Genomic DNA, 56,660 nt, shown 5'->3' with positions numbered 1-56,660 from the left:
CGACGTGCGCGCCAACCAGTGCTTGTCGTGCCATGACTGGACCAAAGCAGGCGAACGCAACGCGCCGACCCTGTCGATGACCCACTATCTGGACCGCGAGGGGCGCGAACTGGATCAGATCGCGGGGACCCGGTATTTCTGCAACCAGTGCCACGTGCCGCAGGCCGACGCGCCACCGCTGGTCGAAAACGTCTTTCAACCGTCCCACGACAACTGATCCAACGCTAATCTGAAAGGAGCACCGATATGGCAGACTCCCCTGAAAAACGCGGTTGGATTGGCCGCCTCTGGACCTGGATCTGGACCCCGGCGGTTGCGTTCAGCTCTGGCTTCCTGATCCTTGCGGGCTTTCTGGCCGGTATCCTGTTCTGGGGCGGGTTCCACTGGACGCTGGAACTGACCAATACCGAGGAATTCTGCACCTCGTGCCACACGATGGAAACCAATCTGGGCGAATACCGCGAGACCATTCACTACAACAACCACTCGGGCGTGCGCGCGATCTGTTCCGATTGCCACGTGCCGCATGAATGGAACCACAAGATCAAGGCCAAGATCATGGCGGTCAAAGATGTCTATCACGAACTGGCAGGCACCATCAGCACGCCCGAAAAGTATGAGGATCACCGTCTGAGCATGGCCTCGGCCGTATGGAAGAAGATGAAAGCATCGGACAGCCGGGAATGCCGGAACTGCCACAACTTCGACTATATGGATTTCACCATTCAGGAAACCCGCGCCGCATCGGAACATCAGCGCGCGATTGACGAAAACATGACCTGTATCGATTGCCACCAGGGCATCGCCCACAGCCTGCCGCCCAACTATCTGGAAGAATACCAGAACGTCACCGAAGCGCTGAACGGCAAGGCCGATACCCCGCTGCAGCAACAGGCCGCGGCAGGCAGCGACGAAATCCGGTCATTCCTGGCCACACGGACCGAGTAAGAGAGGGCGCGGTATGCTTGATATTCTTGGAACCATCGGCGGCAATGTGATCAGCCTGCCGGGCATTCTGGGTCTGGCGCTGGGCATGATGACCCGCAAGCTGTGGTTGGGTGCCCTGCTGGGCGGGCTGGTCGGCGTGTTCGAGACGCTGGTTTTTGCCGGCTTCCAGTTCGCCCATGTGGAAACGCTGGAACTGCTGATCGCCATCATCGTCGGCGTCTGCGCCGGTAGCCTCGGCACCGCTATTCGCCTGAAAGGGGCGACGGTCTGATTTCAATACCTTGACGGAAAGCCTCGCCCTTGGTGGGGCTTTCCCGATAATAACTCTGATCAAAAACATTAATTTATTCACTACATGCAGACTCGGCGGGTTTTGCTGTGCTAGGTTGCGCCTTGAAGCTGGGGACTTCAGAGGGGCGACATGTCTCAGGACCTTGGGGGATGGCTGAGCGCGCACGGATTGTCTGACTACGCGCAAGCTTTTTTAGAGAATAAGATCGACTTTGAAATTCTGCCCGATTTGACGGGCGACGATCTGATCGAAATTGGGGTAACGGCTGTCGGCGATCGTCGGCGGTTGCTGCGCGCGATTGCCGAACTGGAAAAAAGCGCCGGGGAAGCTGGGACCGCGCCCGAGGCCGCTCTGGAACCGGCCCGGCGGCAGGTCACGGTGATGTTTGCCGATCTGGTAGGGTTCACCAAACTGTCCAGCGAGTTGGACGCGGAAGACCTGCACGAATTGCTGAACGACTTCTTCGGCAAGGTCGACAGCGTTGTCGAAAAATACGGCGGGCGGATCGACAAACATATCGGCGACGCGGTGATGGCGGTGTTCGGCGCGCCGATCTCGCACACCAACGATACCGAACGGGCAGCGCGGGCGGCGCTGGATATTCATGCGGTTCTGCCCTCGCTCAGCCGCCCGCTGTCGTGCCATATCGGCATTGCCTCCGGGCAGGTCATCGCCAGCACCACCGGCAGTCAGGCCCATACGGAATACACCGTCACCGGAGACGGGGTGAACCTGGCCTCGCGGCTGACGGATATCTGCGCCGCAGGTGAAACGCTGGTTTCGCATGATATCCAGCGCGCGCTGGGCCCCTTATTCGTTGGGGAAACCCTTGGCACCAAGCCGATAAAGGGGCTGAATGATCCGGTTGAGGTCTGGCGGCTGGACCGGCTGGCCCGCAATATCCGCACCCGGCGGCACAGGTTCATCGGGCGTGAGCGGGAACTCTCGCTGTTCTCGGCCACGTTCGAGCGCTGCCAGCGCCATGGTAAGGGCGAGGTCCATATCGTTCTGGGTGAACCGGGTATCGGCAAAACCCACCTGTCCGAGCAGGTGGCCGAGATGGCGCAAAGCCTGTCCTATTCCACCCACAACGGTGTTGTGATGGATTTCGGCGCGCGTGAGGGGCATTCGGCCATCCAGTCCGTGGCGCGCAGCATCCTTGGGTTGGACCCCTCGGACGATGCGGCGACTGGCGCGGCGGTGGCGAAGGACGCCATCGCCAAGGGCTGGGTCAGCCCCTCAAGCGCAGCGCATCTGAATGCCTTGCTGGAGTTGGAACAGGACCCCGGACTGGCCGAGGTCTATGCGGCGATGGACAACAAGGCGCGGCTGCGGGGGCGGCGTCAGGTGATTGACGAGCTGCTGTCCAGCCGCAGTCAGGAGTCGCCACTGCTGATCCAGATCGAGGATATCCACTGGGCCTCGCCCGATATCCTGACCGCCTGTTCCCATATCGCTGCCGCAACGCGGGACCTGCCTTGTGTTCTGCTGATGACCAGCCGGGTCGAGGGCGATCCGATTGACCGCGACTGGCAAATGGGCACGGACGGGGCGCTGATCTCGAAGCTGGAACTGGCCCCGATGGGCGAAGACCAGGCCCGCCGGCTGGTCGAGGAATTCACCGGCATTGACCCCGAACTGCTGGACGCCTGCGTCGAACGCGCCGGTGGCAACCCGCTGTTTCTGGAACAGCTTCTGCGCAACATAGATGTGCTGAAACGGGAAAGCGTGCCCGGCAGTATTCAGGGCATCGTGCAATCCCGTCTGGACGCTTTGGATCGCAAAAGCCGGACTGCTATTCAAGCGGCCTCGGTCCTGGGGCAGCGGTTCTCGCCCGAGGTTCTGAATTTCACATTGGGCGAAGGGCATCTGGACACGACCAACCTGATCCGCTCGGCCCTGATCCGCGAGGCGGATGCCGATCTGATGTTTGCCCATGCGCTGATCCGGGACGGGTCTTATGCCACGCTGGTCAAATCCGAACGCGCGCGTCTACATCGGCAGGCGGCAAAGTGGTTCGAGGATCGCGATGCCACCCTGCGGGCGCGCCATCTGGACCGGGCCGGGTCGAACACTGCGGCGCAGGCCTATCTGGAAGCGGCTGAAAACCTGATCCAGAGTTTTCAGTTCGAAGATGCAGGCCCGCTGATCGAGCGCGCATTGGAATTGCCCTCACCGACTGGTGTCCGGTTTGATCTGCTCTGCGCGCGGGGGGAAGCGCACCGGCTGCAAGGCCTGTCGGATGAGGCGCTGACCGAGTTCAAGGATGCCGCCCAGCACGCCGAGACCGACGAGCAGATCAGCCGCGCCCATATCGGACTGGCACAGGCCGCGCGGCAGGCGAGCCTCTATCAGGCGGCACTCGAGGCGCTGGATACCGCCGAGGCTGCGGCAGAACGCTGTGGCTCGGAACGGGATGTGGCCCAGATCAACTACGTACGGGGCAATGTCTACTTCCCGCTGGGCCGCGTCGAAGAGGCGTTGCAGGCCAACGAACGCGCGCTGTCGCTGGCGCGCAAGCTGGAATCGGCCCGGCTTGAGGTCGGCGCGCTCAGCGGTTTTGGCGACGCCAATTTCATGAACGCCACCATGCAGACCGCGACCGGGTTCTACACGCAAGCCGTTGAACGGGCGCGGGAAAAGGGGCTGGTACGCGATCTGGCGGCAAACCTGCACAATCTCAGCGTGGCGCGCAGCTATACCGGCGATGTGCGGCAGGGCATGGCGGATGCGAATGAATCCATTGAGGTGTCTCAGAAATACTTCGCGTTCATCCCGGAATGCGTCGCCCAGACCTGTCTGGGGGTCGCGCAGACTTTTCTGGGCGAGGTGGATCAGGCGCTGGACTCGTTCCGGGTCTCTGCCGAGATCGCCAACCGCGTCGGGGCCAAACGGCTCGAGGCGCAGGCGCTGGAACATCTGGCCCGCACGCAGGTCTATGCCGGGCAGATGGACGCGGCGCGCGAAACCGGACGCCAAGCGGTTGAGATCGCGCTGGAACATGGTCGCAATTTCGTGGGCCCCAAGGCGCTGTCGGCCTTGGCGATGGCCGAGGCTGACCGGGGCGAACAGGATCGCCTGCTGAAGCTTGGGGCCGAGATCATTGCCGAGGGCAGCGTCGGCCACAGCCACCTGCATTTCTACCCCGATGCCAGCGCCGTCATGCTGGCGCGTCAGGACTGGGATGCGGCCCTGCAGTATGCGGATGGGCTGGCGCAGTTCACCGCCGGTGAACCCCTGCCGATGGTCGATCTGTCGATCCGGCAGACGCGGCTGCTGGCGGAAAGCGGGCAACGCAACATCGCCCCGTCGTCCCACGACGATTTCGCCGCGTTGCAGGCCGGATTCGATGAGATGGGCATCACCCAATCCCTGCTGGGGCGTGTGGATTTTCTGATCACCTGATCCGGGAGCCAGGGGCCTATGAGCGTAGAAAAGAAGGTCTGGCTGATTTCCATCCTCGTCACGCTGGGCTTTGCGGGTCTGCTATTCAAGCTGTGGGTTGATCTGAACCATTTTGAAGGCGACCCGACGCAACTGCACGATCAGGCTTTGGTAGACCGGTATCTGGCCTCGCTCGACACCCCGCCGGATTACCGGGTTAGAACAGGGATATTCATCAAGTCCTTCGGATTCGTCCGGGCCAGCGACATTCGCGTCAGCGGCTATATCTGGCAGCATTACGAGGACGGCGTGCATGACGCGATCAAGCCCGCTGTCGGAGAGATCGGATTTATCCTGCCCGAGGCGGTCGATGCCGCCAATGGCACCATCGAAGAGGTCTACCGGATGCCCCAGCCTCAGGGGGAACTGATCGGCTGGTACTTTGAGCAGACCCTGCGCCAGAGCTTTGATTACACCAGCTATCCGTTTGACCACAAAACCGTCTGGGTGCGGTTCTGGCCTGCGCCGTTCGACCTCGAGGTTGCGCTGATCCCGGATTTCGCCGCCTATCCGGCCACCGGGCCAAAGGACATTTTCGGCATCGACAATCAGATCGTCATGGGCACGTGGGAGCGTGAGAATACCTATTTCGACTATAAACTATCCGATCTGGATACCACGCTGGGGATCAGCCAGAACGGTTTCAAAACCAACGCGCCCGAGCTGCACTATAACTTCGTCATCAAGCGCAACTTCGCCAACGCCTTCATCGTGCACATGATCCCGCTGATCGTGGTGACCATGCTGCTGTTCGGCGCGGTGATGACCGTCACCCGCCGCGAAGGGCTGATCGAGAGGCACAATTTCAACACCTCAAGCGTGATCGGCACCTGCTCGGTCCTGTTCTTTGTGATCCTGCTGGCCCATGTGCAACTGCGCGAAGGGTTTGCGGGCTCACCGGTGATCTACATGGAATCGTTTTTCTTCCTGATGTATTTCCTGCTGCTGGCGGTATCGGTGAACACCTATCTATTCGCATCCGACGCCGCGCCCGCGCTGCGCATCATCCACTACAAGGACAACCTGATCCCCAAGGCCGGGTTCTGGCCCTTTGTCCTGCTGTGCATGGTGGCGATCACCGCCTATAACCTGAGCCTGAAGGAAGAACCCGACCACGGGGCCGAGTTCTTGGGCCTTGAGGCAGGCGGCTAGACCTTGGCCTCGCGCCCCTCTTTCAGGGTGCCGGTTGCCATGTCCAGCGTATATTCCGCGACCACTTGCGAGGCGCCTTTTTCCAACTCACCCAGATACTTCTCGGGGTGGGCGATCACATAGGCATAGGCGGGCTTCTTCACATCGCCGATCATCACGTTGATGCGCTTGCGGATATATACGTTGTCCGGCGAGCCCGGGCCATGAAACCCTTCCAGCTTGTCCAGCTCTTTCAGGCCCGAGGAACTAACGCGATACACCTCGCCCCGGATCTGCTTGCCCCGGCCTTTCTGACCGACCAGCGTGGCCATGCGATGCAGGTAGTCGCAGTTCGGGTTGTCGCAATAGGGTTCATTGGGAACGATCAGTGGCATGGGCTGGCGGGTCGTCGCCTCACCCACGAAATCGCTCAGCACCTCGGCATGGGCCGCGTGGTTCGGGAAGCCTTTCTTGAGCGAGCCATAGGTGAAATAGAGGTACGTCTTCTCGCGATCACGCACCAGATCGACGCCGCTGTCTTCCGGTTCAGGCGGTGGCACCGAATTGGCCTGCGCCCAGGCCTTAAGCATGTCGTGGATTTCATCCAGTATCCGGACATCCGCGTCATATTTTGTGTCTTCGACAAACTGCAGGCAGGACGAGGCATCGACACCGTCGACCGACAGCAACAGCTCGACCATTCCGGGTGAGTTGTTCATCGCCGCCACGTGCAGGGCGGTAAAGCCGTGATCATTGGTGGCGTTGACGTTGATGCCGCGTTTGATCAGCTCTTTCGCGGCCTGATGATCCGGCTTGCCCAGAATGTTGCAGCCTTCCTCGTCATTCTCGTTCAACTCGCCTTCGCCGCCTGCCGCGTAGTGCAGCAGCGTGTCGCCGTTCTGATCGTCCACGATGTCCACGCCCGCCACGCCGTTATCCAAGGCATCAAAGACCGGCTTCCACTTGTCGAACGTGTCCGAGGCCGCGGCCTCCTGCGCCCAGCGGCAGATGTTGTGCTCGTGGTCTTCCAATTCTTCCAGAGCCTCTTCCAGCACATCCATGATCTGATCTGGCAGGGCCATCATCCCGATGCCCATCATGCCGTTCGAAAGCCGCCCTTTCCGGGGTCCGACCAGATCGACCCCCAGCCTGCGCAGCTTTTCGACATTGTTCTGCGTGGTGACATTGTTCCACATGTTGGTATTGCAAGCCGGGCACAGGATCACCGGCTTGTTGCGGTACTGCCAGGCGACAAAGATCGAGGTCAGCAGGTTGTCCGCGATCCCGTTGGCGATCTTGCCCATGGTGTTGCAGGTGACAGGGGCCACGATCACGCAATCGGCCCAGTCGCACAGCGCCAGATGCGAGGCGCGCACCGGCATGTCGAACTTCATATAGCGGAAGTTCCATTCGTCATCGTCGCGGTAATAGTCATTCGGCCCGACCCGCGCGGCGATGCGTTTTTCACCGAAATCCCTGAAAAACTTCTCGGCAGACACCGACGGGATCAGCTTCACGTTATGCCCGGCATCGGTGATCCTTTCGACCAGCGTCGGGATTTTGTCCGCCGCCGACGACCCGCAGGCGCAGAGCAGGATATTGCGCCGCCCGGTGGGGGCGTCAGTCAGACCGCCCTTGGGATAGCCGAAGATGTTCTTGTCCAGACTGGGCGATTCCGCGCGCGCGGATACCGCCAGATTGGCCTCGCGCATCCGGTCCTGAAGGATGCCTTCGTCAACCATGTCGAGGATATCCTGCAGGTCGTTCCGCTTGCTGATGCACTTCTTGTCGAAAAACAGATAGGGCACCGAGACTTTACCCGCGATGGCAGCCAGATCGCGCCGCATTTTGCGAGCGGTGGGATCACGCCCGGCGACATTCACCAGCACCACATCCGTTGCGCCGATATTCGAGATAACGCTTTTGAGCATGTAGGACATCGGGTCCTCATCCTCGTAAAACAGCACCGCCGTGTTGTTTTCGATCAGGGATGCCACATCGTTGGGGTCTTCCGGCGGGTCGACCTCGGCGATGACCAGCAGTTCGGGGCTTTCGACAAAGCGCAGGCCGCGGAAGATGTGGCCGCGCGGGGCCTGCCACACTTGCGAGGTTGCGGGGCTCATGTCCACGATCGTCACCAGATCGGATGCTTCGTCATAGTCAACGCACAGGCACCAGAACTCCTCCAGCAGCGCCGTTTCCAGAAACACCTTTTTCGGCCGGTGAATGGCCTTGGACCCCAGAACGCGGTTGAAGTCGATATTGATCATCAGGTGGCGCTTCTTGTCGCCTTTCAGGCTTTGCAGGTGGGATTTGAACCAATCCTCGGCGGATTGGATCGCCGTGTCGTCCCGGGTCGCAAAGCTGTGGTAGGTACTGTCCAGATGGGTGTCTTCGGACTGGCTCAGGTATTTATGGGCCATGTCGTGCATTTCTTCGGCGGTGGCCACCCGGCTGACGGCATCCTGAAACGACGAGCCGGTCAGGCGCAGCAGCTTATCCTCATCCACCTGATGGTCGCCGTGGATGGCGAGGCTTTCCACCAGAACACCCAGACTGTTCATGTTCGGGCTGGCACGGCGGAACAGGTTGCGCCGTTTCTTGGGATCTTCGGCCATATAGTTGGTGGGGTCGATATAGTTGCACGGCTGATCGAAGGTCTGCAGATGGGTTTTGACCGCCGCGCGCGCCGAAAAGCGCAGAATGCCGCGTGATCGCATCGAAGTTCCGTCGCGGTCCGACATCCCCTCCCACAGCCGGGTGGCGGTTGTGACCCACAGCTTGCCGTATTTCTCGGGGTGCACATCCATCATATGCACCAGACCGGTGCTGGGATTGCACTTGGCGATGATGGCAAAGTGGCCGCCGGGCATGTTGTCCTTGCCATGGGCCACGCCGACCTGAAAGTTCGCCACCAGAATGTCGTTATCGCCGCCAAAACGGTTGGATTCAGCGATGGCGTCCAGCAGTTTCTGCACGTCCGTCCGGTCTTCATCCATGAAATAGGCCTGAACCTGCACCCGGTCCCGCAGCCCTTGCGAGTAGATATAGGTGCAGGCGACATCGAACAACTCGCCCAGCGAAATCCCGTCATTGACCACAAAGGACGAGGGCAGCGCGCATTCGCGGAAAATGTCGTTGACCTCGCAGCTGAACCCCAGCGCCGACATGCTCAGCGCGGCGGCGGTGACGCTGCAGCAATTGATCGGTTGCTGAAACTCGTGCAAGTGAACATTGACCAGATCGCCGAACATCTTGCCGATACACGGCTTGCGGATGTCTGCCGGTATCTGTTTCCAGTTCGCGCTCGACAGATAGGCCAGCCGGGTCCCGTCCAACGCCAGCGCTTCCAGGCTGACGGGGATATCGGAAATCTCAAGATGTTCCTCGTAAAAGTAATCGCCGACATCGGCGCTGGCCAACGGGGTGCCGTTCTGGCGCAACTGAACGCTGCCGCGCAGCACCACATACATGCCATGTGCGGGCAGAACCGTGTTCGCGGTCACTTCGATGAACTCGAAATACGGCTTGATCGCGCTTGGGTCCACATCCACGCCATCGCCGGGTATGACGGCGTAAATCAGGCTCAGGTCTGCATCGGTTGGGTTAAAGCTTCTCGACTCGTTGATTTGATCTGTAGACACGACTGTTATCCCCCCTGAAGTGTGTCGCAAATAGCGTCAATCAACCAGCGCAGCGTGTTGAAATCGGGTGCGGAGTTCTTCGGGCCAAACAGCAATACGACCCGTCCGTCGATATGTCTTGCGCTGGTCGGGCCGGATTCCTGCTGCAAATACAGCGAACAAAACGGCCCAATAGCCTGCACAGTATCCTATTCTAAAACAAAAATCACCGATGCAGTTGACCGGCGCGGGATCAGACTGTGGGCCGCTGTGAAATGAGGGGAGTTCTGTCATTTATCCCATTTTACCATCATAATGACGGCAATAACGCCTGTTTCGTCAAGATTGACCCTGCAAAACGACGGAGTTTTCAGCCATCTTCAAAGAAAACCAGTAAGAGGAGGCACGCAATGTCTTGGAATGTTTGCGTTGTTGGGGCTGGCAAGATCGGGCAGATGATTGCCACGTTGCTGAAGGGATCGCCCAATTATCATGTCACGGTCGCGGATCACGACCTGAAAGCACTGGCCGAGATTGCCCGGATGGGCATCGCGACCAAACAGATCGACGCCAGCGACGACGCGGGTCTGGCGCAGGGTCTGGCCGGGTTCGATGCGGTGATCTCTGCGGCCCCGTTTTTCCTGACGCCCGCCATCGCCGCCGCTGCCAAGGCCGCCGGGGCGCATTATTTTGATCTGACCGAGGATGTGGCCGCAACCAACGCCGTGCGCGATTTGGCGGCAGACAGCGAAACTGCCTTTATGCCGCAATGCGGGTTGGCGCCGGGCTTTGTCGGCATCGCGGGGGCATCGCTGGCGGCTGAGTTCGATCAGATCGACAGCCTGCACATGCGGGTCGGTGCGCTGCCGCTCTATCCGACCAATGCGCTGAAATACAACCTGACATGGTCCACGGACGGGTTGATCAATGAATACTGCAACCCGTGCGATGCCATCGTGAACGGCGAGCGGGTCAAGACCGCCCCGCTAGAGGACTACGAAGTTCTGGGCCATGACGGAGTGGAATACGAATGCTTCAACACCTCGGGCGGGTTGGGCACCCTGCCCGAAACGCTGGAGGGCAAGGCGCGTGCAGTGTCCTACCGCTCGATCCGTTATCCGGGCCATCGCGAAATCCTGAAGCTGCTGTTGCACGATCTGGGACTGGAACGCCGCCGCGACCTGCTGAAAGAGATCTTCGAATCCGCCCTGCCGCGCACCGATCAGGATGTGGTGCTGGTCTATTGCACCGCCAAGGGCATGATCAACGGATCGCTGCGCGAAAAATCCCTGATCAACAAATCTTTCGCGCGCGAGATCAACGGACAGGTCTGGAGCGCCATTCAGGTCACCACCGCCGCAGGCGTTCTGGGCGTTGTCGACCTGATGCGTACCGGCGTTCTGCCCGCAAAAGGCTTTGTCCGGCAAGAGCAGGTGAAGCTTGCCGATTTCCTGAACACCGAATTTGGCCGGCTCTATCGCGCCGGTGACGTAACCCCACAAAACAAGGCGGCCTGAGACATGAAAGACGTTGTGATGAGCGCGGACACCACCCTTGCAAAACTCGACCTGACTGCGGCGGAGTTGACCGGCGGCAGCCTGCAAGTGACCTCACCCATTGATGGTCGCGTGCTGGCCGAGGTGCATGAAACCCCCGTGGCCGAGATGGAGGCTGTCTTTGCCCGCGCCAAATCGGCCTTCAAGGCGTGGCGGGTTGTTCCGGCCCCGCGCCGGGGTGAGTTGATCCGCCTGCTGGGCGAAGAACTGCGCGCCGCCAAGGACGATCTGGGCGCGCTGGTCAGCTGGGAGGCGGGCAAGATCACATCTGAAGGTCTGGGCGAAGTGCAGGAGATGATCGACATCTGCGACTTCGCCGTGGGTCTGTCGCGTCAGCTTTACGGCCTGACCATTGCATCCGAACGCCCCGGCCACCGGATGATGGAGACATGGCATCCGGCGGGTCCGGTGGGCGTGATCTCGGCCTTCAACTTTCCGGTTGCGGTGTGGTCGTGGAACGCGGCGCTGGCGCTGGTCTGCGGCGATCCGGTGATCTGGAAACCGTCCGAGAAAACGCCGCTGACTGCGATGGCCTGCCAGAAGATTTTCGAACGCGCGCTGGCCCGGTTCGGCGATGCGCCCGAGGGCCTGTTGCAGACCCTGATCGGCGGTGCCGCGCTGGGTGAGGCTTTGGTCGCCAGCGAAGACGTCCCGGTCATCTCCGCCACCGGCTCCACCCGCATGGGCCGCGCGGTTGCGCCCATCGTCGCGCAACGCTTCGGCAAGTGCATTCTGGAACTGGGCGGCAACAATGCGATGATCGTTGGCCCCTCGGCCGATCTGGAAATGGCGGTGCGGGCGATTGTGTTCTCGGCTGTCGGCACGGCGGGCCAGCGGTGCACCACGCTGCGTCGCCTGATCGTGCACAACTCGATCCGCGAGGAGTTGGTCGCGCGGCTGAAGAAAGCCTATGCCGGTCTGCCCATCGGCGATCCGATGGCCGAAGGCACCCTGATCGGGCCGCTGGTGGACGAGGCCGCTAGTGCCGCGATGACCGCTGCGCTCAATGCGGCTGAAGGCGAAGGTGGCACGGTCTTTGGCGGCGATCGCGTAACCGAGGGCGTGCCCGCAGGTGTCTACATGGAGCCCGCCATCGTCGAAATGCCCGGCCAGACCCCGACCGTGAAGACCGAGACATTCGCACCGATCCTTTATGTCATGGGCTACGATGATTTCGACGACGCGCTGGAATTGCAGAATGACGTGCCGCAGGGCCTGTCCTCCTGCGTGTTCACGCTGAACATGCGTGAGGCGGAACAGTTCCTGACAGCTGCGGGCTCGGATTGCGGCATCGCCAACGTCAATATCGGCCCGTCGGGGGCCGAGATCGGCGGGGCCTTTGGAGGTGAAAAGGAAACCGGTGGCGGGCGTGAAAGCGGCTCGGACGCGTGGAAGGCCTATATGCGCCGTCAGACCAACACGGTGAACTATTCCGCCGAACTGCCGCTGGCGCAGGGCGTGAAGTTCGACATCTAAGTTATGGCCCGGCGGTTTTCGGGCCGCCGGGCTTAATCCGAGAACAGGTAATCCAGCCGCATCACGGCGTGTGCCTTTTCCGGCCCAACGCCGAGAAAGTCGGCCATCGTAGCCTCATTCTCTGCCGGGTCCGCCGATTGACGAATGCGCAGATAGCCGTCGATTCCTGTGCCCCGGATCAGTTCCGATTCATGTGCCAGATCGTTGCGGATGGTGGGCAGCAGCCGCGCGACTGTATCTTCGGGGCTGTTTTCCCCCGCCAGCCCGATGCGGCGGGCATGGCCGATCAGATACTCGTCCGAATACTCGCACTCAATCTCAAGCACCCGCGTCTTGGCCGTATCGCCGCAGAAATCCTGAATGACGTCCAGATTGGCCGGGTCCAGACACAAGACCAGCCTGTTGGTTTCAAAATGCGCAAACAGCATGCCCGCCACCGCGCGCCGGTGGCGGGATCGCTTTTTTAGGGTCGTTTCGATGCCGCCCAGATCGGGCAGGGGGGTGTCTTCTTCATTGAACAGGTATTCGATACAGGGAATATCAGTCTCGCTGGCGATCTGATCGACCAGCCGCTTGGCGACGTGCCATTTCTTGCAGACCACCAGAAATAGCTCGCGCTCGGGGCCCAGAGTGTTCGCGGCTTCCCAGAACCGCTGACCGAAGCGGCGGCCAACGCGCCCGCGACCGGTCAGAAAAGCGTGCAAATTGCGCCCCTCGCCCGAGATCGGAAAGTCGATCCCTTCACGGGCGTAGAGCGCGCCCAGCCGCTCTTTCAGTTCCAGCGCTTCGGGGCTGATCTTGCGGGCGAACAGGTAATCCTGCCCCAGCAGCATGTCATAGTGGTCGTTGTAGAAGGTCACCGGCATGCCGTAGTCCGAGAACATCAGGAAAGTGAGCGTGCGGTTTTCGATCTCGCGTTTCGGCACAAGATGGCGGACGAGGGTCTGAAAGAAGGTCTCATCCGGAATCCATGTGGTCGAGAAAAACCGGATCACATCGCGGCGTTGTTGCAGAAAATCCAGGATCATCTCGACCGTGCGCCGACGCAGGCACCACCACTGGCTGCCGATCATCACCTGAATGTCTGCCGGAATCTCGCGGGTCAGGCCAAAGCGCTTCTGCATCTCATAGGCGGCGTAGAACCGGCCCGCCTGCGTGCGTTCGTTGAAGTAGTGGCGATAGATCAGCCGGTCTTCCTTCATACCGGTCTTGATCCAGTTGCTGGCAAAGAAATCGTGGCTTTCGATGAAATCCACGTCGTTCTCATCCAGAAAGCGATGCGCATATTCTGCCGTCTTGATCGCCATGCAGTCGCCCGACAGCATGAAGAAATGCGTGACCCGCGGAAAGGCGTCCACCGCCGCCTGCAAAGCGTTCAGCGAGGCTTGAACCAGCGACCACTCGCCCCAACCGCATTTGATCCGTTTGGCGGCAAAGGTGACATTCGGATTGTCTTTCAGCGCTTTGCGGATGCGATCATAGCTGTCTGCCTTGGCGCGCGCGTCGAAGTGAATCGCGATGCAATCCCCGGCGGCGGTCAGTTGCTCGGCCTGCGCAATGATCGCGTCAGGGTCTTTGTGGCACAGCAAAATATAGGCAATCTTTGCCATCGAGGTTACGCAATTTCCGTTTCTGCCCGTTTGCATCCGTGATACTGAGGATGAGCGATTGAATAAACAGAATATTTTTGGTTCTTTGGCACCAAATGCTGGCCTATCACCCTGATATCTGACCAGCACAGGAGGCACAGCAGATGGGTTTTCCCGGCACCTGGATGACCGAGAGCGAAAGCATGGTGTACCGTGTGGTGCCCAAATGTGCCTGCTCGACCATCGGGCAGATCATGTACTATTCCGATCATGGCCGGTTTTTTGATGGCGACATTCATGATGCCAAGGATGGCATGCATAAATGGGCGTTTGATGGCAGTCAGGGTCAGATTTCCAGCAATGTGCGCAGCCATGCCTCGTATTCCTTTACCTGTGTGCGCAATCCTTACACCCGGATTCTAAGCTCATTCTTCGACAAGATCTGCGGCATCCAGCGCAACGGCAATCGCTATCGCGGCAATCTGGTGCCGACACTGATCTACAACTACGGGATCGAAGTCGGCGGCGACGATGGCAAGGGTGAGTTTGACCAGATCGCCAGTTTCCGCCGGTTCCTGCTGTTTGCCCGCGACACCATCCGCTGGCGGCGTCCGATGGACCCGGATATTCACTGGTCGGCGATGTCGGGCCATGTATCGACCTTCATTGTGAATGGCGGGCGGTATGACCGGATTTTCTGGACCGAAGCCTTCAATGACGGCATGCAGGGTGTTCTGGATCACGTGGACACCGCGCATAAAGTAACCCTGTCCGAGATCCCGCGCTTCAACGAATCCGAAGGCCACGGCCCCAAGCGGGCGCATCCGGTCGAGGACTACTTTGACGACCTGTCGATGCATCTGGTCTACGAGATTTACAAGCAGGATTTCGAACTGTTCAGATACGATTTCGAGAACCCGGCCAACAAGATGCCGGTGGGTGAGATTGATCTGGACGAGGTGCACGCCAAACTGGGCGATTGAAGGACAATGGGTGACCCCGGTAGGGGTGCATCTGCTTAGAACATGATTTGCGTCTGAGTGTCTGCTCTGAGCCCATAACTTCCAAATGCTGCTGTGTGGTTTAAGGTCTGCTTTTGTGAGAACGATACAATTCTGGATGGTTCGGTGAGAACTGAGAGGCGTTTTTTATGAATGGCACTGAACTTCTAAAATTCTTGGAGGCAAATGCGGATCACGACGATCCAGTTTACGGACCTCAATGCCGATGTTCGGTCACCCTAACGGATGGGCTCTTGTTGCCATGCGTAGTCTTGAGGCGTGCAAAGCCGACAGTTGATTTAGCGCTGCGTCGGTTCGAAGAAGAGAAGCAAGGCAAAGGGGTTTTTGGCAGATCAAAAAAACCTTACCAACAGATAGTCCGTCACTTCGTCACATCTGGTTCGTCGGTCGACAATCACTACATTCAGTCAGTCGATCCAAGCCCGTTCGCGCTTCCACCGGAGGTTATGAGCCAAATCGAAGGCGAGACCATGATGAGTTGGACAGGATGGGTCTTTGAGATGACCGACGGTTCAGTCTTTTCCTATGGTTCGACTTTTTCGTTCGATTTCTTCGAATTGCCAGAAGGGTATAACTTCCGCGACGTGGCGAACGTACACAACCATTCCTACGTAAACGCTGAGGGGAACCTTGTTTCAATAAACGAAGATCGAGCGGGCTATATTGAGAAACGCAATGCAGACGACCAAGCCAGGGTCTACCGGGAAAGACCATATTTTACCTGCTTTGTGGACAGTGGACTTCAATTTGAGTGATAGGAACAGACCTATAGCCGCCATTGGAACGAATGGAACCAACGGCAGCAACGTCCGCACGGCAGAACAAAAACAGCCCACCGGACGGGTGGACCGTTTTTGTCGAACGTTTTCTAACTCAAACCTGACGCACCGCCCCTTTGGCGGCACTTGTGGTCAGCTTGGCATAGGCCTTGAGCGCCGTGGACACTTTGCGTTTGCGCGGCGCGGCGGGGTGCCAGCCCTTTTCGTCCTGTTCCTCGCGGCGGGCGGCGAGGTCTTCGTCGGAGACGGCCAGATGGATGGTGCGGTTGGGGATGTCGATCTCGATCTTGTCGCCGGTCTGAACCAGCCCGATCTCGCCACCCTCGGCCGCCTCGGGTGAGACGTGACCGATCGACAGCCCCGACGTGCCGCCCGAGAACCGCCCGTCGGTCAGCAGCGCGCAGGCTTTGCCCAGACCCTTGGATTTCAGGTATGAGGTCGGGTACAGCATTTCCTGCATCCCGGGTCCGCCGCGCGGGCCTTCGTAGCGGATCACCACCACGTCGCCCTCGACCACCTTGCCGGTCAGGATATCGCTGACCGCCTGATCCTGACTTTCGCAGACATAGGCCGAGCCGGTGAATTTCAGGATGTTCTCATCGACCCCGGCGGTCTTCACGATACAGCCGTCGCGCGCGATATTGCCGAACAGCACCGCCAGACCGCCATCCTGACTGAAGGCGTGTTCCTTCGACCGGATCACACCGCCTTCACGGTCGGTGTCCAATTCCTTGTACCGGTTCGACTGGCTGAACGCCTGCGTGGTACGTACGCCGCCGGGTGCGGCCTTGAACAGGTCCTGCGCCCGTGGGTTGTTGGCGATTTTGATATCCCAGTTGGCAATCGCCTCACCCATCGTGGCCGAATGCACGGTGTGGCAATCCTCGTGCAGCAGGCCCGCGCGGCTGAGTTCACCGAGGATCGAGAAGATGCCGCCAGCGCGGTGAACATCCTCCATATGCACGTTCTCGGTATTGGGCGCGACCTTGCACAAGCAGGGCACCTTGCGGCTCAGGTGGTCCATATGGCTCATGTTGAAATGCACCTCGCCCTCGTGCGCGATGGCCAGCAGGTGCAGCACAGTGTTGGTGGACCCGCCCATGGCAATATCCAGGCTCATGGCGTTCTCGAAGGCTTCAAACGTGGCGATCTCGCGCGGGAGGAAGCCTTTCTCGTCCAGATCATAATGCCGCTTGGTGATCTCGACGATGCGGCGACCGGCTTCAAGGAACAGCTCTTTCCGGTCCGAGTGCGTTGCCAGCGTCGACCCGTTGCCCGGCAGGGCCAGACCCAGCGCCTCGGCCAGACAGTTCATCGAGTTGGCGGTGAACATACCCGAGCACGAACCGCAGGTCGGGCAGGCGTTTTCCTCGATATGTTTCACTTGCTCGTCGGTATACTTGTCGTCCGCCGCGGCCACCATCGCGTCCACAAGGTCGATCTTTTTCACGTCCAGATCTTCGATGTCGATCTTGCCGGCCTCCATCGGCCCGCCCGATACAAAGATCGCCGGAATGTTCAGGCGCATGGCGGCCATCAGCATACCCGGCGTGATCTTGTCGCAGTTCGAGATACAGACCATCGCATCGGCGCAATGGGCGTTAACCATGTATTCGACCGAATCCGCGATCACCTCACGCGAGGGCAGGGAATATAGCATCCCGTCATGGCCCATGGCGATGCCATCATCCACGGCGATGGTGTTGAACTCCTTGGCGACGCCACCAGCGGCCTCGACCTCGCGCGCAACCATCTGGCCGAGGTCCTTCAGATGCACGTGACCGGGCACGAACTGTGTGAATGAGTTGACAATGGCGATGATCGGCTTGCCGAAATCGTCGTCACCCATACCGGTGGCGCGCCACAGGCCGCGCGCGCCCGCCATGTTGCGGCCATGGGTCGAGGTTCTGGATCGGTAAAGTGGCATGATGCTGTTTCCCTAATGCTCCGTTTGCGGTATCCGGGGTTTGTGCGTTATAGCGCACGTATCACATGTGCGCTATAACGCACAAGAGGATTCGCGGGACGGGGACATGAGCTCGGACGATATTACACTGAAACTGCGCGACGTGCGGGCCGCGTCGGGGCTGAGCCTGTCGAAAGTGTCGGAACTGACCGGCGTCAGCAAAGCCATGCTGGGCCAAATCGAGCGCGGCGAATCCAGCCCCACCATTGCCACACTGTGGAAGATCGCCAAAGGGTTCCAACTGCCGCTCAGCGCGCTGATCGGCGCGGCGGCGATGCGGACCCCGGCAGATGCGGGGGTGTTCCAGTCCGTGACCTTTCCCGGCAGCTTGCAGGTGAAGATCGTTTTTCCTTTTGACCCCGCACTGGGGGCCGAGACCTTTCACGTGGAGCTTTCGCCGAACCAAAGCCACGACTCACCCGCGCATGAAACCGGCATGACCGAAGAGGTGTTCGTGCTGGACGGCACCCTGGACGTGCTGAGGGACGGGGAATGGGTTGCGTTGACCGCCGGTCAGGGGTTGCGGTTCGCGGCAGACCTGCCGCATGGATATCGCGCCGGGGCCGAGGGCGCACGGTTCCTCAACATGCATCACTATCGGCAACAGGCCGCAGCGGGCTAAAACCCTTCGCTTGGCATCGAAACAGGGACAGATATGGCGGACTTCATCGAAACACTGACGCTGGCGGATGCGGTGGGCTCCTTCGGTGCCTTGCTCGTGGTCGCGGCCTATTTTGCGACACAGATGCGGATGATGAACTCAGACGATCTGGCCTTTCCGGTCGTGAATTTGGTGGGGTCGGTTCTGATCGTCTATTCGCTGCTCGAGAATTTCAATCTCGCCTCAATGCTGATCGAAAGCTTCTGGATCGCGATCAGTCTGATCGGCATTGTCCAGTTTTTTCGGTTGCGCCGCGCCCGCTAGGCCCGTTGCGCCCATCCAGCCTTGAACCCGCATGCGCGCGCGTATAGGGAAAACCCAAGCGCGCTTTGGGGAGGCTTTGATGCAGGACGATCCGAAAACCCTCGTTTCTACCGAATGGCTTGCCGCCCATCTCAAGGACCCCGATCTGCGGGTTCTGGACGGGTCGTGGTATCTGCCCGCGCAGAACCGGGATGCGAAAGCTGAATACGACGCGGGCCATATTCCCGGCGCGCGGTTCTTCGATATTGACGAGATTTCCGATCACCGCTCGGACCTGCCGCATATGGCCCCTCCGGTCGAGAAATTCATGTCGCGTCTGCGGGCGATGGGCGTGGGTGACGGGCATCAGGTGGTGGTCTATGACGGCGCGGGCCTGTTCTCAGCCGCGCGGGTCTGGTGGCTGTTCCGCCTGATGGGTCAGGAAAACGTCGCCGTGCTGGATGGCGGTTTCCCCAAATGGCAGGCCGAAGGGCGCGAGGTCGAGGATCTGCCTCCGATGATCCGCGACCGCCACATGACCGTGCGCGTACAGAACCATCTGGTGCGCGATGTCACGCAGGTGTCGGCGGCATCGAAGCTGAACGATCATGAGATCATCGATGCCCGCTCGGCCACCCGCTTTGCCGGCGGCGAGCCCGAGCCGCGCGAAGGGCTGCGGGCGGGCCATATTCCGGGCGCGCGCAACGTGCCCTTTGGCAGTTTGCTGAACAAGAACGGCACGATGAAATCGCCCGAGGATTGCCGCGCCATCTTCGAGGCCGCCGGGGTGGACCTGTCGAAACCGGCGATCACATCCTGCGGATCGGGCGTGACCGCCGCCGTCCTCAGCCTTGCGCTGGAGCGCATGGGCAAGAAAGACCACTCGCTTTATGACGGCTCCTGGGCTGAATGGGGTGCCTTCCCGACCCTGCCCGTCGCAACCGGAGAGACCTGATGTTCGAGAACCTCAAACCGCAGCCCGCCGACAAGATTCTGGCGCTGATGCAGATGTACCGCGACGACCCGCGCGATCAGAAGATTGATCTGGGTGTTGGCGTCTACAAGAATGCCGAGGGCGTGACCCCGGTGATGCGCGCGGTGAAAGCCGCCGAAAAGCGCATTCTGGAAGAGCAGGAAAGCAAGGCCTATACCGGGCTGGCCGGTGATCCGGCCTATGCGGATGCGATGATCGGCCTGATCCTCGGTAACGTCGTGCCGCGCGGCAACATCGCTGCCGTGGCAACCCCCGGCGGCACCGGAGCCTGTCGGCAAGCGTTCGAGATGATCCGCATGGCCAATCCTGAGGCCCGTGTGTTCGTTTCGAACCCGACCTGGCCAAACCACCTGTCGATCCTGAGCTATCTGGGCATGGAAACAGTCCAATACCGCTATTTCGACAGCGAAACCCGTGGTGTCGATTTCGACGGCATGATCGCGGACCTGAAAACCGCCAAACCGGGCGATGTGGTTCTGCTGCATGGCTGCTGCCACAATCCGACCGGGGCCAACCTGAACATGGTCCAATGGCAGGAGGTCGTGAACATCATCAACGAGCTTGGCCTCGTTGCGATGATCGACATTGCCTATCAGGGCTTCGGTGACGGGCTGGAGGAAGACGCGCAGGCGACCCGTCTGGTGGCCTCATCCGTCAAGCGCTGCCTGATCGCGGCGTCGTGCTCTAAGAATTTCGGCGTTTACCGCGAACGGACCGGCCTGCTGATGGCGATCAGCGACGATGCAGCGCAAACGGCGCTGAATCAGGCCACGCTGGCCTTCCTGAACCGCCAGAACTATTCCTTCCCGCCCGATCACGGCGCGCGGGTTGTGACCACAATCCTGAACGATGACGCTCTGCGCGCCGACTGGGCGGCAGAACTGGAAGAGGTCCGCCTGTCCATGCTGGGCCTGCGCCAGAACCTGGCCGACGAATTGCAACGCCTGAGCGGGTCGGACCGCTTCGGTTTCATCGCCCAGCACCGCGGCATGTTCTCACGCCTTGGGGCCGCCCCGGAACTGGTCGAGCAACTGCGCAACGACCACGGCATCTACATGGTCGGCGATAGCCGCCTAAACATCGCCGGGCTGAACGCCAATACCGTGCCGATTCTGGCCAAGGCGATTGTTGACGTGGGCGTCTGACAACAAGCCAATTCCAAAAAAAAAGAAACCCGGGCGCAACCGCCCGGGTTTTTTGCTTTTATGGGCTTGGTCTTAGCCCTTGGAGAACTCAGGATACGCTTCCATACCCAGTTCGCCCATATCCAGACCGTTGATCTCTTCTTCCTCGCCAACCCGCAGGCCGACCGTGGCTTTGAGGATCGAGAAGAGGATGAAGCTGACCACGAAGACGAAGATGCCGATGGCTGCGAAGCCGATGATCTGGGTCACGAAGTTCGCGTCACCGTTGGTCCATGCCACGATGAAGGTGCCCCAGAAGCCAGCGATCAGGTGAACCGGGATCGCACCGACCACGTCGTCGATCTTCATCTTATCCAGCAGCGGCACGGTGTAGACCACGATCACGCCACCGATTGCACCGATGATCAGCGCCTGGAACAGCGAGGGGGCCAGCGGTTCAGCGGTGATCGAGACCAGACCGGCCAGCGCACCGTTCAGCACCATGGTCAGGTCGACCTTGCCATACATGACCTGCGTCAGGATCAGCGCGGCAACGGCACCGGCGGCGGCGGCCATGTTGGTGTTGGCGAAGATGCGGCTGATATCGGCCATGTCACCGATGGTGCCCATCGCCAGTTGCGAGCCGCCGTTGAAGCCGAACCAACCCAGCCACAGGATGAACGTCCCCAGAGTAGCAAGCGCCAGATTCGAACCGGGGATCGGGACAACCTTGCCGTCCTTGTTATACTTGCCGATCCGCGGGCCCAGCACGATGGCACCGGCCAGCGCTGCGAAACCGCCTGCGGCGTGGACCAGAGTCGAGCCTGCGAAATCGCTGAAGCCCATCTCGGACAGCCAGCCGCCGCCCCACTGCCAGGACGCCTCAATCGGGTAGATGACCCCGGTCAGGACGATCACGAAGATGAAGAAGGGCCACAGTTTGATACGCTCGGCCACGGTGCCCGAGACGATCGAGGCGGTGGTGGCGCAGAACATCAGCTGGAAGAAGAAATCCGACCCAACGCTGGCATAGGACAGGTCGGTTTCAACACCTTCCAGACCCACGGGCTCTAGCGAGGTGGGCGAGAACGCGCCCAGAATGCCGGTGATGGTCCAGCCGTCGCCCGGATACATCAGGTTGAAGCCCACCAGCCAGTACATGATGGCCGCAAAGGAAAACAGGCCCATGTTCTTGACCAGCTGCATGGCCACGTTCTTCGAGCGCACCAAACCGGCTTCGAGCATGGCAAAGCCTGCTGCCATCCAAAACACCAGAAAGCCGCCCATCAGGAACAGCAGCGAGGTTAGGATGTATTGCGTGTGCTGCGCGGTCTCGCCGCCAGCGGCCTCTTGCGCAAGGCCCATCTGCGGCAGCGCGACAATCGCGGCAGCAGGGATGAGAGATTTCATCAAGTTCATTTCAAGTCCTCGGATTGAGTGTGAGTTGCGGGCGCTTAAAGCGCTTCCTCGTTGGTTTCCCCGGTCCGCACGCGCAGCGCCTGCTCGACATCGAGGACGAAAATCTTGCCGTCGCCGATCTTGCCGGTCTTGGCGGTGTTGGTGATGGTTTCGACGATCTGGTCAGCCATTGTTGCAGGCACCACGATCTCAAGCTTGATCTTGGGCACGAAGTTCACCGCATATTCGGCACCGCGATAAATCTCGGTGTGACCGGATTGCGAGCCGAAGCCCTTGATTTCAGTTACCATCATGCCGCGAACGCCCGCATCGGTCAGTGCCTCGCGCACCTCCTCGAGCTTGAACGGCTTGATTGTCGCAATGATCAGTTTCACGTTAGTCCCCTCTGGTTCCCCGGTCGGGCCGGTTTACTTTGCACCTGCAGAAAAAAGCGCGATGTACCGCCTATGGGAACGGTTTCGGGGTTGAAATTCGGGGCTAAATGGCGCGATGTTGCACAATTTTTGCACAAATTGTGCATTGTGATTAAAAAGTGAGCAAAATATTATGAGGCAAATACTGGTATTTCAGACCTCAACACCGACGCGTCCCCACGGTATGGTGGCGCAAAAGCACAATCGGGCAGAGTTTGAGCATGACTGAGTCCAAGCGCCGCAAGCCGACACTGGTCGCGGATAAAAGATACCCGCCGAAGGGGCGCAAGCCTGCGGCGTCCAAACGTGCTGCGAACCCGGCGGGCAACAAATCCACCGCCCGCAAAAAAGCGACGCGCAAAACGCCACGCAAAAAGGCGCGCAGACGTTCGGGTGGAAATGGAGGCGGGATTTTCCGCCGTCTGTTCCGCTGGATCTGGCGGCTGATCTGGGGCGTGACCTGGCGCGTTGGTGCTGTGGCGGCGTTGCTGCTCGCGCTGGCGGTTGGCGTCGTCTACTCGACCCTGCCGGATGTCGATTCGCTGCTGGACGGGCGGGCGCGGGGCTCGGTCACTCTGCTGGATCGCGATGGCAAGGTCTTTGCCTGGCGCGGCGATCAGTTTGGCGGGGTGATCACGGCGGATACCGTCTCACCCCATCTGAAAAACGCGGTGGTCGCGACCGAGGACAAGCGGTTCTACCGCCATTTCGGTGTCAGCCCGCGCGGGGTTGCCAGCGCCGTGCGCATCAACCTGAGCGAAGGGCGCGGGCCACTGTCGGGCCATGGCGGGTCGACCATCACCCAGCAGACCGCCAAGCTGCTGTGTCTTGGTGTGCCCTACGTGCCCGAGGAGTGGGAATCCGAGGCCGCTTATGAGGCCGATTGCCGGCAGGGCTCGCTGTGGCGCAAGGCCAAGGAAGCGATCTATGCGATGGCCATGGAGGTCAAGTACTCCAAGGATGAAATTCTGACCATCTATCTGAACCGCGCCTATCTGGGATCAGGCACGCGCGGCTTCGAAGCGGCCAGCCAGCGTTATTTCGGCAAATCGGCGGCCGAGGTGTCCCCGTCCGAGGCGGCGATGATGGCCGGGCTTCTGGTGGCCCCAACGCGCTATGCGCCCACCAACAGCCTGCAACGCTCGCAGGATCGGGCGCGGCTGGTTGTCGGATTGATGGAGGATCAGGGTTATCTGACCTCGGCGCAGGCCAGCGAGGCGCGCAGCCGCCCGGCGGTGTTGTCCGAGGCTGCTGCGGCGCGCGCAGGCGGGTATTTCGCCGATTGGGTTATGGCCAGCGGGCCTGAGTTCTTCACCCGTAACACGACCGAGGACGTGGTGATCCGCACCACGCTGGATCAGCGTATCCAGCAATCGGCGGAAGAGGCGCTGCAATTCATCTTCCAGGAAAAGGTGCGCGAAGGGTCCAAGGCACAGGCCGCGATTGTGGTAATGTCAGCGGATGGTGCCGTGCGCGGGATGGTCGGCGGGCGCAAGACGCGCGTATCGGGCGCCTTCAACCGCGCCACGCAAGCGCTGCGGCAGACCGGGTCTTCGTTCAAACCCTTCGTCTATGCGACGGCGCTGGAGCTGGGGTATTCGCCGCTCGATATCGTGGTGGACGAACCCTATTGCATCAACATTCCGGGGTCTGGCCAGTGGTGCCCCAAGAATTACACCAACAAGTTCTACGGGCGGGTGACGCTGGCAGATGCGCTGAAAAACTCGCTGAACATTCCCGCCGTGAAAGTGGCTGAGATGTCGGGTCTGGACAACGTTCGCACGGTTGCCGCCGGATTCGGCATCGCCAGCGATCTGGCCGAAGGTCCCGCGCTGGCGCTGGGCGCATCCGAAAGCACACTGATCGAGATGACCGGGGCCTATGCCGGTATCCTGAACGGCGGCTCGGCGGTGGAACCCTATGGCCTGACCGAGTTGAAACTGCTGGGCGATGATGCGCCGCTTATGGTTACGACCACCGGTATCGGCGAGCGGGTCATCAACGACCCGGCGGCCCGGCAACTGACTTGGATGATGGAGCGTGTGGTGTCCGAAGGCACCGGCCAGCGTGCGAAACTGCCGGGCTGGCAAGTCGCGGGCAAAACCGGGACGACTCAGGCCGCGCGCGATGCGTGGTTCATCGGGTTTACGGCGGATTACGTGGCGGGCGTGTGGATGGGCTATGACGACAACACGCCGCTTTCGGGTGTGACCGGCGGCGGGCTTCCTGCGGAAATCTGGAAGGAAACCATGCTGCGCGTGACCGAAGGTATGACGCCGTCGCCCCTGCCGATGGTCGCCCCGGCCCCGCCGGTTCAGGTCGCGCAGCCCAAACGGCAGCAGCGCCGTCAGGGCGGGTTCGAGCGGGCGGTGAATCAACTGATCAAGGATATTTTCGGCAACTAAGGCCGGTCGGTCAGGCGGCGCAAAGTACGCCGCCTGATTTCCAACTCAGAGGCTTTCGTCCAGTGCCGCAATGATTGCGTCGCCCATCTCGGTGGTGGACACGGGCTGAACGCCTTCGTCGGCCAGCAGGTCGGCGGTACGGACACCATCGGCCAGTACCTTCTCGATCGCGGCTTCCAGACGGTCGGCTTCTTCGCCCTGATCAAAGCTGTAGCGCAGCGCCATGGCAAAGCTGAGGATACAGGCGATCGGGTTTGCCTTGCCCTGACCCGCGATATCGGGGGCCGAGCCGTGGACCGGTTCATACATCGCCTTGGGGCGGCCATTGGCCATCGGTGCGCCCAGCGACGCCGAGGGCAGCATGCCCAGCGATCCGGTCAGCATCGCCGCCGTATCCGACAGGATGTCGCCGAACAGGTTGTCGGTGACGATCACGTCGAACTGCTTGGGCGCACGCACCAGCTGCATCGCGCCGTTGTCGGCATACATGTGGGTCACTTCGACCTCGGGGTAATCCTGCGCCACACGGTCGACGACCTCGCGCCACAGGATGCCCGTTTCCATCACATTGGCCTTCTCCATCGAGCAGACCTTTTTGTTCCGACGCATTGCCAGTTCAAAGGCCGAGCGCGCGGCGCGTTCGATCTCGGATTCGGTGTAACGCTGGGTGTTGATGCCCACGCGTTCATTGCCTTCTTCGAAAATCCCGCGGGGCTCGCCAAAATAAACGCCCGAGGTCAGTTCGCGCACGATCATGATGTCCAGACCGGCCACGACGTCTTTCTTCAGCGAGGAAAAATCGGCCAGCGCGTCAAAGCACTGGGCCGGACGCAGGTTGGAATAGAGGTCCATTTCCTTGCGCAGGCGCAGCAGGCCGCGTTCGGGCTTAACGCTGAAATCCAGATCGTCGTATTTCGGGCCGCCCACGGCCCCCAGCAGCACGGCATCGGCTGCATGCGCTTTTTCCATTGTCTCATCCGACAGCGGCTTGCCATGCGCGTCATAAGCCGCGCCGCCGACAAGATCCTCGCTCACGTCAAAGTGAAGACCGCGATTGGTGCCGAACCAATCGATGATTTTGCGCACTTCGGTCATGACTTCGGGGCCAATTCCGTCTCCGGGCAGGATGAGGAGCGAGGGGTTGGACATGAACGGTCTCCTTGCGTTTCGTCGCAAAGGCCCTAGCGTCTGAGCCGCATCGGGTCAATGAGACGAACCCGCCAAATCACGAGGAAACACATGTTGATACCCGGAAACCCCGTCCCCGCGCTGAAAATCGAAACCGTGGCGCATGGTGAGTTCGATCTGGACCGCGATGCGGGCGAAAAAGGAACGCTGGTGATTCAGTATCGCGGGTTGCATTGCCCGATCTGCGTCAAACAGATGACCGAGGTCGATGCCGCGCTGGACGATTTCGCTGAACTGGGGGTTGAGGTCATCATGATCACCACCGACACCGGCCCGCGCGCGGCAGAGACCGCCGAAAAGGCCGGTGCGTCACGCGTGCGGATCGGCCACAGCCTGCCGCTGTCTGACGCGCGCGAGGATTGGGGCCTGAATATCTCAACCGCGCGCGAGGGCAGCGCCGAGCCTGATTTCTTCGCTGAGCCCGGACATTTCTACATCGCGCCGGATCGGACTCTGTACTACGCGTGGCAGCAGACCACCCCGTTCGGGCGTCCGGCAACGTCGGATATCGTTGGTGGTCTGAAATTCACGCTTGGCAATAACTACCCTGCGCGGGGAACCTATACCGGGGCGCTGTGATTCATTCAGCGTTACTCGCCGATCTGAATATCGACCCAAACCAGCCGATGACGGCTGGCGCGTTCCGCGCTTGGGCGGTGTTCGGACTCTGTGTCCGGCCAGAACACGCCCGACCCGACAACCGGCACATTCGTCGAGGGCAGGACGTAATCGACGCGCATCTCTCCGACCGCTTTCCAGTGAACGGTCGCCCCTGACCCCGCCGCGTCTGTCGGTTTGGGGTCCTGCAGGCGCGTGTCGGATAACAGGGCGCGGATGGCGGTTTTTTGCCCTTCGCCGTGCTGCGGGTCCAGATTGGCGTCTCCGGCGATCACGAAGGGGCTGGCCGGGGCCGGACCCAGCCTGCCGTCCAGCAGCAGCGACCAGAACCGGATTTCATCCCGGTTTCGCAGCCCGTTGCGGTCCTCGGGCCCGTCAAAGACCGGCGGGGCGGCGTGAAAGGTCATCAGGTCCAGACGCCCGCCCGGGGTCCGGATCGGCACGATCCAATGGGCGGTCGAGGACAGGCGTTGGTGGGCCTGCGCTTCTGCCGAGGGAAAGGGCGCGCCGTCCTGCGTTGGCAAGGTCGCTCCGGGCAGGTCCCGCCAGAGCCGCGCGCTATGGTCCTGAACCTCGGGTCTCAGAACCTCATGGCGGGACAGGACGGCCAGCCCCCCCTGACCGGTGAACTGCCCCCAGCCCTGCGCATCGCCCGGACCGTGGGTGCGCCCGTCGCCGTCCAGATCGAGGGTGGTTTCAAGCCCAGAGTTGGGTTGTGCAGTGTAGCTGTAAGGATAATCCAGTCCCGCGTCGCGCAGCCTGTCGGACAGGGCCGTAACTGCCAGCCCCTCAAAGTCCCAGTCGATGCCTTGTAGCGCGACGATGTCGGGCCGCACCTCGGCCAGCACATCGACCACGGCTTGAACTTGCGCATCGCCGCGCTGGATATCGCGCAGCAGCAGGCCTGGGCCTTTGCGGCTGAGTTCCGTGTTGAATGTGGCAACGCGCAACACGTCGGCCTGCGCTGCAAAGGGAAGCAGCAGCAGGACAAGGGCGCGGATCATGCGGTCTGAGTGGACTCGGTGGTCGAGTAGGCCCGGCGTTTTTCAACGATCAGGTTGGCAATGCGCAGGGTCGCCATGCCGCGCATGATCATGCTGGCGGGCAGGAAGGCCCAGGCGCTCATGGCCCAGATCAGGGTCTGCGGGTTGTTGAGCGAGATCGGAACAAAATGAGCCAGCAGTTTGGTGACTGCCGGGATCAAAAACGGGATCAGGATGCCGATGCAGATATTCAGCCGCCCGTCCCGCTGCAGCCGCGCGACCACATCGCCGCCCTTGGTCGGGTCGAACAGAGGCAGGTTGGTCCAGACGTTGAACGCGCCGTTTCCGGTGGGCCAGCCGCGCAGTTTCACCGCATAGGCAAAGGTGGCGATTGTCACCAAGGCCGCAACATAGGCGACGCTGGCGGAAATCCGGACCAATTCAACCAGTGGCTGGCTTGCATCCGCAGGCAGCATCAGCACGATCAGGCGGATCGGCGAATAAGGGAAATCGGCCAGATTGGCGACGCCGAGCCCCATTGCATAGAACATCGAGGTTAGTTGTGTCGGCTCGTACACGTTTTTGCAGATCAGCGTCAGACAGGTGACCATGGTCATCAGGCCGACAAAGCGCAGGCGGTTGACCGGCGGCGCGTCGCGGAATTCGATGAAACTGGGGAAGGCAGAGTTGTATTCGGCAAAGGTCAGGATAAACGCAAAGATCGCGAGGAAGACCACGATCTCGGTCCCGTTCGTCGATGTTACCGGCAGGTACAACGCAGGGGTCAGCACCATCAGTGCAACCAGTATTCCGCGTATCGCCGCCCCAGTTGTGCGCGCAATCACTATCCGAACCCTTTTCAAACCGGAGCGGTCGATTCTGCGCCGACTCGCTTCCAACCTGTGCCCGCCGCGTCTTTTCGTGTGACGGTTGCCTCTCGTTAACGTCAAGATGAACGATAAGCGGCATTTCGCTCAAGCCAGGGTGCAGAAAACACGGGAATTCGGGCAAAATGAGGGCGCAACTGGTGCGAGATTGCATCATTTTGGACGCAAATTCGACGTGTATCTCAAATTGATACCAAGATGTTGTGGTTTTCCAAAAATCAACCCCAAGAATGCGAACGGGGCCGCCAAGGCGACCCCGTTAGGTTGAGTATCCACAGATTCGGTTGAGAATCACACCCAGGGACGGGCTTGACTTGCGCGATCTTCGAACTTGTCGATGTGATGGTCTTTTTCCATCGTCAGCCCGATATCGTCCAGACCGTTCAGCAAGCAGTGTTTGCGATGGGGGTCGATATCGAATTCGATCACCACTCCATCAGAAGTTGTAATCTGCTGATCTTCCAGATGCACGGTCATGCGGGCGTTTTCGCCCTTATGCGCGTCTTCCATCAGGATCACATGATGCTCTTCCTCGACCACGATGGGTAGGATGCCGTTCTTGAAGCAGTTGTTGAAGAAGATGTCGGCGAAGCTGGTCGAGATCACCACCTTGATGCCGAAATCCTTGATCGCCCAGGGCGCATGTTCTCGCGACGAGCCGCAGCCGAAATTGTCGCCCGCCACCAGAATCTCGGTGTTGCGATAGGCGGGTTTGTTCAGAACGAACTCTTCGTTTTCCTGGCCGTCATCGTGGTAACGCATCTCGTCAAACAGCACGACGCCAAGGCCGGACCGTTTGATGGTCTTCAAGTGAACTTTGGGGATGATCATATCGGTGTCGATATTGATCAGCGGCATCGGGGCGGCCACCCCGTGGACTTTTTCGAACTTTTCCATCTCTACACTCCTGCAGGAGAGGGCCGCGCCCATGCCCTGCGTTTAAGCTTCTTTGGTTTCGTCTTTGGGTGCGTTCTTGACGAAGAACGCCATGAAAATCAGGCCGAACCCGTTGAACAGCATCTCGATGCCCAGCAGGATGCCCAGAAGGCTCAGCAAGGCTGCCGGTTCTGCTGCCGCGTAAGACCAGATGATACCGGCCAGCACGATCGACAGGATGCCCGAGATCAGCGTGGGCCAGAAGAACTGCGTGCCTTTCATCTGGAACGACAGGATGACCCGCGCGATGCCGCCTGCCATGAACAGGATCAGCATCACAGTCGCCAGCGTCAGCGTGCCCTGCAGCGGATGGCCCAGAAAGGACCAGCCCAGAAACAGCATGACCGCACCCATGATGAGCGACAGGATCTTGTTGCCGGTGCCTTCAACCGTGAAGCCGCCGACGACCTGCAGCACGCCTGAAATCAGCAGCAGCACGCCGGTCACAACGGTCACGGCTACGGATGCCACCACCGGTGCACCCAGCACGAATACGCCGAATGCTATGGACAGAAGTCCCAGCAGCAGCCATTTGACCCAATCACTCATGTTTGTCTCTCCATCAAATATCTAGATATGAGAGCTTCTTACATCAGTTCACGAACGTCCGTAAGACGTCCTGTGAGTGCCGCCGCGGCTGCCATGGCGGGGCTCAGCAAATGAGTGCGCCCGCCGCGCCCCTGACGCCCTTCGAAGTTGCGGTTCGAGGTCGCGGCACAGCGCTCGCCCGGTTGCAATTGATCGGGGTTCATCGCCAGACACATTGAGCACCCGGCCAGACGCCATTCGAACCCGGCCTCTTTGAAGATGTCGGCCAGACCTTCTTCCTCGGCCTGCGCCCGAACAAGACCCGAGCCCGGAACGACCATGGCGCGCATCCCGTCCTTGATCTTCTTGCCTTTCAGGATTTCCGCCGCAGCGCGTAGGTCTTCGATCCGGCCATTGGTGCAGGACCCGATAAAGACGGTATCAACCTCGACATCGCTCAGCTTTTGGCCAGCTTCCAGACCCATATACTCGATAGACCGACGGGCCGCGTCGACCTTGCCACCTTCGAAGTCCTCGGGGTGCGGCACAGTGGCGGTGATCGGCAGAACGTCCTCGGGGCTGGTGCCCCATGTCACAACCGGCGCGATGTCTTCGCCGCGCAGGGTCACGACCTTGTCGAAATGCGCGCCTTCGTCAGTGTAGAGCGTTTTCCACCAGTCCATCGCGGCCTCCCATTGCGCGCCTTTCGGGGCGTGCGGGCGACCTTTGACATATTCGAACGTGGTCTCATCCGGGGCGATCAGACCGGCGCGGGCGCCGCCTTCGATGGCCATGTTGCAGACGGTCATGCGGCCTTCCATCGTGAGGTCCCGGATCGCTTCGCCGCAATATTCGATGACATAGCCGGTGCCGCCAGCGGTTCCGGTCTCTCCGATCACGGCCAGAGTGATATCTTTGGCGGTCACGCCCGGCTGCAATTTGCCTGTGATCTCGACCTTCATGTTCTTGGATTTCTTCTGGATCAGTGTCTGCGTGGCCAGAACGTGTTCAACCTCAGACGTACCTATCCCATGGGCCAACGCACCGAACGCGCCATGGGTGGCGGTGTGGCTGTCGCCGCAGACCACGGTCATGCCGGGCAGGGTCCAGCCTTGCTCGGGGCCGACGATGTGGACGATGCCCTGACGCACGTCATGCACCGGGTAGTAGTGAATGCCGAAATCCTTGGCGTTCTTGTCCAGTGCCTCGACCTGAATGCGCGATTCAGGGTTTTCGATCCCGTTCGCGCGGTCCGGCGTGGTGGGCACGTTATGATCCGGCACCGCGATGGTCTTTTCCGGCGCGCGCACGTTTCGCCCTGCCATGCGCAGGCCCTCGAAGGCTTGCGGGCTGGTGACTTCGTGCACCAGATGGCGGTCGATATAAAGCAGGCAGGTGCCATCATCGGCTTCATGCGCGACATGGGCGTCCCAGATCTTGTCATAGAGTGTTTTGGGGGACATTGGTCCTCTCCCGTGTGTAATGAGAAATAGCTGGCGAGTTGGCTCAGGCGACGGGTAGACGCGCCAGGACCGTGCGGGCGGCACCAAAGAACCGTTCGCGCAAACGCGCGCGGTCTTCCAGATTCTGTTCTTGGGCCACATTGAGTCTCATGCCGGTTCAGATATAGACACTGGCCGAATCTATCAAGGTCCCGCGCGCGCCCGCAGATGCCATCAGGGCACATTCGTGCGAGCGCTCTGCGCGCGTTCATTGAAATGTCATGGGGCGCTTGTTACCTTGTAAGTGTCCCAGCGTCGGGGATTTGACGGCGCGCAGCAAAGGAGGACTATGTCCTGTCTCTACACACACAGGCGGGTTTGCCCGCCGATGACGGGGCCAAAATGATGGCCCACTCTCAGTCAATCAGCTACAAGCTGCTTGAACGTATCCTTTCCTCACTTTCCGATGACAAGGCCGAAGACGTTGTGCAGATCAACCTGCAGGGCAAGTCTTCTGTTGCGGATCACATGGTAATTGCCTCGGGTCGGTCGACCCGTCAGGTCTCGGCCATGGCGGAAAAGCTGACGGATCGCATCAAGCAGGAGTTTGGTTTCACCTCGAAGGTCGAAGGCAAGGATGCCGGCGACTGGGTGCTGATCGATACGGGCGACGTGATCGTCCATATCTTCCGCCCCGAAGTGCGTGAATTCTATCAGCTGGAAAAGATGTGGCTGCCTCAGGGCGGCAGCGCCTCGGCGAACTGAGGCGCCATCCCGGCCCGTATTGAAGGGCCGGAGGCGAGAGAGACATGCGTATAAGCATCGTTGCGGTCGGGCGATTGCGTGCCGGACCGGAGAAATCCCTGCTTGACGACTACCTTAACCGTTTCGACCGGACCGGCCGTGGCCTAGGCCTTGGTCCTGCGCGGGTGATCGAGGTTGAGGACAAGAAAAACGCAGGTATGGGGGCCGAGGCCGCCTTGCTGCGCAAGGCGCTGCCCAAAGGCGCGGTGATCTGCACTTTGGACGAACGCGGGCGGGTGATGTCGTCGCCGGATTTTGCGCAGAAATTGGGTGGCTGGCGCGACGCCGGGCGACAGGATCTTGCGCTGATCATCGGTGGAGCGGATGGAATAGACCCCAGCTTGCGGGCTGAGGCCGATTTTTCGATCTCGTTTGGCTCGATGGTCTGGCCCCATATGCTGGTCCGTGTGATGTTGACCGAGCAACTCTACCGGGCCGCAACCATCCTGTCGGGCGGCCCTTACCACCGGGTCTGAGACATGGCGCAGCTTCTGATCGTATACCATTCGCGCACCGGCGGGGCCCGGCAGATGGCCGAGGCTGCAGCCGAGGCTGCGCGGGGTGAGGCTGATGCGATCCTGAAAGTCGCGGATCAGGCTGGCCCCGATGATTTGCTGGCCGCCGATGGCTATATCTTCTGCGCGCCCGAGAATCTGGCGGCGATGTCTGGTCAGATGAAAGAGTTCTTCGACCGCAGCTACTATCCCGTGCTGGGCCGGATCGAGGGCCGCCCTTACGCGCAAATGATCTGCGCCGGGTCCGACGGTGAAAACGCCGCCCGTCAGATCGCCCGCATCGCAACAGGCTGGCGGCTGAAAGAGGTGCAGCCGCCGCTGATCCTGTGCACCCATGCGCAAACGCCCGAGGCTGTTCTGGCCGAAAAGACCATTCCGCAGGATGAACTGGACCAATGCCGCGAGATCGGCGCGGCGCTGGGCGCGGGTCTGACGTTGGGCGTGTTCTAGTTCAAATCAACCACGAAGGTCTCTTTAGCCCAGCCATCCACATTGGTGCGGGCCTGCACCTGTACCTGAGACGTGCCCGCTGGGATCGCGACACCACTGAGGGATCGGGTGAAGGGCTGTTCATTCTCATGCGGGTGATGCAGCACGCGCATCCCCAGCTCGGTCCCCTCCATATCCAACACGCGCCAACCGTCGGCATAATCATCCCAACCGGTTTCCGGGTGCGAGACGGTCACGTCGAATCGCCACGTATCGCCGCTTTGCCGCGCGGTGACGTTTTCGATCACCGGATCATCGGCAAGGGCGGGGCTGGCCAGAAGGGCGGCAAGAATCACATATCGCATGGCGTGAATATACGCAGGGTTGCGGGGCGGCTCGATCACGTCTCTGTGTCCGGCGGCAGGGTCGTCAATACGCCCAGCGAATGCGAGGCGAACTCGCGCCTATAGAGCACGCCCAGCGTCAGCACCGACCCGATCATCAGGGCCAACGGCCCCAGAATCCACGCCACCGAAGCCAGCGCGAAATAGGTGGCCCGCAAGGCCCGGTTAAAGCTGCGCGAGGCGGTGACGCAAATCTCGGCGGCCTGCGCGGCGCGGGGATAGGCGCGCGGGTCGGTTTCATCGTTCGGCACGGCCGCCATCAGCACCGAGCAATAGCCAAACAGGCGGTGGGCCCAGACATATTTCAGAAAGGCGTTGGACAGAAACAGCAGCATGATCAGGATCTTGATCTCCCACACCAGCGCCGGCGCGCTGCCGATGGCAAGGTCCTTGGCAACCCCGGCCAGACGCTCGGTATTGCCCAGAAACGCCAGCGCGCCACCAATGCCGATCATCGTGGTCGAGGCAAAAAACGTGCTGCCCTGTCGCATGTTGCCGATCACATGGGCGTCGAACATGCGCGGCTGCCGGGTCACCATTTCGCGCATCCAGTTGCGGCGGAAATCGTCCATGATCATCGAGACCGATGGGTTCCCGGCGGGCGCGTTCTCGATCCGCCAGCCGATCAACTGCCATGCCCCCACCAGCACAGCGATGGCCACGTAGTCGAGCGGAGAAAACAGCAATGCACGGTCGATCCAGGTCATGGGCCGGACAGTAGGGTCCACGTTGGCAACTTGCCAGATCGAAAAATTGGTAATATTATTTTACCAAATTGGAGGATTGATGATGGAAATGCCCCGGCCAAACCCTGCGGTGCTGTCCAAAAAGCTCAGCGTTCTGGCGCGCCTGCAACAGGTTCTGCCAGAGGATGCGGTTATCCATGATCCGGCGGAAACCCGCGCCTATGAATGTGATGCTCTAACAGCCTATCGCTGCCCGCCGATGCTGGCGGTGCTGCCTTCGACTACGCAAGAGGTCTCGAACGTTTTGCGGATCTGCCATGACGAGGGCGTGCCGGTGGTGCCGCGCGGCTCGGGGACCTCGTTGGCGGGCGGGGCGCTGCCGACGGCGGATTGCGTCATTCTAGGCGTCGCGCGCATGAATGAGGTGCTGGAAACCGACTATGACAACCGCTTTATCCGCGTTCAGACCGGCCGCACCAATCTGAGCGTGACCAGCGCGGTAGAGGAAGAGGGTTTCTTTTACGCACCCGACCCGTCCTCGCAACTGGCTTGTGCCATTGCGGGCAATATCGCGATGAACTCGGGCGGCGCGCATTGCCTGAAATATGGGGTGACGACCAACAATCTGCTGGGTGTCACAATGGTCCTGATGGATGGCAGCGTGGTCGAAATTGGCGGCGCGCATCTGGATGCGAGCGGGCTGGATTTGCTTGGTGTAATCTGCGGGTCCGAAGGGCAGTTGGGCGTCGTGACCGAGGCCACCCTGCGTATCCTTCGCAAGCCCGAAGGCGCAAGGCCCGTTCTGATGGGGTTCGATGACAACGAAGTGGCGGGGCAATGTGTGTCGGACATCATCAAGTCCGGCATCCTGCCTGTGGCGATCGAATTCATGGATACGCTCTGCATCAGGGCCTGCGAAAACTTCGCGCATGCGGGTTACCCGGACTGCCATGCTTTGCTGATTGTCGAGGTCGAGGGCTCTGAGGCTGAGATCGACGATCAATTGTCCAAGATCATCGAGATTGCCAAACGCCATAACCCGGTCGAGCTGCGCGAAAGCCAGTCCGCCGAGGAAAGCGCGAAAATCTGGCTGGGGCGGAAATCGGCCTTTGGCGCGATGGGGCAGATGAACGACTATATGTGTCTGGACGGGACGATCCCTGTGTCCTCGCTGCCTGAAGTGCTGCGCCGGATCGGCGAGTTGAGCGCCGAATATGGCCTGCCGGTGGGCAATGTGTTCCACGCGGGTGACGGCAACATGCACCCGCTGATCCTGTTTGATGCCAACAAGCCCGGCGATCTGGAGAAATGCGAGGCGTTCGGGGCGGATATCCTGCGACTCTGCGTCGATGTGGGTGGGTGCCTGACCGGAGAGCATGGGGTGGGTATCGAAAAGCGGGATTTGATGTCGCATCAATACTCCTCCGCCGATCTTGAGGCGCAGATGGCGGTGAAGGATGTGTTTGACCCCAAATGGCTGCTGAACCCGGCCAAGGTGTTTCCGCTGGATGTGTCCGAATCCCGGCGCGCGGCTCGGGTGGCTGCCCCATGAGGGGCCAGCCCCTCTTGGCCCTGCGGGCCAATTCACCCCGCCGTATTTTCAAACAAGAAGAAGCGATATGAGACCTGAGACTGAGGCCGAACTTGCCGAGATCGTGGCCGGGCTTACAGAGCCCGTGCGTATTGTGGGTGGGGGAACGCGGGGCGTGACCGGGTCGGGCGCGCCGCTTGAGACGTCCGGGCTGAGCGGCATAACCCTGTATGAGCCCGGCGCGCTGACTTTGGTGGCGCAGGCGGGTACTCCGGTTTCTGAGATTGAGACTGCGCTGGCCGCAGAAGGTCAGCAGCTTGCTTTTGAGCCTGCGGACTATCGGGCGCTGCTGGGCACGTCCGGCGAGCCGACCATTGGCGGGGTTGTGGCGGCCAATATCTCGGGCCCGCGGCGCATTCAGGCCGGGGCATGCAGGGACTTTCTGCTGGGTGTGCGCTTTGTCGATGGGCGCGGGCAGGTGATCAAGAACGGGGGCCGGGTGATGAAGAACGTCACCGGGTACGATCTGGTCAAGCTGATGGCCGGGTCGTGGGGTACGTTGGGGGTGCTTTCGGAGGTTTCGCTGAAAGTGTTGCCCAGGCCTGAGTCAGTGGCGACGCTGGTCTGGCACGGATGGGGATGGACAGCGAGTTCAAAGCTATTTTGTGATGCGCTGGGATCGCCATTTGAAGTTAGTGCGGCAGCGCGATTACCTGAGCACGCCGGTGGGTATTCTATGTCCGCTCTGCGGGTCGAAGGGTTTGAGGAATCGGTGAAATATCGGGTCAAAAAGTTGCTTGAGTTATTCACGGATATGAAGCCGGACAAAATTGTCGCCGATCCGGTTGAGAATGTGGCGATTTGGGAGGCGGTGCGCGATATCAGGCCGTTTGCGGACAAGCCGGGCAACGTGTGGAAAACCTCAATTAAGCCTACGGATATGATCAGCGTCGCAACCGGCCGGAATTCGAACAGAGTTGTCGACTGGGGTGGCGGCCTTGTCTGGACACTGGCCCCTGAAGCCGAAGACCTGAGGGTTGCATTGGATGGGTTTCAGGGACACTCGACACTGGTACGTGCTGCACCGGAGAAGATGCAGAAACTGGGTCGATTTCAGCCGGAAGACGCCAAGGTGGCCTCCCTGACACAGGCCGTAAGGCAAAAGTTCGATCCGCGCGGGCTCTTCAACCCGGGTCTGATGAGGTAGGGCGATGCAGACGACATTCACCGAAAAGCAGCTTCAGGACCCGGCGATCAAGCGCTCGAATGACATCCTGCGTAGCTGCGTGCATTGCGGGTTCTGCACCGCGACCTGTCCGACCTATCAGGTTCTGGGGGATGAACTCGACAGTCCTCGGGGCCGTATCTATCTGATCAAGGACATGCTGGAAAACGAGCGTGTTCCGGATGAAAAGACCGTCAAACATATCGACCGCTGCCTGTCTTGTCTGGCCTGCATGACCACCTGCCCCTCGGGCGTGCATTACATGCATCTGGTCGATCATGCGCGGGAGTATATCGAAAACACCTATAAGCGCCCGTTTTCGGACCGGGCGCTGCGGTGGGTTCTGGCGCAGATTCTGCCCTATCCGATGCGGTTCCGCTGGGCCTTGATCGGGGCCAAGCTGGGCCGTCCGGTCCGGTTTCTGATGCCCGATGCGCGATTGAAAGCGATGCTGGAGATGGCGCCGAAACATATCCCTCCGGTCAGTCGCAATGACGATCCGCAGAGTTTTGCGTCTGCGATCCCCCGCAAGAAACGCGTGGCGCTGATGACGGGTTGTGCGCAAAAGGCGCTCAATACCGACATCAACGACGCCACCATTCGCCTTCTGACCCGTTTGGGGTGCGAGGTTGTCGTGGCCGAAGGGGCGGGATGCTGTGGTGCGCTGACCCATCACATGGGCAAAAGTCGAGACAGCCATGTCGCAGCGGCGGCCAATATCCGGGCCTGGACGCGCGAGATGGATGGCGAGGGGCTGGACGCCATTGTCATCAACACCTCGGGTTGCGGCACCACCGTCAAGGATTACGGGCATATGTTCCGCAACGACGCGCTGGCAGATGATGCCGCGCGGGTGTCCGCCATTGCCATGGATATCAGCGAAGTGCTGATGCAACTGGACATGCCGGAACAGACGGATCAGGGCCTGACTGTCGCCTACCACGCCGCCTGTTCCTTGCAGCATGGCCAGCAGATCAAGACCTATCCCAAGGACTTGTTGAAGCACGCCGGATTCAAAGTGATTGAACCCGCCGACAGCCATCTCTGCTGTGGCAGTGCTGGGACCTATAACCTGATGCAACCCGAGATTTCGGGGAAGCTGAAACAGCGCAAGGTCAAAACGCTTGAGGCGAAACAGCCCGACCTGATCGCGGCAGGCAATATCGGGTGCATCATGCAGATTGGGTCAGCCACGGAAATCCCGATCCTGCACACGGTTGAATTGCTGGATTGGGCGACCGGCGGCCCCGAACCGCGCGCGTTATGGTCGGGGGGCGGGCTCGACCCGCAGGTTCCGATCTTGCGCTGATGCGGGCGCGCATCAGGTGGGGCTAAAACTCAGCCTTGTGGCCCTCGCCCTATTTTTGCCGCAGGCGGCGCATAAGGCTGGTGTCTCGGATTAAACACCGGAGAAACCGCGTGCGCCACTGGATCTTGGCTATCGCGCTGAGCGTGCTGCCTCTGGCGGCCGCAGCGCAGGATACCAGGCTGGAAAGCCTTGACACCACCGATTCCGGTCGTGACTGGATGGCGGTCGGGCGGCTGGATATCGAGGGCAACGCGTTTTGCACCGGCACTCTGGTCTCGCCCACGCTGGTGCTGACCGCAGCCCATTGCCTGTTCAACAGGGCGACCGGCAAGCCTGTGGATCCGGCGGAAATCGAATTTCTGGCGGGCTGGCGTCTGGGCCGGGCCCTTGCTTATCGAACCGCGCGGCGGGCAGTCATTCACCCGGATTACCGGTTCAGCGCCACCGCGACCCCGGACCGGGTCAGCAGTGATGTGGCCCTGATCGAGCTGTGGCAGCCGATCCGCAACACATCCGTTGTGCCGTTCGAGACCGGAGATCAGCCGACTCGGGGCGAGGATGTGGGCGTCGTCTCATACGCCCATGACCGAGCCGAGGCCCCGTCGCTGCAGCAGGTCTGCTCGGTCATGAACCGCTATCCGGGCGTTCTGGTGATGTCCTGCAATGTTGATTTCGGCTCATCCGGTGCACCGGTGTTTTCCTTTGAAGGATCGCGCCCCCGGATCGTTTCCGTCGTGTCGGCCAAGGCCAGCCTGGACGGGCAGAACGTGGCGATAGGAACGGTGGCCGACAACTCGCTGCAACTGTTGCAGGCCGAGCTTGATGCAGGGCGTGGGTTCGGTGCGTCGTCAGGGGGACAGGGGGCAGGTAAAAACGTAGGTGCGAGGTTTATTCGGCCATGACGAAATTTTTCCTTGGCCTGTTTCTGGGCCTGTCTATCGCCTCAACTGCCGTTCATGCGCAGGCCGAAAAGCGCAAGCTGACCGACCGAGAGGATCTGTATGGGTGGGAAGCCATCGGGCGTCTGGATGTGGGCAACCGGTCCTTCTGCACCGGCACCCTGATCGCGCAGGATATCGTTCTGACCGCCGCCCATTGCGCTGTCGACACAAGAACGGGGAAAGCGTACCTGCCCGGCGAGGTCACCTTTCGCGCCGGGCTGAGCAACGGCACAGCACTGGCCGAGCGCAAGGTCGTCCAGATTGCAGCGCATCCGAAATACGGCGCCAACGATCCGCTGTCGCCCGCAAGCATCCGCGTCGATGTGGCCCTGATGCGGCTGGAAGAGCCGATCCCCTATTCGATCGCCGACCCCTTTGCCCTGCACAGCGGCCGGGTCTCGGGGTCCGAGATCAGCCTTGCCTCATACGGGCGCGGGCGGTCCGAGGCCATCACGCGCGAACGCTCCTGCCGGATTCTGAACCGGCGGCTGGGCCTGATCATTTTCGACTGCGATATCACCTTTGGCTCGTCCGGATCGGCCATTCTCGCGAGAAACGGCTCGCGCTGGCAGATCCTGTCGGTGGTGTCGGCTGTTGCGGTGCACGAGGGGGTAAAGGTCGGATTCGGAATGGAATTGTCCAACGTCGTGTCCGAACTGAAAGCCATTCTGCGCCGTGACGCCCCCCAGCCCAAGGCCGCGATCCGCCGGTTGCAGGTAGGGACGGGCAAGTCCAGCTCGGGCGCGAAATTCATCGGTGCTGGCGGGTCTTGAACTAGGCCAAATCGCTTCCCATGTCAGGTTTACCGGATCGCCACGAACGGGGTCCGGTCTTGATCACCGCCCGTCCATTCGGAGGGCACATATCGTAAATCGCTCAAGCATGAGGATACGACACATGCGTACTTTTGACTTTGCACCGCTGCACCGCGCCACCATTGGGTTCGACCAGATCGCTGACATGATGGATCGCGTTCTGACCAACGACGTGGCCCAGCCCAGCTACCCGCCCTACAACATCGAAAAAACCGACGCCGATGCTTATCGCATCTCGGTCGCCGTCGCCGGATTTTCCGAGGCCGATCTGTCGGTCGAGGTGAAGGAAAACGCCCTGATCGTCGCCGGTAAAAAAGCCGCCGAGGACAAGGACCGCTCCTACCTGCACCGCGGCATCGCCACCCGCGCGTTCGAGCGCCGTTTTGCCCTGGCCGACCACGTCCGCGTCAGCGGTGCCAGCCATGAAAACGGCATGCTGAACATCGACCTGAAGCGCGAGGTGCCCGAGGCCCTGAAGCCGCGCCGGATCGAGATTTCCTCGGCCAATGCCATCGAAAAGGACGTGGTTGACGCCAAAGCCGTGAACTGAGGCCTTTGACCAACAAGCGACAATCCTCTCCTCCCTGGATTGTCGCACCAAACGCCCCGCGTACCTCCAGACGCGGGGCGTTGTTTTGTCTGGATCGACGCTATGAAACGTCAGAGGTATTGGCCCCCTCCCGAGCGTAGCCTCTGATGGTCTCAAGCAGCTTTTCAGCTTCGGAAATGTACTCAAATACCAGAGGAGCAGCGATGCTTCCCCACAAAAGGGGTTGCCCCGGATGGCCCAGTCCAAGCCCAAAGGGTTGCACTTGGGTATTGGATAACAACATGCCGACCTGAAGAGTTGGATAGGGGCGGCTTTGGATAATTTCGTAGGGGTATGTGGCAAGATGGGGGCTGGAAATGACATAAAGCCGATCACCCAACCGCCAGTTCCATCCGCGACGACAAATAATGCAACGTTTGTCGGTCACGAGGTAAGCCAGATGACTCAAAACATGCTGTCTTATTGTGGCGATGCCCAAAGAAAATGCCAGAAAGACAATCGTAAAGGCAGCGAAGGCAGTGATCGCATCCACGCGGTCAACTCCGTCGCCAAATTGGATAAGAGGGACACTGCACCACATGGCCAATGCGCCAAGCAGCAATCCAATATGCATTGTTCGCTCAGCACCTACAGGTTGAAAGAACGCTTGCCCGTATTCAGGTTGCCCCGTCCAGATCACGCGTTCGTCCGGGCCAAGAATAGAACTCAGGCCCGGGTTTTTGAAGACTTCGATCTGGATGTCGTGCATTGGATGCTCTAATAAAATCGGCTCTCAATGTCTTCATGTTGCAGGTCAATTTCAACCAAAAAAGCACGCCCCGCTCGTTTCGGAACGGGGCGTGCCTTTAAACCATAAGTGGATCAGTTCCCAGCCGTCACTGACCCGATCGACCAGAACATCGTCTCGCCCGAGGCGTCGTCGACGCCGTCATTGTCGGTCATCACAAACGCCTCGCCCGAGGGCAGGATGGCCAGACCTTCGATCTTGTCCAGAACGTAGCCTCCGGTTCGGGTCAGGTCGGGCAGCAGGTCGTGGACCTCTTGCTTGCTGACCACGGGCAGCGGGCCGCCCAGCGGGGCCGGGGTCATCTCGGACAGGGGGATGCGGTAGACCTTTTTGGTCACGGCGCGGTGGTCGTGCTGGTTGTCGCGTTCGATGACATAAACATGATCGCCGAAGGCCACGATTTCGGACAGGCCGACCCAGCCTTTGTCCGGGTCTGCTTTAGGATAGTGCACGGCGCCCCATTCCTTGCTTTCAAGGTTATAGGCGACCAGTTTCACGTGGTTTTCCGGGTCGTCCTTCCATTCGCGCTGAACGGCCATCCACAGGGTGTCGCCGACCTTGGTGATGCCTTCGAAGCCAAAGCGCTTTTCGACCGCCATCAGTTCCGGCGGCAGGCCGATCTCGCCTTTGCGGTCCTTGATCAGACCATCCGCTGACACGTGGTAGATCGCGTGCGGGATCACACGGTCGGTGCGGCCTTCCGAGGCGACGTAGAAGCCGCCCTTGCCGTCCAGCGTGATGCCCTCAAGGTCTAGCTTCTGCGCCGGGTTGCCGTCCTGACGGTGGATGCGGATTACGTCAACAATGCGGGCGGGTTGCTGGCTGGGGTCGATCTTGAAGATCGAGGGCTGGAAGCTGTAAAAGCTGTCATTGACCGCATAGATCATGCCGTCCTCATCGGCGACCAGACCGGACAAAGCACCCCAACCGATCAGCTCATCCGCGCCTGCTGAGGTCAGATGCGGGTAAGCGGCGGGGGCGTCCTGATATTCAAAGATCGAGACATGCGCGCGCGGGCCGCCATCTTCGATCAGGTCCTTTTCGTTGGCCGAGATCAGCAGATTACGCTCAGGGATCGCAACATAACCTTCCGGGCCGACGCCCGAGGGCAGCAGTTGCTTTAGCACCGGGTTGGCTGGATCAGTGGAGTCGTAGACACCCACGACCGAGGCGCGCTCGGCCCCTACAAAGATCATCGGCGTGCCGCCGAAGGTGGCTGCGGTCACGCTTTCGGGCTCAACCCCTTTGCTGTCCGAGCGTTTGTCGGGGTAGTGGCCGATCTGGATGATGGCTTTTTCAAATTCGGTGCCGTTCTCGTAGACAACGGTTCCGTCCTTGTGGAAGATCGTCCAGCCGCGCGAGCCGCCTTCGTAATCGCCTTCGTTGGCGGTGGCGAAGTGGTCGTCGTCGATCCATTTCACCGCGTCCGGCTCGCGCAGGCGACCCGGCTGGCTTTCGGTGAAGATCAGCGCGCCGCGCTCATCGGTGGCGTCGATGCCTTCGAGGTCCACGCTGCCTGCCGAGAAATGGCTGATCACGGTGCCGTCCTTACCCACAACCGCGATGTGGTTGTTTTCTTGCAGAGTAACGACAGTCTCACCCAGAGCGTTGATGTCCACGAATTCCGGCTCTGGATCGGTCGGGGCAACCTCGGCCAGACCGGTCAGCGAGGCCATTGTCATGCCCGAGCAATCCAGCGCGCCATCCTTCAGCGGCACCAGCGCCAGTGACCCGTCGGGCAGTTGCGGGATGATGCCGTCGTTCAGGTCTTCGTCACGCTCATTCTCGATCGCCACGGCGACAAAGCTGCCATCGGGGGCGATGGCGACGCTGTCGGGCTGACCACCCAGGTCACAGGCTCCGGTTTCGGCCTTGCCCGCGATATCGACCGAGATCAGCTTGCGCCGAAGGCGCGGTGTAGCTTTCCGAGGTGTTCACGCCGACAAAAGCCGTCGCGCCGACGATTCCAACCGAGGTCGGCTCGCCTCCCACCTCCATCGCACCCAAAGGCGCAGGGTTCGCGGGGTCGGTGATGTCGACCATGCCAATCACGCCCAGCGGGCTGTCGGTATAGACCAGCGTCATGCCATCCGCGGTCGCCGCAATGATCTCGGGCGAGGTCTCGCGGCTGGTATCCGCCCCCTCGGCCATGTTTTTCACGACGGGGAAAGACGCAATTCGGTTGAAATTCATCTCTGCCACAGCCTGACCGGCGGTCAGGGCAAGGGCAGATGTCAGCCAGACATGGCGCAATGACATCGGGTTCATCCTCTCCTACTTGGACGCAAGTGGGATGAACCGGCTTTGTTGCGGGACTGTGACGGTTTTGATTCAGTTTGGTGACAAACCGCGCCGGGCGTTGCCGTGAAACCGCGCCTGTCCGAAACCACTCGCCGCGCGGTTGTTGCCGCTATCTTTTACCGGGTGAATTTGCCAGTCTTTGCGGGAATTTAGCCCCCAAAGGGATGTAAATAGGCGTAACATTACCTATCTTATTGGGTAGATAAACAAAAAAAGGGATAGCAGATGTCGAACCAGCAATTCGAAGCTTTGATTCAGGAAACGCAGACCAAGGTGCGCGAAAGCCAGTCGCAGATCGAAGGGCTGACCTCACGGATCGAAGCGGCGCGGGCCAAAATTGGCACGGCTGAGGCGGATATCGACATCGAAAACGCCACGCTCGAGGATGTGCACGCCCATACCGAGGTGATGAACGCCAATATCGCCGAACTCATCATGGGGCTAGATGATGTCACCAACGCATTCTCCAAGGATTTCGACGAAATGCGCTCGAAAACCGGGTGGGAGAGCTTTGTGGGCGTCTTCTCGAAAGGCAAATCCGAGTCGATGCGGCAGGAACGCATGCGCACCGCCAATATCGACGACAAGCTGCAGGACCTGATCGCCAAATCCGACGTGATCGTGAAGCTGTTGGAAGGGCAGTTGTCGGTGCTGGAGGAACAGCGCGTGAAGGTCGAGGACAACCTGACCGTAACATTGGACGACCGCGAGGCGACCGTGGCTGAACTGGAGGCCCTGCGCACTGAAATTCAGGGTATGGACCCGACGATTATCACGTTGGAAAACAAGATCAGCGTCGAACAGGACGCCGCCGCGCGCACCCAGCTGGAAACCGAGTTGGCCGAGCTGAACAAGCAATACAACGCCAAGGTTCAGGAAGAGCAGGTCAAGCTGGCCAAATCCCAGACGCTGGAGCGCTATATCGAAAAAGGCAAGACCTGGGTCGATTCACTGCAAAATCAGTCCGCGACGCAGATGGTGCTGATCAACAAGCTGCAGACAGACACTCAGCAGCGCGTGGTGCTGTACGATGCCCTGACCAAATCGCTAAAAACCGCGCAGCAGCAGGACGTGGCCCACCGCATCAACGAGATCGGCGTGCAAACGGATCAAGAGGCGCAGACGGCGATGGCCGCCATCGGCACCGCGACCAACCAGAAAATGGCGGACATGCTTGAGGCGCATGAGGACCATATGGTCTTTGCCCGCGACGTGCTGGAGAAAAAGGCCAAGGCGGATGAGCGGTTCGCGCGGCGCTTTGCCTCGATTGTCGAGAAGCACGATAAGAATTTGTATGGTGGGTGATGCTCAGAAACCCATTAATCAAATACGTCGGGGTTTTGGCAGCACTGGTCTTATCGCTTTACTTTGCATACTTGGCGAAAGACCTTCCAGCGCTCCAACTTGAAGGTCTTGCCCAATACCTTTGGTACATTCCCGCAGCGATTTGGACGGTCGGTTTTGCGTACCTGTTTGTACAGACGTGGTTTGGAATAGTTTGGGTGTTTGTTGCCTTCCTAAAACTCTTGGACAGAATGACGGCTAGATGGCCCCGATCCATAAGGGATTTTTTTGGTATTCCAGACTTTGGATCGAGAAGAAGATGACTAACCCCACCCAAGACCATGTCGGCCTGACTGACACCTTCGCCTCGCGCCGCTATTTCCGCAAATTTGAGGTGATCACCGTCCACCTCCTGCGCGTGGCCGCGACGATGGAGGCGGAGGGCGCGATCAGCAAGCAAGAGGTGCGGATCGTGTCGCGTTACCTTTCGGGGCTGCTCTACACCTTCCGCGCGCTGTCCATGAAATACCTACTGGTCGGGCGCGATACGGGGCGGTTCTTTGGCAGCCTTGCCATGGACAAGCGCGACAGCGGGTTTCCGGTGGCGGCCGAGTTGCTGACCATGGCCAATGACGCGCAGCAGGCGCAGGTGCATCTGGCGAATATGCCCTCAGCCGATGATCTGAAAACCGACATGGTGCGAACGATCATCGGCGATCAGGAAGTCCCCACCAAGCTGCAATTCGCGTTGTCGCAAAGGCTCTATTACGAGGAATTGCTGAAAGGTCAGCTGTTCTGGGCCCGCAATGATCCCGAATGCCACTGGATCGGGAATGAGGGCGACCGGCGCAAGTTCATGATCCACTGGGCGGTCTATGACAGCCAGATCAACCTGCCGGTCATCTACCTGATGCAGTTGGAGGACAGTGGCAAGACGGCCCTGCCCAAGGATCAGCGCCGCTGGCCCGAGGTGCAGGCGCATTTGATGGCGCAATCCTTGGGCGGGTTGAAACTGGTGACGATTGCCAAGGGCTTCGATCAGGATTTCGACGACCTGCACCCCAAACATCTGCGCCGCATTCATGTGGGGCCGATGTATTCCTCGGCCTATACCGAGCAATCCGGCCCTTTGCGGCAGGTGCTGGAGGATGCACAAGCGCCCGAGGGGCAGGACTGGGCACTGGCATGGACCACAGAGGAACTGGAAAGCGAAGAGGTGATCGAGGAACGCGCAGGGTGGTTCTCGACCGTCGAGCGTGAGGTGTTCGCCTTGGATCCGTTCGGCGGGCAGGGGGCTGAAACCGGTGCGACGCGCACGCAGCGGTCGATCATCCTGCCTCAGCGTCCGTTTCAGGTGCTGGCCGAGCGCAACCCGCCGGGGTTTGGTGACGTGCGGAAGTTTGTCGTCAGCAAGACAGGGCAGGTGTTGCGCTATTAGTTTCGCCTTCGGCGACCGTATTTTGAACGAGAAGAAGATGCAGGGTTGAGCATATGAGTTTGACGTCAGATCAGATGGAATTGCGGGAAGACGATATTCGCAAGCATTATCCGGCAGCGACCGCCTTGCTGAACGGGTTCGAGCATGCGCCGCGGATTGCGACGGCGGTTGAAGCGGTGGTCGAGCGGTCCTCGGGCGTGTCGACGGGGCGGCGGTTTCGGTCGACCACGCCGGGGCTCGTGACGCGGCGGATAGCGCGGGCGGATGGGGTGCATCTGGTTGAGCGGATCGAGGCGTCGGATGATGGTGATGCGCTGGTCTCTCCGTCGCAGGCGGTGGTGCAGCAGGCCATTCGTCGTGCTGTCTCGATCGCTTTGGCCATGGCCGAGGCCTATGCAGAGCAGACGCCGCTGGCTGATCTGAAGCGCGCCAATCTGGCTGGGGACTTGCCCGCCGCGCGCAAGACCGAATTCTCGGAACTGCTTACGGCTGAGGCACTGATTACATCGCACACCTTCGGCAACGCGCTGGCCTATCTGATGTCGTCGCATCTGGGCGAGACCAGCGTTGACATTGGAGAGATCGAAGAGGTTCTGACCGACAATGGGCAGCTTGCCCTGCATGGCGCGCTGTGGGAGCTGGATCAGATCTTGGCGAAACACGCCCCGGACGATGCGCATCTGATCGCGGCCACCAGCGCCTATGCTGAACAACTGATGGACAAGGCCGCCCTGCGTGCAGGGTCCGCAGGCCATCTGGCCCCGTTCCAGAACGCCGCCTGGCATATTGAGACCGATGATCTGACCATCCGGGGGTTTGAGCCGGCCTCAAAGGCGAAATCCACCACGCTGACCATGGCGTTCAAGAAACCGAACGAGGTGGTCGGTAACCATATCGCCAAATATCAGGCGATGAAGCTGGCCAAGATGGTGATGGCCTATGATTTCGACCGCCGCCTGAACCCGTTTGCGGAACTCGGCGGGTTCATCTTTACCTTCATGGGCGATGGTAAACCGGGCACCGGCAAGACCACCCTGATCCAGATGATGGCGGGGTTGATCAACGATTATTGCCAGAACGCGGGCTATCCGTTCCGCTATCAGAACCTGAGCACCGACAATATCGACAGCTATCAGGGTAAATCCGGACAGAACGCCAAGGCGTTTATCAACACGATCATCGACCCGTCGGTCATCGGGTTCGGCACCATCGACGATATTGACCAACTGGCGGGCAAACGCGGCGACCGGCAGTCCAGCGCGGGCCAACTGGAAATCACCGCCGTGCTGATGGAGAGCTTTGCGGGCGCAAACACAGTCGTGCGCGGCAACTGCACCTTTGGCATGTTCTCGAACTACCCCGAGAATGTGGACGACGCCCTGCGCCAGCGGGCGGGCGCGCGGTTTCTGGTGGACGGGCCGCAAACGCGCGAGGACTATATCGACATCCTGCACCTGCTGATGGGCCGCAACCACGACATTCCCTTGGGCGAACATGAGGCTTACGCCGCGCAAGAGATCAAAAAGGCCGTCGCCGCCAGTTTCGAAAGCCATTCCCGCCCGCATGAGGATGCTTTGATGCAGGTCTATGACCGGGTGTCGGATGAGATCGGGCAGATGGACACGATCACCAAGCTGGGCACCTACCTCAAGGCGATCCAGCAGGCAGATGAGCGCTTTACCGGTCGCGCGATCAAGAACATCACCGACGCGGTCAAGGTTCGTGCGATGGATTTCGAACTGCCCGACGAGTGGATGGAGAACCCCGACCTGTTCCTGTTCCGCGACTACGACACCAAGAAGGCGATGATCGAGGAGCTGCGTCAGCCAATCACGGTCGAGATGGTGATGCAGGAAATCAACCGCTATGCCGACAGCGAATTCCGCTATGCCGACAAGAGCGACGAGGTCGCCATCGAAAACGCGGTGCGCGAGATGGGACGGATGGAAGAGGCCAAGCGGCGGTATATGGAGGGGAAGGGGTGATCGGCAGTCTGTTCCTGATCTTCGCGAGCCTGATCAGCGCGTGCCTGTTCTTCGGGGTTGCTGTCGCCCGCCGCCGACCCGCATCCAGACGCGCGTTTGCCATGCTGACCCTGATCGTCTTCGCCCTCACATATGTCTGGAGTTCATTGTTTCAAATCTGGATCAACGGCGCGTCGTTGGCCCATCCGACAAGCCTTTTGCACGCGTTCGGCCCCGGTGAGATGCCTTCACATTTCCTTGTGTGGGCGTTGTTCTGGTTCGTGCCCGCGATGATCTTGGCCGGCGGAGCGTATGCGATGACGCATCGCCGGAAAAAGGAAGCAATGGCATGACTTTAACACTCGCAATCACCGGCCTGGCAGTTGTTCTGGGCCTGATCCTGCCCCTGCGCTGGGGCGTATTCGGATTTCTGGGCGCCGTGGCGGTTCTGTTTCTGACCCAGTTCGGCGTAAACACCGGCAGTGGGTTCGAAGGTACCTCATGGGATGAGACATTGTTGCTGTTTGAGGGCAGCGTGGTGTCTTACATCGGGTTCAACCTGCAGATCACCGTGCGGGCGTTTGCGTTGCCGTTGTTGGTGTTGGCAGTTGTGGTTGTTGGGCGTTTCCAAAGGATGGAATGAGGTAAGTGGTACAACAGATGAAAACCCGGCTCGCCGGTAAGTTCCGCCATGCCGACAAGAGCGACGAGGTCGCTATCGAGAACCCGGTACGTGAGATGGGCCGGATTGAAGGGGCCAAGCGGCGGTATCTGGAGGGAAAAAAATGAGCTTTTGGGGCTTTTTTCTTCCGTATCTCATCGCACTAGTTCTGCTTTCGGTTTCGAGTTTTGTTTTCGTGTCTCTGTTTTGGCTCAAGCCGCTGGAAAGACTACATATTCTTTTGGCGTTGTTAGTCGACGTCGCAATCACGATCTCGCTAATGTCAGTCTTGACGGTTATCGCTCTTCTTTATGCAACAGGTTTTGCCGTTGGGGAGACTTGCGGCGACCCCCTCACAAGCGGCTTGCCTTGCCCAATTCTAAAGAAATTCGGTTGGTCCGTTTGGGCGGTACTTATTTGGATTCCAGTAGCTTTCTGTGGTTTGTTTCACAGGTTCAAAGTGGCTTCCTTGGAAAGTGGGGCTGTATCATGATCGATTGTTGTCTGCCGTCAATTGAACAGTCACCAACTGAACGAAGGCTTGCCTCATGATCCGCCTTATCGAGAAAGGCCTGATGTTTGGCAACCTTGTCCACATCTCCAGCCCGGCTCTGGTTGAGCGGTACAACCGCGCGCTGCAACATCTCGCGGGCAAGACCACTCAGCTTTCGGATTTCCATGTCGATATCTCGGGCTATTCGCCGGAGGTGGGGATTGAGCTGGAGGACGAGCTCTACCTCAACCCCAACGGGGTCAACCGGCAGTTCATCCTGCTGACGACCGAACAGAAACGCGCGCCTTTGCTGAACGTCAAATTCTCGACCTCGCGCGATATCCTGCGTGAGTTCATCGAGATGAACGAGGCGCAGTTGTTCGCCCTGACCGCCACCGATGCGGTGGCCGGAGAGCTGGTGAACTCGGTCTTCAAACTCACTACGCCGGGTGATCTGCTGAACATGCGCAAGATCGAGATCGAGGCCGACACGGTCGGTGGCACCCTGCGCAAAGCCGAGCAACTGGCGGGCATGGTCGAGCGGTTCAAAACAGAAGAAGACGCCTGGTTCGACGATGTGCTGATCGCGAAGATGATCGAAACCGCCAAAGACACGGGCGACGTGACTCGCAATCCGGTGCACTTGCGCCACACCGCATTTGAACAGCCGAATTTCTGGACGGCGCATTTCGGCGGGCTCTATCTGTTCCCTGATCTGGATCACCCGGCGGCGATTTGCATGGGTGACACGCCCGACGATCTGCCTATGGAGTTCGTCTTCCACAAATCGCAGCGCAACCGGATCGCCCGGTTTCTGGATTTCAACGGTCTGGTCGAAACCATCATCGAAGCGCGCGGCGTGGATTCCGCTGCGATCCTGCAGCAGAAGATGGATTTTCTGACCGTCGCCGCCGCTGCCGATGCCGATATCGACCTGACCGCGCTGGATCGCAGCGACATGCGCCGTCTGGCGCGCAACCACGCCGATCGCCTGCCCGAGGCTTTTCACGGGTTGGCGGACCTGTTGCGCTGGGCGCGCGAAGGGGGGCCGTGGCCGCGGATTACCTCGGACCATCCGGCCTATTTCTATACCCTGCGGGCGGCGGATACGCCGCACCGCGATCTGGTGAACATGCTGCTGGCCGAGCTTGCGCCGCTAGACCCGCGTCAGATGTTCATCTGCCATAAAGAGCTGTTCTACAGCACCTACGCCACATGGCCCGAGGCCAAGAAAGCCTATGTTGCCGACTTCCTCGCGCGCGAGTATCAGGTGGACAAGGCCGGAGCCCGCGCCGCGCTGTTCGGCCATGAACCGGATATGAGCGGCGAGGATCGGATCAGCGATGCGATGATTACTCGTGTCGGCCCCTGGGGTGCTTTGGAGAGAAAGTAAATGATCGTTGCAATTCGCTTTCTGATACCGTTGCTGGTCGTTCTGACGGTGATCTATGTCGGGTTGTCGATCTATTCCCGTCTTGTCCGCCGCCGCAAGCTGATCGCGCATTGGGACAAAAAAGGGCTGAACGGTGATCGTGAGGCTTTTTTGATGCGGGGGATGAAGCAATATGACAAATCGTTCCGCAAGAAACTGCTGCTGGGTGTCTATGTTATTCCACTTGGGGCTATTGCCTTGCTGATCTACATAACAAATTTCAAATGAGGGCCGGATAGATGGTCTATGTCAAATGGGCGTTCATCACAGTGTTTTGGGTTCTGGTTGCGTCGGTGCTGGAATACACGCTGCCGCAGCAGGATGTTGTGCGGATCGTTAAAACCGAGGTGCGGCGTGTTGATTTCGGTGAAAACTCGATCTTCTGGGCGCAGCAGGATACCGGCCAGGAAGGGGCGCAGAGCGTCAATCGCGATGTGCGTTTTGTCGAAACATTCCGCCCAAACGGGAAGCCGCGCGTGTATCGCAATGAGGATACCGGCTGGGGTTGGCCACCGTATTTCAAGCTCGACAGCTCGAACTTGCAGGCCGAGCTTACCAACCTTGTCTCGACCGCAGATAATCCGCAATGGGTGGTTTTGCGCCATTATGGCTGGCGCAATCAGCTTATGTCGATCTTTCCCAACGCAGTATCCGTACGCCCGGTTGACAGCCCTGATGTCCGGCTGATCCCGTGGTTCAACATCATCTTCCTGACGGTTTTTGCGGCTTTGATCTGGGCCCTTTGGGTGCGCTGGCGGCGGTTCCGGCAGCGCCGGATCGATCCAATGCTCGAAAATGTCGAGGACGGGATCTACGCCGCAGGCGACGCGATTGAGGAAAAGCGAAACGGGTTCCGCCGGTGGCTGGACAGTTGGAAGTCAAAGTAGTCACGGCGTTAAAATAGTCCAAAGGGCCGGGGTCATCTGACGATGAACTCGGCATGCAAAGCGCCCGCCGCCTTGATCGTTTTGAGAATGTCGATCATGTCGCGCGGGGATACCCCCAGCGCGTTCAGCCCTGCCACAACCTCGGACAGGGTGGTCGCCTCGGGGATTTCGGCGAGGCCTGTTCCTTCCTCTTCTTCGATATTCGCAAGCGTTCTTGGCACGACGACGGTTTCGCCCTGAGCGAACGGGTTGGGTTGCACGGCAATCGGGGCTTCCTCAACCGTCAGGGTCAGGTTGCCCTGTGAGACCGCGACACGTGAGATACGCACCTCCTGCCCCATCACAATGGTTCCGGACCTTTGATCGACCACCACACGGGCTTTGGTTTCCGGCTCGACAAGGATGTTTTCGATCCGGCCGATCGCATGGGCGGTCGACACCGATTGCGTGGCGTCGATGTTAAGCTCGACCGTGCCGGAATCACGCATGATCGCGACGGCGCTGTTGAATTCGGTGTTGATGGCCCGCTCGATCCGGCTGGCGGTGGTAAAGTCCGGCTCGCGCAGGGCTAGTCGCATCCGGGTCAGGGTCGACAGGTCAAAGTCGATTTCCTTTTCCACCCGCGCGCCCGAGGGGATGACCCCGGATGTGGGCACCCCGCGAACGACTGAAGCCGCCTCGCCCTCGGCCACCGCGCCGCCGGCCAGAACGGTGCCCTGACCCACCGCATAAATCTGGCCATCCGCCGCGTTCAGGGGCGTCATGATCAGGGTGCCGCCCAGCAGGTTACCGGAATCCCCGATGGCCGAGACGGTCACGTCAATCTGGCCGCCAACACGAGCAAAAGGGGGTAGGCTGGCGGTGACCAGAACTGCTGCAACGTTTTTGGGCCGGAAATCCTCCCCCGTGACATTGACACCCAGCCGTTCGAGGATGTTCGACATGATCTCTTCGGTGAAGGGCGAGTTTCGCAGCCCGTCGCCGGTGCCGTTCAGGCCGACAACAAGACCATAGCCGACCAGATCGTTGCCGCGGACCCCATCGAAATCCACCAGATCCTTGAGCCGGATTGCCCCTGCCGAGGCCAGACCGGGCAGCAGCATCAGAAGAAAAAGAAGAACCCTCATCTCAGGAAATTCACCAGCGACAGGCTCGCGTTCCGCACGGTGACGGAATACAGGCTTTCCAGTTGGAACTGAACGGTTTGCAAACGGGTTGCCGTTTCATATGGATCGGCGGCGATCAGCGTGTTCCGACTGAATTCGAGGCTGGTCCGCGCCGCCGCATTGCGGGTGGCCGCCTGTTCGACGCGCGCCTCAGCAGCGCCAACCTGTGCCCGCAGGTTCACCGTGTCGTTCTGCGCATTGGCCAGATCGATGCCCAGTTGCGTGAACAGGGTTGTCCGTTGAACCGGTGGCAACCCCAGTGCGGTGTCCGAGGCCAGCGCGGCCAGCGCCACATCCCTGAGCGCGGCCTTGAATGTCGGGTCGGTTGCGGTGATGGGCACGTCAATACGCTCATTTTCCGAGATGTGCATCGGGGCCAGCGGCGCGTTCGACCCCTGATAGATCGCCGCATCAAACCCGGCAGGATCGTTGAACCAGGCCTCGGCGGCGGTGCGAATGTCAGTCACTGTTGTCAGGCCGGTCAGTTCCGCCTGCAACGCGGTCAGAAGCGTGTCCGCAGAGGGCAGCGGAGAAACATCGGTTGCAATCCCAGCATACAGGCTGCGACCCCCGGCGCGCGTGTTCAGGGCAGACATCATGGTGTCAAGCTCATTGCGGGCCTGAACCGAGGCCTGCTCATGCGTCACGGTACTCACCGCTGTCCCGAAGGACAGCAGAGAGGCGGTGATTTCACCCAGCGACTCATCAAAGGTCGTCAGGCTTTGCTGCATCGCGTCGGTGAACAGGCTAGCCTCGGCCGTGGCGATCCGGAACGCGTCGAGCCGGGCAAGGGAGTGGTCCAGATCCAGGAGTTGAGAATAGTCGCCGCCGAGATGACCGGACACATCCTGCACTTTGCCGGTCGACATCTCATAGGACAGGGTTTCGATCTGAGCTTTGATCTCGGTGGCGCGGGTCCGAAGGGTCATGCCCCGGGCCAAATCCCCAATTGCGGTTAAGTTCATAGTCACAACCTCAGTAGGGTTTGCAGCAGTTCATCGACGACGGTGATGACCCGGGCATTTGCGGCATAGGCTTGTTCGATCTGCATCAGGCCTTGCAGTTCCTGATCGGTATCGATGCCGTGCTCAGCCTCGATCTGGGCCATGTGCACCTGCGCCGCGTTGGCGAAGGTCTTGCGCTGGGTGGCGACATGGGCGTTGGCACCCGCTTTCGACAGCAGGGCTTCGGTCAGTTCGGCGGCGCGCATATTGCCAGTGCCGAACAGTGCGCCCGGTAGGGGGCGGGCGTCGTTCAGAATTGCGCCAAAGGCCTGCAGTTGGGTTGCATCCCCGGGGTTTCCGGGCGTTGCCGCGCCAAGACCCGCCCGCAGTTTCCAACTGTCCCCCCCGGCATCGGGGTCGACCACCGGATTGAACGCGACCCGGGACGCAATTCCGATCATGGTTGCCGGATCGAACCGGTTTCCGGCATCCGTGAACAGCCCCGGATCGGTCGGGCCAGCGGTCGGGTCCAGCCCGGGGGTTTCAAACCGTTCGACAAGATCGCGGGCGACGGTGTCTAGCTGATCCTGCGCCTCCACCGCCAACTCGTCGCGAATTGTGAATTGCGCGGCCAGCGACCCATCCCTGATCTGGGCGGTGTCCCCGGCGGTACGAACCGGCTTGCCGTTCATCTCCAACCCCGACAACAGCCCATTGGCGACGGTCATATGCGGTTTGGTCTCGCCAGTGGTCGAAAAGGTGAATTCTGCAGCTTTGCCCTCCAGCAGGATCAGCCCGCCATCGGAGTAGAGCGAGACCTGATCGTTGCTGCGTGCCACAACGTTGACCGGCATCAGCTCATTGACCTGATCAATCAACACCTGCCGCTGATCCAGCAGGGCACCAATGTCGCCGCCCGAGTACCGGATCGCGGGGATCTTGGCGTTCAGCTCTTCGATATCCTGCAGCGTCTGGTTCAGGCGTTCGATTTGCGCGCCGATTTTGCGGTCGGCATCCGATCGCGCCTGCCGCAGGCCCTCGGACGCGGTGTTCAGGCCAGTCGCAAGATCGGCCCCTGCGCGGGCCGCCTGATTCAGACGTTCGGCGGAATCGGGCAGGCTGGCGGCGGTGATCAGACTGCCTTCGAACGCGGACAGCCGCGCTGTTAGCGATGCGGGATCATCGGCCGAGCCGACTAGCCCTTCGAACCGGTTGTGAAAGTCGGACAGGGCCGTCTGTCGGGCCAGATCGGCGTCGGTCGTGCGCCTGTTGGCGGTCAGAACCGGGTCCTGATGCCGTATCACGCCAACGGTGCGTACCCCATTGCCCGAAGTCGGGCTGGTGGCCAGTTCCAGCGACCGGCGCGCATAGCCCGGTGTCAGGGCGTTGGCGATGTTTCCGGACACCACCGCTGCTCCGCGGCTGGCTGCGGTCAGCCCGCCCAAGGCGTTGTTCAAAGCCGTCGACATGTTCATGAGGCCGTTCCTTTCCCGCGTTCAGAACCCGGATTACCGTTTGATATTCGTGGTTTCCTGCAACATCTCATCCACGGTTTGGATCACCGTGGCGCTGGACGAATAGGCCCGCTGCGTCTGGATCAGTGAGGTCAGTTCGGTCGCAACATCCGTGGTCGATTCCTCGCGCGCGAATGAGATCAGGTCTCCGGTAGGGCCTTCGCCTGCGTTCCACAGGAAGAACGTGCCGCTTTCCCGTGACGGCGCGTAGGTCTGGCTGTCGAGCGCGGTCAGGCCGTTGGGGTTTGGCACATCCGCCAGCGGAATCTGGAACATGCGGCGGCTGATGCCGGTATCGTAGAAGGCGTACACATATCCGTTTTCATCCACCTGCACGCTGGTCATCGTGCCCACGGCGGACCCGTCGCGGGTGATCGACACCGGCGCAAAGGTGTCGGACAGTTGCGTGATGCCGTCGGCGTCACCGATCATGCCGATATTCACCTCCATCGGGCCGCCAGCGACGTTGACCACGACACTGCCGGTTGCCGGATCATAGGCACCGCCGGACACCGGCGTGACGCTGGCCAGAGTGCCCCCGGCGGTTCGACTGTCGGTGAAGGTCAGCGTGTACTCCCCGATCACTGCGTCGCCCGAGGCCGAATCGCGCAAGGTCATGGTCCATTCATTGCTGGACCCGGTTGCAGGGACGGTCGGAACCAGTTCGATATCGACACTTTCGGACTTGCCCAGATTGTCGAAATACTCGACCGAGAGCGGTTGCGTGTCGCCGGGAGCCCCTGCATCGGTGGCGGTTGCGGGCAGGTTCATCCGCAGGTTCATCTGTGTGGTGGGCGCGCCGGACAATTGATTGACGCTTAGCTGAGCCTCCCCAACTGAACGGGTCCACCGTTATGTTTAGGAGACGGAGGACTACGAATGGCAAACAAGCGACCGAGGCCCGAAGAGATTG

52 protein-coding genes and 2 pseudogenes (1 of these 54 running past the window's edge) are annotated in these 56,660 nt (G+C 60.3%); 34 read left to right on the top strand and 20 right to left on the bottom strand.

Annotated elements, in window-relative coordinates:
* From ACR0NJ_RS18665 to ACR0NJ_RS18645, 5 genes are all read left to right on the top strand, one after another.
* Positions 1–217 carry the 3' portion of a nitrate reductase cytochrome c-type subunit gene (locus ACR0NJ_RS18665; protein WP_480818600.1) on the top strand. It extends 221 nt beyond the left edge of the window, so 217 of the gene's 438 nt are visible here — the last part of the coding sequence; its start codon lies off the left edge, out of view; it ends in the stop codon at positions 215–217.
* A 29-nt stretch (positions 218–246) separates the two neighbouring features.
* Positions 247–948 (top strand): NapC/NirT family cytochrome c, encoded by a 702-nt coding sequence (locus ACR0NJ_RS18660; RefSeq protein WP_480818599.1) that lies wholly within the window; start codon positions 247–249, stop codon positions 946–948.
* A 13-nt stretch (positions 949–961) separates the two neighbouring features.
* Positions 962–1,219: a hypothetical protein gene (locus ACR0NJ_RS18655; RefSeq protein ID WP_480818598.1), complete on the top strand. Its 258-nt coding sequence runs from the start codon at positions 962–964 to the stop codon at positions 1,217–1,219.
* A gap of 150 nt (positions 1,220–1,369) precedes the next feature.
* Positions 1,370–4,645, top strand: a complete 3,276-nt coding sequence (locus ACR0NJ_RS18650) for an adenylate/guanylate cyclase domain-containing protein (protein ID WP_480818597.1) — start codon at positions 1,370–1,372, stop codon at positions 4,643–4,645.
* Between the two features lie 18 nt (positions 4,646–4,663).
* Positions 4,664–5,836 carry a hypothetical protein gene (locus ACR0NJ_RS18645; protein ID WP_480818596.1) on the top strand — a complete coding sequence of 391 codons (1,173 nt, stop codon included), beginning with the start codon at positions 4,664–4,666 and terminating at the stop codon, positions 5,834–5,836.
* Here the strand turns inward: ACR0NJ_RS18645 and ACR0NJ_RS18640 are convergent.
* Positions 5,833–9,459 carry a flavoprotein gene (locus ACR0NJ_RS18640; RefSeq protein ID WP_480818595.1) on the bottom strand — a complete coding sequence of 1,209 codons (3,627 nt, stop codon included), beginning with the start codon at positions 9,457–9,459 and terminating at the stop codon, positions 5,833–5,835. The genes ACR0NJ_RS18645 and ACR0NJ_RS18640 overlap by 4 nt on opposite strands.
* Before the next feature lie 389 nt (positions 9,460–9,848).
* Here ACR0NJ_RS18640 and ACR0NJ_RS18635 point away from each other — a divergent pair, with 389 nt between their 5' ends.
* Both ACR0NJ_RS18635 and amaB read left to right on the top strand, forming a co-directional pair.
* Positions 9,849–10,955, top strand: a complete 1,107-nt coding sequence (locus ACR0NJ_RS18635) for a saccharopine dehydrogenase family protein (protein ID WP_480818594.1) — start codon at positions 9,849–9,851, stop codon at positions 10,953–10,955.
* Positions 10,956–10,973: 18 nt separating this feature from the next.
* Entirely contained in the window at positions 10,974–12,470 is a 1,497-nt protein-coding gene (gene amaB, locus ACR0NJ_RS18630) for an L-piperidine-6-carboxylate dehydrogenase (protein ID WP_480818614.1), read from the top strand.
* A 32-nt stretch (positions 12,471–12,502) separates the two neighbouring features.
* On the opposite strand, the gene ACR0NJ_RS18625 is transcribed toward amaB, so the two are convergent.
* Complete coding sequence (locus ACR0NJ_RS18625; RefSeq protein ID WP_480818593.1) at positions 12,503–14,080, bottom strand: DUF5928 domain-containing protein; 1,578 nt, start codon at positions 14,078–14,080, stop codon at positions 12,503–12,505.
* A gap of 143 nt (positions 14,081–14,223) precedes the next feature.
* Between ACR0NJ_RS18625 and ACR0NJ_RS18620 the strand changes: the two genes are divergently transcribed.
* Together ACR0NJ_RS18620 and ACR0NJ_RS18615 are read left to right on the top strand one after the other, a co-directional pair.
* Positions 14,224–15,042 carry a sulfotransferase family protein gene (locus ACR0NJ_RS18620; RefSeq protein ID WP_480818592.1) on the top strand — a complete coding sequence of 273 codons (819 nt, stop codon included), beginning with the start codon at positions 14,224–14,226 and terminating at the stop codon, positions 15,040–15,042.
* A gap of 167 nt (positions 15,043–15,209) precedes the next feature.
* A complete protein-coding gene (locus ACR0NJ_RS18615; RefSeq protein ID WP_480818591.1) occupies positions 15,210–15,836 on the top strand; it encodes a hypothetical protein in 627 nt (208 codons plus the stop codon).
* Between the two features lie 118 nt (positions 15,837–15,954).
* On the opposite strand, the gene ilvD is transcribed toward ACR0NJ_RS18615, so the two are convergent.
* Positions 15,955–17,787, bottom strand: coding sequence for a dihydroxy-acid dehydratase (gene ilvD / locus ACR0NJ_RS18610; RefSeq protein ID WP_480818590.1), 1,833 nt, complete (start codon positions 17,785–17,787; stop codon positions 15,955–15,957).
* A 106-nt stretch (positions 17,788–17,893) separates the two neighbouring features.
* Between ilvD and ACR0NJ_RS18605 the strand changes: the two genes are divergently transcribed.
* The 4 genes from ACR0NJ_RS18605 to ACR0NJ_RS18590 all read left to right on the top strand — a co-directional run bounded on the left by ACR0NJ_RS18605 (position 17,894) and on the right by ACR0NJ_RS18590 (position 20,869).
* Positions 17,894–18,448: a helix-turn-helix domain-containing protein gene (locus tag ACR0NJ_RS18605; RefSeq protein WP_480818589.1), complete on the top strand. Its 555-nt coding sequence runs from the start codon at positions 17,894–17,896 to the stop codon at positions 18,446–18,448.
* Between the two features lie 33 nt (positions 18,449–18,481).
* On the top strand, positions 18,482–18,751 hold the full coding sequence (locus ACR0NJ_RS18600) for a CBU_0592 family membrane protein (protein WP_480818588.1): 270 nt from the start codon (positions 18,482–18,484) through the stop codon (positions 18,749–18,751).
* Positions 18,752–18,830: 79 nt separating this feature from the next.
* On the top strand, positions 18,831–19,685 hold the full coding sequence (sseA, locus tag ACR0NJ_RS18595; protein WP_480818587.1) for a 3-mercaptopyruvate sulfurtransferase: 855 nt from the start codon (positions 18,831–18,833) through the stop codon (positions 19,683–19,685).
* Complete coding sequence (locus ACR0NJ_RS18590; RefSeq protein ID WP_480818586.1) at positions 19,685–20,869, top strand: amino acid aminotransferase; 1,185 nt, start codon at positions 19,685–19,687, stop codon at positions 20,867–20,869. The genes sseA and ACR0NJ_RS18590 overlap by 1 nt, the downstream gene beginning before the upstream one ends.
* A gap of 72 nt (positions 20,870–20,941) precedes the next feature.
* On the opposite strand, the gene ACR0NJ_RS18585 is transcribed toward ACR0NJ_RS18590, so the two are convergent.
* Both ACR0NJ_RS18585 and ACR0NJ_RS18580 read right to left on the bottom strand, forming a co-directional pair.
* A complete protein-coding gene (locus ACR0NJ_RS18585; RefSeq protein ID WP_480818585.1) occupies positions 20,942–22,267 on the bottom strand; it encodes an ammonium transporter in 1,326 nt (441 codons plus the stop codon).
* A gap of 35 nt (positions 22,268–22,302) precedes the next feature.
* Positions 22,303–22,641 (bottom strand): P-II family nitrogen regulator, encoded by a 339-nt coding sequence (locus tag ACR0NJ_RS18580; RefSeq protein WP_480656621.1) that lies wholly within the window; start codon positions 22,639–22,641, stop codon positions 22,303–22,305.
* A gap of 260 nt (positions 22,642–22,901) precedes the next feature.
* Here ACR0NJ_RS18580 and ACR0NJ_RS18575 point away from each other — a divergent pair, with 260 nt between their 5' ends.
* Positions 22,902–25,085, top strand: coding sequence for a transglycosylase domain-containing protein (locus ACR0NJ_RS18575; RefSeq protein ID WP_480818584.1), 2,184 nt, complete (start codon positions 22,902–22,904; stop codon positions 25,083–25,085).
* Positions 25,086–25,130: 45 nt separating this feature from the next.
* On the opposite strand, the gene leuB is transcribed toward ACR0NJ_RS18575, so the two are convergent.
* A complete protein-coding gene (gene leuB / locus ACR0NJ_RS18570; protein WP_480818583.1) occupies positions 25,131–26,234 on the bottom strand; it encodes a 3-isopropylmalate dehydrogenase in 1,104 nt (367 codons plus the stop codon).
* Positions 26,235–26,324: 90 nt separating this feature from the next.
* Between leuB and ACR0NJ_RS18565 the strand changes: the two genes are divergently transcribed.
* The gene (locus tag ACR0NJ_RS18565) at positions 26,325–26,852 is read left to right on the top strand and encodes a redoxin domain-containing protein (protein ID WP_480818582.1); all 528 of its coding nucleotides are present in this window, start codon (positions 26,325–26,327) and stop codon (positions 26,850–26,852) included.
* An 11-nt stretch (positions 26,853–26,863) separates the two neighbouring features.
* Here ACR0NJ_RS18565 and ACR0NJ_RS18560 read toward each other — a convergent pair whose 3' ends face one another.
* The 6 genes from ACR0NJ_RS18560 to ACR0NJ_RS18535 form a co-directional block, all read right to left on the bottom strand.
* Entirely contained in the window at positions 26,864–27,895 is a 1,032-nt protein-coding gene (locus tag ACR0NJ_RS18560; RefSeq protein ID WP_480818581.1) for an endonuclease/exonuclease/phosphatase family protein, read from the bottom strand.
* On the bottom strand, positions 27,892–28,719 hold the full coding sequence (locus ACR0NJ_RS18555) for a hypothetical protein (RefSeq protein WP_480818580.1): 828 nt from the start codon (positions 28,717–28,719) through the stop codon (positions 27,892–27,894). Before ACR0NJ_RS18555 ends, ACR0NJ_RS18560 begins: the two co-directional genes overlap by 4 nt.
* Positions 28,720–29,052: 333 nt before the next feature.
* Positions 29,053–29,658, bottom strand: a complete 606-nt coding sequence (gene leuD, locus ACR0NJ_RS18550; RefSeq protein WP_480818579.1) for a 3-isopropylmalate dehydratase small subunit — start codon at positions 29,656–29,658, stop codon at positions 29,053–29,055.
* A gap of 42 nt (positions 29,659–29,700) precedes the next feature.
* Positions 29,701–30,246: an HdeD family acid-resistance protein gene (locus ACR0NJ_RS18545; protein ID WP_480818578.1), complete on the bottom strand. Its 546-nt coding sequence runs from the start codon at positions 30,244–30,246 to the stop codon at positions 29,701–29,703.
* 38 nt (positions 30,247–30,284) lie between these two features.
* Entirely contained in the window at positions 30,285–31,688 is a 1,404-nt protein-coding gene (gene leuC, locus ACR0NJ_RS18540; protein ID WP_480818577.1) for a 3-isopropylmalate dehydratase large subunit, read from the bottom strand.
* Between the two features lie 43 nt (positions 31,689–31,731).
* Entirely contained in the window at positions 31,732–31,827 is a 96-nt protein-coding gene (locus tag ACR0NJ_RS18535; protein ID WP_224857982.1) for an isopropylmalate isomerase, read from the bottom strand.
* Between the two features lie 242 nt (positions 31,828–32,069).
* On the opposite strand from ACR0NJ_RS18535, the gene rsfS reads away from it, so the two are divergent.
* Genes rsfS through ACR0NJ_RS18520 form a run of 3 tightly spaced genes read left to right on the top strand, consistent with a single transcriptional unit; the run spans position 32,070 to position 33,436 of the window.
* Entirely contained in the window at positions 32,070–32,432 is a 363-nt protein-coding gene (gene rsfS / locus ACR0NJ_RS18530) for a ribosome silencing factor (RefSeq protein ID WP_480818576.1), read from the top strand.
* A gap of 44 nt (positions 32,433–32,476) precedes the next feature.
* A complete protein-coding gene (gene rlmH, locus ACR0NJ_RS18525) occupies positions 32,477–32,947 on the top strand; it encodes a 23S rRNA (pseudouridine(1915)-N(3))-methyltransferase RlmH (protein ID WP_480818575.1) in 471 nt (156 codons plus the stop codon).
* Between the two features lie 3 nt (positions 32,948–32,950).
* Positions 32,951–33,436 carry a flavodoxin family protein gene (locus tag ACR0NJ_RS18520; RefSeq protein ID WP_480818574.1) on the top strand — a complete coding sequence of 162 codons (486 nt, stop codon included), beginning with the start codon at positions 32,951–32,953 and terminating at the stop codon, positions 33,434–33,436.
* On the opposite strand, the gene ACR0NJ_RS18515 is transcribed toward ACR0NJ_RS18520, so the two are convergent.
* Positions 33,433–33,780: a hypothetical protein gene (locus ACR0NJ_RS18515; protein ID WP_480818613.1), complete on the bottom strand. Its 348-nt coding sequence runs from the start codon at positions 33,778–33,780 to the stop codon at positions 33,433–33,435. The two genes, ACR0NJ_RS18520 and ACR0NJ_RS18515, sit on opposite strands and share 4 nt — an antisense overlap.
* 35 nt (positions 33,781–33,815) lie before the next feature.
* Positions 33,816–34,526 (bottom strand): DUF599 domain-containing protein, encoded by a 711-nt coding sequence (locus ACR0NJ_RS18510; RefSeq protein WP_480818573.1) that lies wholly within the window; start codon positions 34,524–34,526, stop codon positions 33,816–33,818.
* Positions 34,527–34,608: 82 nt separating this feature from the next.
* Here ACR0NJ_RS18510 and ACR0NJ_RS18505 point away from each other — a divergent pair, with 82 nt between their 5' ends.
* The 6 genes from ACR0NJ_RS18505 (at position 34,609) to ACR0NJ_RS18480 (ending at position 40,876) form a co-directional block, all read left to right on the top strand.
* Positions 34,609–36,057, top strand: coding sequence for an FAD-linked oxidase C-terminal domain-containing protein (locus ACR0NJ_RS18505; protein ID WP_480818612.1), 1,449 nt, complete (start codon positions 34,609–34,611; stop codon positions 36,055–36,057).
* Between the two features lie 67 nt (positions 36,058–36,124).
* Positions 36,125–37,243: an FAD-binding protein gene (locus ACR0NJ_RS18500; RefSeq protein ID WP_480818572.1), complete on the top strand. Its 1,119-nt coding sequence runs from the start codon at positions 36,125–36,127 to the stop codon at positions 37,241–37,243.
* 4 nt (positions 37,244–37,247) lie between these two features.
* Entirely contained in the window at positions 37,248–38,570 is a 1,323-nt protein-coding gene (gene glcF, locus ACR0NJ_RS18495) for a glycolate oxidase subunit GlcF (RefSeq protein ID WP_480818571.1), read from the top strand.
* Positions 38,571–38,680: 110 nt separating this feature from the next.
* On the top strand, positions 38,681–39,472 hold the full coding sequence (locus tag ACR0NJ_RS18490; protein WP_480818570.1) for a trypsin-like serine peptidase: 792 nt from the start codon (positions 38,681–38,683) through the stop codon (positions 39,470–39,472).
* Entirely contained in the window at positions 39,469–40,284 is an 816-nt protein-coding gene (locus tag ACR0NJ_RS18485) for a trypsin-like serine peptidase (protein ID WP_480818569.1), read from the top strand. The genes ACR0NJ_RS18490 and ACR0NJ_RS18485 overlap by 4 nt, the downstream gene beginning before the upstream one ends.
* Before the next feature lie 124 nt (positions 40,285–40,408).
* Complete coding sequence (locus ACR0NJ_RS18480) at positions 40,409–40,876, top strand: Hsp20 family protein (RefSeq protein WP_480818568.1); 468 nt, start codon at positions 40,409–40,411, stop codon at positions 40,874–40,876.
* A 100-nt stretch (positions 40,877–40,976) separates the two neighbouring features.
* Here the strand turns inward: ACR0NJ_RS18480 and ACR0NJ_RS18475 are convergent, their stop codons facing one another.
* Positions 40,977–41,624 carry a hypothetical protein gene (locus ACR0NJ_RS18475; protein WP_480818567.1) on the bottom strand — a complete coding sequence of 216 codons (648 nt, stop codon included), beginning with the start codon at positions 41,622–41,624 and terminating at the stop codon, positions 40,977–40,979.
* A gap of 113 nt (positions 41,625–41,737) precedes the next feature.
* Positions 41,738–43,922, bottom strand: a pseudogene (locus ACR0NJ_RS18470) (esterase-like activity of phytase family protein).
* A 267-nt stretch (positions 43,923–44,189) separates the two neighbouring features.
* Here ACR0NJ_RS18470 and ACR0NJ_RS18465 point away from each other — a divergent pair.
* The 10 genes from ACR0NJ_RS18465 to ACR0NJ_RS18420 all read left to right on the top strand — a co-directional run bounded on the left by ACR0NJ_RS18465 (position 44,190) and on the right by ACR0NJ_RS18420 (position 52,123).
* Positions 44,190–45,269: a hypothetical protein gene (locus tag ACR0NJ_RS18465; protein WP_480818566.1), complete on the top strand. Its 1,080-nt coding sequence runs from the start codon at positions 44,190–44,192 to the stop codon at positions 45,267–45,269.
* A gap of 298 nt (positions 45,270–45,567) precedes the next feature.
* On the top strand, positions 45,568–46,686 hold the full coding sequence (locus tag ACR0NJ_RS18460; protein ID WP_480818565.1) for a hypothetical protein: 1,119 nt from the start codon (positions 45,568–45,570) through the stop codon (positions 46,684–46,686).
* Between the two features lie 53 nt (positions 46,687–46,739).
* Positions 46,740–48,671 (top strand): AAA family ATPase, encoded by a 1,932-nt coding sequence (locus ACR0NJ_RS18455; protein WP_480818564.1) that lies wholly within the window; start codon positions 46,740–46,742, stop codon positions 48,669–48,671.
* A complete protein-coding gene (locus ACR0NJ_RS18450; protein WP_480818563.1) occupies positions 48,668–49,003 on the top strand; it encodes a hypothetical protein in 336 nt (111 codons plus the stop codon). Before ACR0NJ_RS18455 ends, ACR0NJ_RS18450 begins: the two co-directional genes overlap by 4 nt.
* Positions 49,000–49,293: a hypothetical protein gene (locus ACR0NJ_RS18445; RefSeq protein WP_480818562.1), complete on the top strand. Its 294-nt coding sequence runs from the start codon at positions 49,000–49,002 to the stop codon at positions 49,291–49,293. Before ACR0NJ_RS18450 ends, ACR0NJ_RS18445 begins: the two co-directional genes overlap by 4 nt.
* Before the next feature lie 17 nt (positions 49,294–49,310).
* The gene (locus tag ACR0NJ_RS18440; protein WP_480818615.1) at positions 49,311–49,439 is read left to right on the top strand and encodes a hypothetical protein; all 129 of its coding nucleotides are present in this window, start codon (positions 49,311–49,313) and stop codon (positions 49,437–49,439) included.
* Positions 49,436–49,804, top strand: a complete 369-nt coding sequence (locus ACR0NJ_RS18435; RefSeq protein ID WP_480818561.1) for a hypothetical protein — start codon at positions 49,436–49,438, stop codon at positions 49,802–49,804. Before ACR0NJ_RS18440 ends, ACR0NJ_RS18435 begins: the two co-directional genes overlap by 4 nt.
* A 55-nt stretch (positions 49,805–49,859) precedes the next feature.
* Positions 49,860–51,197: a DUF6638 family protein gene (locus ACR0NJ_RS18430; protein WP_480818560.1), complete on the top strand. Its 1,338-nt coding sequence runs from the start codon at positions 49,860–49,862 to the stop codon at positions 51,195–51,197.
* Positions 51,198–51,464 (top strand): hypothetical protein, encoded by a 267-nt coding sequence (locus tag ACR0NJ_RS18425; protein WP_480818559.1) that lies wholly within the window; start codon positions 51,198–51,200, stop codon positions 51,462–51,464. It begins immediately after the preceding gene.
* Between the two features lie 11 nt (positions 51,465–51,475).
* Entirely contained in the window at positions 51,476–52,123 is a 648-nt protein-coding gene (locus ACR0NJ_RS18420; protein WP_480818558.1) for a DUF1523 family protein, read from the top strand.
* Positions 52,124–52,155: 32 nt separating this feature from the next.
* Here the strand turns inward: ACR0NJ_RS18420 and ACR0NJ_RS18415 are convergent, their stop codons facing one another.
* The 4 genes and pseudogenes from ACR0NJ_RS18415 to ACR0NJ_RS18400 form a co-directional block, all read right to left on the bottom strand.
* Entirely contained in the window at positions 52,156–53,250 is a 1,095-nt protein-coding gene (locus ACR0NJ_RS18415) for a flagellar basal body P-ring protein FlgI (RefSeq protein ID WP_480818557.1), read from the bottom strand.
* A complete protein-coding gene (locus tag ACR0NJ_RS18410) occupies positions 53,247–54,254 on the bottom strand; it encodes a flagellin (protein WP_480818556.1) in 1,008 nt (335 codons plus the stop codon). Before ACR0NJ_RS18410 ends, ACR0NJ_RS18415 begins: the two co-directional genes overlap by 4 nt.
* A gap of 2 nt (positions 54,255–54,256) precedes the next feature.
* Positions 54,257–55,708, bottom strand: a complete 1,452-nt coding sequence (gene flgK / locus ACR0NJ_RS18405) for a flagellar hook-associated protein FlgK (protein ID WP_480818555.1) — start codon at positions 55,706–55,708, stop codon at positions 54,257–54,259.
* Between the two features lie 33 nt (positions 55,709–55,741).
* Positions 55,742–56,572, bottom strand: a pseudogene (locus ACR0NJ_RS18400) (flagellar hook-basal body complex protein); the annotation flags it as partial.
* Between the last annotated feature and the right edge of the window lie 88 nt (positions 56,573–56,660).

The sequence above is a fragment of the Ruegeria sp. F11 genome, from assembly GCF_056533855.1.
The sequence above is the reverse complement of the archived record's forward strand: the minus strand, read 5'-3'. Positions and strand labels throughout refer to the sequence as shown.

Bases quoted from the DNA above. Each gene is read 5' to 3' on its own strand.
- ACR0NJ_RS18660 (WP_480818599.1), top strand. From the start codon at position 247: ATGGCAGACTCCCCTGAAAAACGCGGTTGGATTGGCCGCCTCTGGACC.
- ACR0NJ_RS18655 (WP_480818598.1), top strand. From the start codon at position 962: ATGCTTGATATTCTTGGAACCATCGGCGGCAATGTGATCAGCCTGCCG.
- ACR0NJ_RS18650 (WP_480818597.1), top strand. From the start codon at position 1,370: ATGTCTCAGGACCTTGGGGGATGGCTGAGCGCGCACGGATTGTCTGAC.
- ACR0NJ_RS18645 (WP_480818596.1), top strand. From the start codon at position 4,664: ATGAGCGTAGAAAAGAAGGTCTGGCTGATTTCCATCCTCGTCACGCTG.
- ACR0NJ_RS18635 (WP_480818594.1), top strand. From the start codon at position 9,849: ATGTCTTGGAATGTTTGCGTTGTTGGGGCTGGCAAGATCGGGCAGATG.
- amaB (WP_480818614.1), top strand. From the start codon at position 10,974: ATGAGCGCGGACACCACCCTTGCAAAACTCGACCTGACTGCGGCGGAG.
- ACR0NJ_RS18625 (WP_480818593.1), bottom strand. From the start codon at position 14,080: ATGGCAAAGATTGCCTATATTTTGCTGTGCCACAAAGACCCTGACGCG.
- ACR0NJ_RS18620 (WP_480818592.1), top strand. From the start codon at position 14,224: ATGGGTTTTCCCGGCACCTGGATGACCGAGAGCGAAAGCATGGTGTAC.
- ACR0NJ_RS18615 (WP_480818591.1), top strand. From the start codon at position 15,210: ATGAATGGCACTGAACTTCTAAAATTCTTGGAGGCAAATGCGGATCAC.
- ilvD (WP_480818590.1), bottom strand. From the start codon at position 17,787: ATGCCACTTTACCGATCCAGAACCTCGACCCATGGCCGCAACATGGCG.
- ACR0NJ_RS18605 (WP_480818589.1), top strand. From the start codon at position 17,894: ATGAGCTCGGACGATATTACACTGAAACTGCGCGACGTGCGGGCCGCG.
- ACR0NJ_RS18600 (WP_480818588.1), top strand. From the start codon at position 18,482: ATGGCGGACTTCATCGAAACACTGACGCTGGCGGATGCGGTGGGCTCC.
- sseA (WP_480818587.1), top strand. From the start codon at position 18,831: ATGCAGGACGATCCGAAAACCCTCGTTTCTACCGAATGGCTTGCCGCC.
- ACR0NJ_RS18590 (WP_480818586.1), top strand. From the start codon at position 19,685: ATGTTCGAGAACCTCAAACCGCAGCCCGCCGACAAGATTCTGGCGCTG.
- ACR0NJ_RS18585 (WP_480818585.1), bottom strand. From the start codon at position 22,267: ATGAACTTGATGAAATCTCTCATCCCTGCTGCCGCGATTGTCGCGCTG.
- ACR0NJ_RS18575 (WP_480818584.1), top strand. From the start codon at position 22,902: ATGACTGAGTCCAAGCGCCGCAAGCCGACACTGGTCGCGGATAAAAGA.
- leuB (WP_480818583.1), bottom strand. From the start codon at position 26,234: ATGTCCAACCCCTCGCTCCTCATCCTGCCCGGAGACGGAATTGGCCCC.
- ACR0NJ_RS18565 (WP_480818582.1), top strand. From the start codon at position 26,325: ATGTTGATACCCGGAAACCCCGTCCCCGCGCTGAAAATCGAAACCGTG.
- ACR0NJ_RS18560 (WP_480818581.1), bottom strand. From the start codon at position 27,895: ATGATCCGCGCCCTTGTCCTGCTGCTGCTTCCCTTTGCAGCGCAGGCC.
- leuD (WP_480818579.1), bottom strand. From the start codon at position 29,658: ATGGAAAAGTTCGAAAAAGTCCACGGGGTGGCCGCCCCGATGCCGCTG.
- ACR0NJ_RS18545 (WP_480818578.1), bottom strand. From the start codon at position 30,246: ATGAGTGATTGGGTCAAATGGCTGCTGCTGGGACTTCTGTCCATAGCA.
- leuC (WP_480818577.1), bottom strand. From the start codon at position 31,688: ATGTCCCCCAAAACACTCTATGACAAGATCTGGGACGCCCATGTCGCG.
- rsfS (WP_480818576.1), top strand. From the start codon at position 32,070: ATGATGGCCCACTCTCAGTCAATCAGCTACAAGCTGCTTGAACGTATC.
- rlmH (WP_480818575.1), top strand. From the start codon at position 32,477: ATGCGTATAAGCATCGTTGCGGTCGGGCGATTGCGTGCCGGACCGGAG.
- ACR0NJ_RS18520 (WP_480818574.1), top strand. From the start codon at position 32,951: ATGGCGCAGCTTCTGATCGTATACCATTCGCGCACCGGCGGGGCCCGG.
- ACR0NJ_RS18515 (WP_480818613.1), bottom strand. From the start codon at position 33,780: ATGCGATATGTGATTCTTGCCGCCCTTCTGGCCAGCCCCGCCCTTGCC.
- ACR0NJ_RS18510 (WP_480818573.1), bottom strand. From the start codon at position 34,526: ATGACCTGGATCGACCGTGCATTGCTGTTTTCTCCGCTCGACTACGTG.
- ACR0NJ_RS18505 (WP_480818612.1), top strand. From the start codon at position 34,609: ATGGAAATGCCCCGGCCAAACCCTGCGGTGCTGTCCAAAAAGCTCAGC.
- ACR0NJ_RS18500 (WP_480818572.1), top strand. From the start codon at position 36,125: ATGAGACCTGAGACTGAGGCCGAACTTGCCGAGATCGTGGCCGGGCTT.
- glcF (WP_480818571.1), top strand. From the start codon at position 37,248: ATGCAGACGACATTCACCGAAAAGCAGCTTCAGGACCCGGCGATCAAG.
- ACR0NJ_RS18485 (WP_480818569.1), top strand. From the start codon at position 39,469: ATGACGAAATTTTTCCTTGGCCTGTTTCTGGGCCTGTCTATCGCCTCA.
- ACR0NJ_RS18480 (WP_480818568.1), top strand. From the start codon at position 40,409: ATGCGTACTTTTGACTTTGCACCGCTGCACCGCGCCACCATTGGGTTC.
- ACR0NJ_RS18475 (WP_480818567.1), bottom strand. From the start codon at position 41,624: ATGCACGACATCCAGATCGAAGTCTTCAAAAACCCGGGCCTGAGTTCT.
- ACR0NJ_RS18465 (WP_480818566.1), top strand. From the start codon at position 44,190: ATGTCGAACCAGCAATTCGAAGCTTTGATTCAGGAAACGCAGACCAAG.
- ACR0NJ_RS18460 (WP_480818565.1), top strand. From the start codon at position 45,568: ATGACTAACCCCACCCAAGACCATGTCGGCCTGACTGACACCTTCGCC.
- ACR0NJ_RS18455 (WP_480818564.1), top strand. From the start codon at position 46,740: ATGAGTTTGACGTCAGATCAGATGGAATTGCGGGAAGACGATATTCGC.
- ACR0NJ_RS18445 (WP_480818562.1), top strand. From the start codon at position 49,000: ATGACTTTAACACTCGCAATCACCGGCCTGGCAGTTGTTCTGGGCCTG.
- ACR0NJ_RS18440 (WP_480818615.1), top strand. From the start codon at position 49,311: ATGAAAACCCGGCTCGCCGGTAAGTTCCGCCATGCCGACAAGAGCGAC.
- ACR0NJ_RS18435 (WP_480818561.1), top strand. From the start codon at position 49,436: ATGAGCTTTTGGGGCTTTTTTCTTCCGTATCTCATCGCACTAGTTCTG.
- ACR0NJ_RS18430 (WP_480818560.1), top strand. From the start codon at position 49,860: ATGATCCGCCTTATCGAGAAAGGCCTGATGTTTGGCAACCTTGTCCAC.
- ACR0NJ_RS18425 (WP_480818559.1), top strand. From the start codon at position 51,198: ATGATCGTTGCAATTCGCTTTCTGATACCGTTGCTGGTCGTTCTGACG.
- ACR0NJ_RS18420 (WP_480818558.1), top strand. From the start codon at position 51,476: ATGGTCTATGTCAAATGGGCGTTCATCACAGTGTTTTGGGTTCTGGTT.
- ACR0NJ_RS18415 (WP_480818557.1), bottom strand. From the start codon at position 53,250: ATGAGGGTTCTTCTTTTTCTTCTGATGCTGCTGCCCGGTCTGGCCTCG.
- ACR0NJ_RS18410 (WP_480818556.1), bottom strand. From the start codon at position 54,254: ATGAACTTAACCGCAATTGGGGATTTGGCCCGGGGCATGACCCTTCGG.
- flgK (WP_480818555.1), bottom strand. From the start codon at position 55,708: ATGAACATGTCGACGGCTTTGAACAACGCCTTGGGCGGGCTGACCGCA.